Annotated in this window: 41 protein-coding genes and 2 pseudogenes (1 of these 43 only partly in view); 6 read left to right on the top strand and 37 right to left on the bottom strand. The window is 68.8% G+C overall.

Going from position 1 to position 57,671, the window contains the following annotated elements; genetic code table 11:
* Positions 1–833: 833 nt before the first annotated feature.
* The 3 genes and pseudogenes from PZE19_RS16815 to PZE19_RS33405 form a co-directional block, all read right to left on the bottom strand.
* Positions 834–1,444 (bottom strand): annotated as a pseudogene (locus tag PZE19_RS16815) (ISAs1 family transposase).
* 130 nt (positions 1,445–1,574) lie between these two features.
* Positions 1,575–1,751 carry a hypothetical protein gene (locus PZE19_RS16810; protein WP_277861790.1) on the bottom strand — a complete coding sequence of 59 codons (177 nt, stop codon included), beginning with the start codon at positions 1,749–1,751 and terminating at the stop codon, positions 1,575–1,577.
* A 151-nt stretch (positions 1,752–1,902) separates the two neighbouring features.
* A pseudogene (locus PZE19_RS33405) lies at positions 1,903–1,974 on the bottom strand (hypothetical protein); the annotation flags it as partial.
* A 479-nt stretch (positions 1,975–2,453) separates the two neighbouring features.
* On the opposite strand from PZE19_RS33405, the gene PZE19_RS16805 reads away from it, so the two are divergent.
* Together PZE19_RS16805 and PZE19_RS16800 are read left to right on the top strand one after the other, a co-directional pair.
* On the top strand, positions 2,454–3,521 hold the full coding sequence (locus PZE19_RS16805; protein ID WP_277861789.1) for a response regulator: 1,068 nt from the start codon (positions 2,454–2,456) through the stop codon (positions 3,519–3,521).
* Positions 3,518–4,432, top strand: coding sequence for a GGDEF domain-containing protein (locus PZE19_RS16800; RefSeq protein WP_277861788.1), 915 nt, complete (start codon positions 3,518–3,520; stop codon positions 4,430–4,432). The genes PZE19_RS16805 and PZE19_RS16800 overlap by 4 nt, the downstream gene beginning before the upstream one ends.
* Before the next feature lie 174 nt (positions 4,433–4,606).
* Here the strand turns inward: PZE19_RS16800 and PZE19_RS16795 are convergent, their stop codons facing one another.
* The 17 genes from PZE19_RS16795 to PZE19_RS16715 all read right to left on the bottom strand — a co-directional run bounded on the left by PZE19_RS16795 (position 4,607) and on the right by PZE19_RS16715 (position 25,826).
* Positions 4,607–7,597, bottom strand: coding sequence for a hybrid sensor histidine kinase/response regulator (locus tag PZE19_RS16795; protein ID WP_277861787.1), 2,991 nt, complete (start codon positions 7,595–7,597; stop codon positions 4,607–4,609).
* 68 nt (positions 7,598–7,665) lie between these two features.
* Positions 7,666–8,403, bottom strand: a complete 738-nt coding sequence (gene hypB, locus PZE19_RS16790) for a hydrogenase nickel incorporation protein HypB (RefSeq protein ID WP_277861786.1) — start codon at positions 8,401–8,403, stop codon at positions 7,666–7,668.
* Position 8,404: 1 nt separating this feature from the next.
* The gene (locus PZE19_RS16785) at positions 8,405–8,734 is read right to left on the bottom strand and encodes a hydrogenase maturation nickel metallochaperone HypA/HybF (RefSeq protein ID WP_277861785.1); all 330 of its coding nucleotides are present in this window, start codon (positions 8,732–8,734) and stop codon (positions 8,405–8,407) included.
* Positions 8,727–9,236: a hydrogenase maturation protease gene (locus tag PZE19_RS16780; RefSeq protein WP_277861784.1), complete on the bottom strand. Its 510-nt coding sequence runs from the start codon at positions 9,234–9,236 to the stop codon at positions 8,727–8,729. Before PZE19_RS16780 ends, PZE19_RS16785 begins: the two co-directional genes overlap by 8 nt.
* A complete protein-coding gene (locus PZE19_RS16775; RefSeq protein ID WP_277861783.1) occupies positions 9,233–10,150 on the bottom strand; it encodes a hypothetical protein in 918 nt (305 codons plus the stop codon). The genes PZE19_RS16780 and PZE19_RS16775 overlap by 4 nt, the downstream gene beginning before the upstream one ends.
* 229 nt (positions 10,151–10,379) lie before the next feature.
* The gene (locus PZE19_RS16770) at positions 10,380–11,024 is read right to left on the bottom strand and encodes a DUF6084 family protein (protein ID WP_277861782.1); all 645 of its coding nucleotides are present in this window, start codon (positions 11,022–11,024) and stop codon (positions 10,380–10,382) included.
* Positions 11,017–11,649, bottom strand: coding sequence for a DUF5947 family protein (locus tag PZE19_RS16765; protein WP_277861781.1), 633 nt, complete (start codon positions 11,647–11,649; stop codon positions 11,017–11,019). The genes PZE19_RS16770 and PZE19_RS16765 overlap by 8 nt, the downstream gene beginning before the upstream one ends.
* A gap of 17 nt (positions 11,650–11,666) precedes the next feature.
* Complete coding sequence (locus tag PZE19_RS16760; protein WP_277861780.1) at positions 11,667–12,206, bottom strand: NifU family protein; 540 nt, start codon at positions 12,204–12,206, stop codon at positions 11,667–11,669.
* Positions 12,203–13,987, bottom strand: coding sequence for a nickel-dependent hydrogenase large subunit (locus PZE19_RS16755; RefSeq protein WP_277861779.1), 1,785 nt, complete (start codon positions 13,985–13,987; stop codon positions 12,203–12,205). Before PZE19_RS16755 ends, PZE19_RS16760 begins: the two co-directional genes overlap by 4 nt.
* On the bottom strand, positions 13,980–15,053 hold the full coding sequence (locus tag PZE19_RS16750) for an NADH-quinone oxidoreductase subunit B family protein (RefSeq protein ID WP_277861778.1): 1,074 nt from the start codon (positions 15,051–15,053) through the stop codon (positions 13,980–13,982). Before PZE19_RS16750 ends, PZE19_RS16755 begins: the two co-directional genes overlap by 8 nt.
* Positions 15,053–16,150, bottom strand: coding sequence for a hydrogenase expression/formation protein HypE (hypE, locus tag PZE19_RS16745; protein ID WP_438269993.1), 1,098 nt, complete (start codon positions 16,148–16,150; stop codon positions 15,053–15,055). Before hypE ends, PZE19_RS16750 begins: the two co-directional genes overlap by 1 nt.
* Entirely contained in the window at positions 16,147–17,247 is a 1,101-nt protein-coding gene (gene hypD, locus PZE19_RS16740; protein ID WP_277861776.1) for a hydrogenase formation protein HypD, read from the bottom strand. Before hypD ends, hypE begins: the two co-directional genes overlap by 4 nt.
* Positions 17,247–17,432, bottom strand: coding sequence for a HypC/HybG/HupF family hydrogenase formation chaperone (locus PZE19_RS16735; RefSeq protein ID WP_277861775.1), 186 nt, complete (start codon positions 17,430–17,432; stop codon positions 17,247–17,249). The genes hypD and PZE19_RS16735 overlap by 1 nt, the downstream gene beginning before the upstream one ends.
* 34 nt (positions 17,433–17,466) lie before the next feature.
* Positions 17,467–19,920 carry a carbamoyltransferase HypF gene (gene hypF / locus PZE19_RS16730; protein ID WP_277864361.1) on the bottom strand — a complete coding sequence of 818 codons (2,454 nt, stop codon included), beginning with the start codon at positions 19,918–19,920 and terminating at the stop codon, positions 17,467–17,469.
* Positions 19,921–20,528: 608 nt separating this feature from the next.
* Positions 20,529–21,755, bottom strand: coding sequence for a response regulator (locus tag PZE19_RS16725; protein ID WP_277861774.1), 1,227 nt, complete (start codon positions 21,753–21,755; stop codon positions 20,529–20,531).
* A 107-nt stretch (positions 21,756–21,862) separates the two neighbouring features.
* Positions 21,863–23,641 (bottom strand): PAS domain-containing sensor histidine kinase, encoded by a 1,779-nt coding sequence (locus PZE19_RS16720; RefSeq protein ID WP_277861773.1) that lies wholly within the window; start codon positions 23,639–23,641, stop codon positions 21,863–21,865.
* Positions 23,642–24,443: 802 nt separating this feature from the next.
* Positions 24,444–25,826: an amidohydrolase family protein gene (locus PZE19_RS16715; protein WP_277861772.1), complete on the bottom strand. Its 1,383-nt coding sequence runs from the start codon at positions 25,824–25,826 to the stop codon at positions 24,444–24,446.
* Positions 25,827–26,084: 258 nt separating this feature from the next.
* Here PZE19_RS16715 and PZE19_RS16710 point away from each other — a divergent pair, with 258 nt between their 5' ends.
* Complete coding sequence (locus tag PZE19_RS16710) at positions 26,085–26,636, top strand: transposase (protein WP_277861771.1); 552 nt, start codon at positions 26,085–26,087, stop codon at positions 26,634–26,636.
* A gap of 278 nt (positions 26,637–26,914) precedes the next feature.
* Here the strand turns inward: PZE19_RS16710 and PZE19_RS16705 are convergent, their stop codons facing one another.
* Positions 26,915–29,365 (bottom strand): HD domain-containing phosphohydrolase, encoded by a 2,451-nt coding sequence (locus PZE19_RS16705; protein ID WP_277861770.1) that lies wholly within the window; start codon positions 29,363–29,365, stop codon positions 26,915–26,917.
* A gap of 764 nt (positions 29,366–30,129) precedes the next feature.
* Between PZE19_RS16705 and PZE19_RS16700 the strand changes: the two genes are divergently transcribed.
* Entirely contained in the window at positions 30,130–34,953 is a 4,824-nt protein-coding gene (locus PZE19_RS16700) for a diguanylate cyclase (RefSeq protein ID WP_277861769.1), read from the top strand.
* 404 nt (positions 34,954–35,357) lie between these two features.
* On the opposite strand, the gene PZE19_RS16695 is transcribed toward PZE19_RS16700, so the two are convergent.
* The 9 genes from PZE19_RS16695 to PZE19_RS16655 form a co-directional block, all read right to left on the bottom strand.
* Positions 35,358–35,528 carry a hypothetical protein gene (locus tag PZE19_RS16695; RefSeq protein WP_277861768.1) on the bottom strand — a complete coding sequence of 57 codons (171 nt, stop codon included), beginning with the start codon at positions 35,526–35,528 and terminating at the stop codon, positions 35,358–35,360.
* A gap of 218 nt (positions 35,529–35,746) precedes the next feature.
* The gene (locus PZE19_RS16690; protein WP_277861767.1) at positions 35,747–36,052 is read right to left on the bottom strand and encodes a hypothetical protein; all 306 of its coding nucleotides are present in this window, start codon (positions 36,050–36,052) and stop codon (positions 35,747–35,749) included.
* Positions 36,053–36,184: 132 nt separating this feature from the next.
* Positions 36,185–36,430 (bottom strand): hypothetical protein, encoded by a 246-nt coding sequence (locus tag PZE19_RS16685; RefSeq protein ID WP_277861766.1) that lies wholly within the window; start codon positions 36,428–36,430, stop codon positions 36,185–36,187.
* The gene (locus PZE19_RS16680; protein ID WP_277861765.1) at positions 36,430–37,410 is read right to left on the bottom strand and encodes a hypothetical protein; all 981 of its coding nucleotides are present in this window, start codon (positions 37,408–37,410) and stop codon (positions 36,430–36,432) included. Before PZE19_RS16680 ends, PZE19_RS16685 begins: the two co-directional genes overlap by 1 nt.
* A gap of 143 nt (positions 37,411–37,553) precedes the next feature.
* Positions 37,554–37,853, bottom strand: coding sequence for a hypothetical protein (locus PZE19_RS16675; protein WP_277861764.1), 300 nt, complete (start codon positions 37,851–37,853; stop codon positions 37,554–37,556).
* 62 nt (positions 37,854–37,915) lie between these two features.
* Positions 37,916–39,721, bottom strand: coding sequence for a reverse transcriptase domain-containing protein (locus PZE19_RS16670; RefSeq protein ID WP_277861763.1), 1,806 nt, complete (start codon positions 39,719–39,721; stop codon positions 37,916–37,918).
* Positions 39,722–40,231: 510 nt separating this feature from the next.
* Positions 40,232–41,386 carry a Ycf46 family AAA ATPase gene (locus tag PZE19_RS16665; RefSeq protein WP_277861762.1) on the bottom strand — a complete coding sequence of 385 codons (1,155 nt, stop codon included), beginning with the start codon at positions 41,384–41,386 and terminating at the stop codon, positions 40,232–40,234.
* A 55-nt stretch (positions 41,387–41,441) separates the two neighbouring features.
* On the bottom strand, positions 41,442–41,636 hold the full coding sequence (locus tag PZE19_RS16660) for a DUF2997 domain-containing protein (RefSeq protein ID WP_277861761.1): 195 nt from the start codon (positions 41,634–41,636) through the stop codon (positions 41,442–41,444).
* Positions 41,633–42,001: a hypothetical protein gene (locus PZE19_RS16655; protein WP_277861760.1), complete on the bottom strand. Its 369-nt coding sequence runs from the start codon at positions 41,999–42,001 to the stop codon at positions 41,633–41,635. The genes PZE19_RS16660 and PZE19_RS16655 overlap by 4 nt, the downstream gene beginning before the upstream one ends.
* 1,017 nt (positions 42,002–43,018) lie before the next feature.
* Between PZE19_RS16655 and PZE19_RS16650 the strand changes: the two genes are divergently transcribed.
* Complete coding sequence (locus tag PZE19_RS16650) at positions 43,019–44,437, top strand: IS4 family transposase (RefSeq protein WP_277861759.1); 1,419 nt, start codon at positions 43,019–43,021, stop codon at positions 44,435–44,437.
* A gap of 131 nt (positions 44,438–44,568) precedes the next feature.
* On the opposite strand, the gene PZE19_RS16645 is transcribed toward PZE19_RS16650, so the two are convergent.
* From PZE19_RS16645 to PZE19_RS16635, 3 genes are all read right to left on the bottom strand, one after another.
* Positions 44,569–46,167: an MFS transporter gene (locus PZE19_RS16645; RefSeq protein WP_277861758.1), complete on the bottom strand. Its 1,599-nt coding sequence runs from the start codon at positions 46,165–46,167 to the stop codon at positions 44,569–44,571.
* The gene (locus tag PZE19_RS16640) at positions 46,164–47,486 is read right to left on the bottom strand and encodes an HlyD family secretion protein (protein WP_277861757.1); all 1,323 of its coding nucleotides are present in this window, start codon (positions 47,484–47,486) and stop codon (positions 46,164–46,166) included. Before PZE19_RS16640 ends, PZE19_RS16645 begins: the two co-directional genes overlap by 4 nt.
* 134 nt (positions 47,487–47,620) lie before the next feature.
* Positions 47,621–49,231, bottom strand: a complete 1,611-nt coding sequence (locus PZE19_RS16635; RefSeq protein ID WP_277861756.1) for a TolC family protein — start codon at positions 49,229–49,231, stop codon at positions 47,621–47,623.
* 143 nt (positions 49,232–49,374) lie between these two features.
* Here PZE19_RS16635 and PZE19_RS16630 point away from each other — a divergent pair, with 143 nt between their 5' ends.
* Positions 49,375–49,824 carry an ion channel gene (locus tag PZE19_RS16630; RefSeq protein ID WP_277861755.1) on the top strand — a complete coding sequence of 150 codons (450 nt, stop codon included), beginning with the start codon at positions 49,375–49,377 and terminating at the stop codon, positions 49,822–49,824.
* A 231-nt stretch (positions 49,825–50,055) separates the two neighbouring features.
* Here the strand turns inward: PZE19_RS16630 and PZE19_RS16625 are convergent, their stop codons facing one another.
* The 4 genes from PZE19_RS16625 to PZE19_RS16610 all read right to left on the bottom strand — a co-directional run.
* A complete protein-coding gene (locus PZE19_RS16625; protein WP_277861754.1) occupies positions 50,056–53,961 on the bottom strand; it encodes a TIGR03118 family protein in 3,906 nt (1,301 codons plus the stop codon).
* 475 nt (positions 53,962–54,436) lie between these two features.
* Positions 54,437–54,913, bottom strand: coding sequence for a phosphopantetheine-binding protein (locus PZE19_RS16620; RefSeq protein WP_277861753.1), 477 nt, complete (start codon positions 54,911–54,913; stop codon positions 54,437–54,439).
* A 415-nt stretch (positions 54,914–55,328) separates the two neighbouring features.
* Positions 55,329–56,741: an NAD(P)/FAD-dependent oxidoreductase gene (locus PZE19_RS16615; protein ID WP_277861752.1), complete on the bottom strand. Its 1,413-nt coding sequence runs from the start codon at positions 56,739–56,741 to the stop codon at positions 55,329–55,331.
* Positions 56,738–57,671, bottom strand: partial view of an esterase/lipase family protein gene (locus tag PZE19_RS16610; RefSeq protein ID WP_277861751.1) — the 3' portion only. It continues 254 nt past the right edge of the window; only the last 934 of its 1,188 coding nucleotides appear in the window; its start codon lies off the right edge, out of view; its stop codon occupies positions 56,738–56,740. Before PZE19_RS16610 ends, PZE19_RS16615 begins: the two co-directional genes overlap by 4 nt.

The raw sequence follows: 57,671 nt of genomic DNA, 5'->3' as shown, positions 1-57,671 counted from the left end.
GTAAATATGCAGGTGCCGGGTCGGACACTTTCGCCAGCCGTGGGTCCTGCGGTTCGTCGGGGACGAGAGGTTGCTTCGGACGCGGTCATGCACACCCAGGCGACCGGTGAGGCTCGGACACGATCAACCCGTCTGATCCCGGGGTCGTTCTTGCAAGGGACGACCTGGCGGGACGGCCTCTCATGTAGTGGTCCCGCCGTGGCCGTAGTCCTCGTCCGCGGGTCGTCGAGTTCATGATTCGAGGCGACGGAAACCGGGACGACCGCCTTCAAAACCCCCAGAAAGCCCGCCGACGCCTATCCGGTATATGCTCACCGGATCCAGTCCGCCTCGCCGCGGGCGAGCGGGGTCGATCGTCGAACCCGGGCGGCCACGAGGACCTCAGGGCCCCCCGGCCGACGCGTAATTGCTCCTTCCCGAGAGGTTTGATGACCTAGATTCTAGAGGGACCTCAAACGGCGGTGCGCATCGCCGGGATTCTCGCTTCGAGGCTCGCCCCCAGTCTGAGTGCTGCACCAAGCGGCGGAGCGGAGGATCGATCTTGCACGCCGGCCGAATCGACTCTGTTGGAGACATCTCGGCGCCGCCTCGGAACAGGCGAGGAGGCTCGGCTCCGATCACTCACCGCGTCTGCTGCCGAACGTCGGCGCCCGCGGCGTCCAAGCTTTCGGCCCTTCGGAGTCCTCGCGAGGCTCTCCGCGGTGAAGCGAGCCGACGTCGAGTCGGGGCCGAACGAGTTCCACATGTATGTCCCTTTGACGGAAGTCGGGGGCTCCTTCAACGTGCAAATCAAGAGCTTGGGAGAGCGGGGGCACGACCAGGGCCAGCGCTCACTAACATGTCGATCCTCTAACGACTTCCATCAAGTAGTCGTCGCTCCATCCGCATCCGCGTCGCTTCATGGCGACGCTGTCCCGCCCGGGGTGCCGCTTGAGCAGGGACAGGCAGAAGCGATTCAGCCAGGCCATGTTCTGGCGCAGGTGCTCCTCTCGGATTCGCGACTCGTCCTCGCGGAAGGTCACGTCGAGGGTCCAGTGGCAGCCGTTCTCGATCCCCCAGTGCGAGCGGACCGCGTGGGCGAACGCCTTAGCGTCGGGCTCGACCGGCAGGCTGCTGATGTAGTAGCGGACGTCCTCCGCCGTCTTTCCCTCGCGGACGACCTCGGAGATCGCCACGCCGATCGACCTCAGCCCCGCCACGCCTCGAAGCCGGGGAGGTCCTTCGGGGCCTCGAGCTGGATGTACGTCCGCGACTCGCGACGGCCGTGGGCCGCCTCATCGACCTGGAGGCGGCCGACCGGCTCCCCCGCGAACCCTTCGTCCCAACGCCCCAGGACGTGGGCGACGGCCGCCCGATGCAGCGTCCCTGGTTCCCCTTCAGCGCCCAGCACGTAGTCGCCGCCGGCGGCGACGACCGCCCCGGCGACCTCCCTCTGGCAGCCCATCGCGTCGATCGTCACGACGCCGCCGGAGACGTCGATCAGCTTCAGCAACTCGGGATCGCAGCGATCTCGTTCGACTTCTCATCGCAAGCGACCTGGCCCAGCGACAGGCCGTACTCGCTCGCCCAGGCGGTCACCGAGTGCAACGCCCCAGGCCGTTCTTGCGGTCGTGGCTGCGACGCAGGGTCTTGCCGTCGATCGCCAGCGTGGGCCGCTCGACGCCCGTCTCGGCCGCGGCCTCGTCGCGCAGCGACCGCAGCCAGGCGGCGAAGCACGGCTGGAACGCCTCGGGCCGCAGGGCCATCAACACGCGCCGGAAGACGTCCTTGCACGGCACCCCGTTCGGCAGCGGCAGGATCGACTCGAGCAGACCCCGCTTGAACGCCGCCCACCGCGCGATCGCCGTCCGGCCCGGAGGCCCCCGCCAGGACCGCGACCAGGGCGATCACCACCACCGAGGCCAGCGGATGCTTGCGATTGATCTCCGACCGCGGGTCATCCAGGTCCTGGAAGAACGCCGCCACCTCGTCCATACCGAACCGGCTCGCATCCGCCATCGACCGACCCCCGTCCCCCGCGCCGTGACGCCGCCTGGAGATGGTCTAACCGATGACTCGATCCGGCGCAAGCCGCCAGACTCCGCCGAATCTACCTATAAGTGCGCGCTGGCCCTGGGGGCACGACGAGGATTTCGGCCCGGCCCGCTTCGCCGCCGAGATCCTCCTGCGGCTCCTGAAGGACGATCTCGACTTCACCAGGCTCGAGGCCGGCGAGCTCGAGCTGGATTTCACCCGCTTCAGGTTCTGCGGGCCCTCGGGGACACGATCAAGCCCCTCGCGATGGAGGTGGAGGAGATGGGACTGGAGCCGACCTGCGCGACCGCCAGCCACATGCACCTCGCCCCGATGGGAGGCCCGAGAGGACTTAGTCAGGTCCTCGTGGGCCACTTCCGCGAGTTCGGCGAGCGGGGTGGGCCCGCCGTGTGCGTCGATTTTGAGTCGCGGGGCGACGCATGGGCTCTTTGCTCGTCGCAGTCCGCGATATACGCATCGGAATCCCCTTCGAGAAACAGATCGCCGGGCCGAGCCTCCGGGACGCCCATCTGGCCGGTACGGCCATTATGACACCATCGTCTTCCGACATTCATGGCGACGTCGAACGCTGCAGGGCACTGGGCGGCGACGTCTATGGCCGCAAGCCCATCGAGGGATCGGACCTGCCCGACCCGATCCGGCCCGTCCCGGGTGACTCGCCGGCTGCGATGGTCGAGCAGGCAGCGCCGGCGCCGAATTCCCCGATCGCGCCTTCGCGTCGGCTCCGGGTGTTGCTTGCGGAGGACGCCCCCGTAAATCAGCGACTGGCGGTGACTCTCCTTGAGAGCCGAGGCTACGAGGTGGCCGTGGCCGGCGACGGCCGAGAGGCGCTCGAGATCCTCGACCGGGAGACGTTCGACCTGGTCCTCATGGACGTGCAGATGCCCCGAATGGATGGGTTCGAGGCCACCGCCGCCATCCGCCGAGGCGAGGTCGACACGGGCCGCCACCTGACGATCCTCGCCATGACGGCGCATGCGATGGACGGAGACCGCGAGCGGTGCTTGGGCGCCGGGATGGACGGCTACATCTCCAAGCCGATCCGCGCCCAGCAGTTCCTCGCGATCGTCGGGGGGCATGCCGTCCCGGCGGCGATGGCGGAGACGGGGGAGAGCGGGGAGACCCGTCTCGAGGTCGCCGAACAGGTGTTCGACCTTCCGGACGCTCTGGCACGGGCTCTCGGCAGGCCGGAGCTGCTGCAAAAGATGTCCGAACTGTTCCTGGCCGACTGTCCCGGTCTGCTCGATCAAGTCCGCGCGGCCCTGGCCGCGGGAGACGGCTCGGCGCTGGAACGTGCGGCCCACAGGATCAGGGGGTCGGCGGCCTACCTCAGCGCCCCTAGGGTCGTCGAGGTCGCCGGGCGCCTTGAAGGGATGGGATCCGAGGGAGTGCTCTCGGAAGCCGGGGCCGCGTGCAAGGAGCTGGAGGACGAGGTCGTCCGCCTCGAATTCGCCCTGGAAATCCTCAAGGAAGCAGGCACCGCATGAGGGTCCTGATCGCCGACGACGATCCCGCCGCGCGTCTCCTGCTGGAGGGCACGCTGACGGAATGGGGCTACGAGGTTGTGACGGCGCGGGACGGCTCCGAGGCCTGGGACCTGCTCCGCCGGGCGGACGCACCATCGCTGGCCATCCTCGACTGGATGATGCCGGGCCTCGACGGCGTCGACGTCTGCCGCAAGGTCCGCCAGGAGGGCGAGGCGCCCTACGTCTACCTCATCCTGCTGACCGGGAAGGCCAGGACCGAGGACGTCGTCCGGGGCATGGAGTCGGGGGCCGACGACTATGTGGGCAAGCCCTTCGACGAGCAGGAATTGAAGGTCCGCATGCGCGCCGGGCGGCGGATCGTGGAACTGCACGACGCGCTGCGGATCCAGGCCACCCGAGACGCCCTGACGGGGGCTTGGAACCGGCGGGCGATCTTCGATATCCTCGAGCGAGAGGCCGTACGCGCGGGACGAGAGGGGACGTCGGTCGGGGTGATCATGGCGGACCTCGACCACTTCAAGCGGATCAACGACACGCTCGGCCATCAGGCCGGCGACGCGGTCCTGCGCGAAGCGTCGCGGAGGATCGAGCTCGCGCTGCGACCGTATGACGCGCACGGGCGGTATGGCGGGGAGGAGTTTCTCGTCGTCCTGCCGGGATGCGAAATGCCGTGCGCCTGGGCGGCCGCGGAGCGGATCCGTCACACCCTCGCCGAGGCCCACGTGGCCACACCGTCGGGGATGACCCCCGTCACGGCCAGCATGGGGATGGCGATCGTACATGGGGCGGGTCGCGACGCCGAGGGGCTGATCCGGCTCGCGGACGAGGCCCTCTACCGGGCGAAACGAGGGGGGAGGAACCGGGTCGAGGTTGCGCTCGGCTCGGACCTGGGGGCGTTTTCGAGGTCCTGAAGGATTTGGGGCGTGTTTCCTTCGGCTCGGCCTCAGGTGAGGCCGCGACTTCGGCCTGTGGCCGGTCGAGGCGCCGGGATTGGAGCCGGTCGGCCGGCGAAGGTCGCCGCGATCGGCCGCGGTGGTAAAACGCTCCCAGTTCGGGGCTGACCACGTCGATCCGGTCCCGTTCGGTCAGAGGGAGGGAAAGATCGGCGACCCGCCTCCAGCGGCGACGAGCTGACCGAGGGCCGACGCGAGCCGATCGACGAGGGGGAGGAGTTCGGCGAACGCTTCAGGGGCCCCGACGACGTCGCCCAGCGATCCCATTTTTTCGAGACGCGATGCGGCGTCCTCGACGGCCGGCGAGGCGAAATTCGACGCCGATCCCCTGAGCGTGTGGGCGGCGAGCTTCAAGGCCCCCGCGTCGCCGCGCGCGACCGCGTCGGCGATCTGATCGACCATCCGCGGGCAGTCGCCGATGAATATCGTCGCGATCTCCTTCAGCAGGTCGACGTCGCCGCCGAGCCGCTCCAGGGACGCGGCTTCATCCAGGATCGACGGTGGCGGCGAGGGACCCTGCCCAGCCGTGTCCACCCGAGGCCTGTCGCGCGAAAGGCCCTCGATCGCCGAAGCCAACTGGGGCCATCGGATCGGCTTGGTGACGTAGGCGTCGAAGCCGGACTGGAGGCATTGCTCCTTGTCCCCCTTCATCGCGTTGGCGGTCAGGGCGATGATGGGGATGTGCCCCCCATACAGGACTTCTCGTGAACGGATGGCCGCAGCGGCCTCGAATCCGTTCATCACGGGCATCTGGATGTCCATGAGCACCATGTCGAAATGGCCTCCGGCCAGGAGCTCGAGGGTTTGGCGGCCGTCGCCGGCGACGACGACGGCGTGGCCTTGCTTCTCCAGCAGCCGGGCGCCGAGCCTCTGGTTCACGGCGTTGTCATCCGCCAGCAGGATGCGGAGCGGTTCGTTCGCCGACGGTCCCGGAGTCGTGTCGGGGGTTGATGGATCGTGGCGCGGGACGGACCTGCCGCCCAGCCCTTGACGGATGGCCGCCAGCAGGTCGGACGGGCGGACCGGCTTGATCAGGAAGCGGCTGAGGCCCATCTCCCGGTACGAGACGGCGTCATAGAGTTGAGCGGCCGACGACAGCATCAGGATGGTCGCACCCACCACGTATGGGTCCGCGTTGATCCGTCGGATCACCTCGAAGCCGTCCACCTCCGGCATCATGGCGTCGAGGAGCACCAAGGAATAGGGCCGACCCTCGTCGACCGCCCTCGACATGGCCTCCAGGCCGGTGAGGCCGGAATCGCAAAGCGTGGGCGTCATGCCCCACCCGATCACGACCCGCTCCAGGATCGTCCGATTCGTGGCGTTGTCGTCGATGATCAGCGTACGCATGCCACGGAAATCTGCCGAGGCGTCGGCGGCCGCGTGGGAAGCCACAAGGCACCGGGGCAATTTCGCCGTGAAATGGAAGGTGGTCCCCACGCCGGGGCGGCTCTCCAGCCAGATCCGGCCGCCCATCAGCTCGACGAGCCGACGGCTGATCGCCAAGCCCAGGCCGGTACCGCCGAACTTCCTGGTCGTCGAGCCGTCGGCCTGGGTGAAGGACTCGAAAATCCGCTGCTGCTTGTCCTCGGGGACGCCTATCCCGGTATCTGTGATCGAGATGTGCAGGCTCAGGTCCGCGTCGCCGCTCCCCGCCTCGCGGCCGACCTTCACGACGACCTCTCCTTCCATGGTGAACTTGATCGCGTTGCCGACGAGGTTGATCATGATCTGGCGGAGCCGCCCCGGATCGCCGACCAGGACGTCGGGCACGTCCGCCTCGATCTCGCAGGCCAGCTCAAGCCCCTTCTCGCTCGCGCGAACGGCCATGGGCTTCAACGCCTCGCCCACCATTTCACGCACGTCGAAGTCGGTCGCGTCCAGGTCGAGCTTGCCGGCCTCGATCTTCGAGAAGTCGAGGATGTCGTTTATCAGCGTGAGCAGGGCGTCGGCGGAGATCTTCACGGCACCCAGATACTCCCGTTGGATCGGGTCGAGGTCGGTGTCCAACGCGAGCTCAGTCATGCCGATGATCCCGTTCATCGGCGTGCGGATTTCATGGCTCATGTTGGCGAGGAACTCGCTCTTGAGCTTGCTGGCGGACTCGGCGGCGAGCTTGGCCTCGGTCAGGTCCGACTCGTCGCGTTTGCGCTGGGTCACGTCCCGGACGATGCCTGTGAATTTGATCCCGTCCGATGTCGGCGTCTTGCTCACGGCCAGTTCCATCGGGAACGTGCCGCCGTCCTTTCTCCGCCCGGTCACGTCCCGGCCGATCCCGATGATCTTGGGAATCCCGGTTTCTAGATAGTTGGCCAGGTAGCCGTCGTGCTCCTCGCGGTAGGGGGCGGGCATGAGCATCTTGATATTGCGCCCCAGGACCTCGTCGGAGGAGTAGCCGAAGATCCGCTGGGCGGCCGGGTTGAACGACTCGACGACGCCTCGATGATCGATCACGAGAATGCCGTCGACGGCGCTCTCGACGATCGATCCGAGCCTGGCCTCGCGATCGCGGAGTGCGAGCTCGGTCCGCGTCCTTTCGGCGATCTCGGCCTGGAGCGCCCGGTTCGCCTCGCCCAGCTCGGAAGTCCGCTCGCGGACTACGCCTTCGAGCTGCTCGCGGCTTCGGTGGAGGATCGCCTCGGCTTCTTTCTGATCGGTGATGTCGAACGCGATCCCCTGGAGGAAGAGGGGCGCTCCCCCGGCGTCGCGGATGATCTGGGCCTCGCCGCGGACCCATATCACGCGGCCGCTCTTCGCCAGGAAGCGGTACTCCGCGCGGAACGGGACGCCGCCGACGATCGTGCGGGCGAACTCGGACTGCCAGCGGTCGCGGTCGTCGGGGTGCAGTTGCTGGTACCAGAGGATCGGGTTCTCCAGCCATTCCTTCTGCGAGAAGCCGAGCATGATCTCGATCTGGGGGCTTACGTACAACTCCTGCATCCCTCGGTCCAGCCTGGACATGAAAGTCACGGCCGGGATCTGCTCGACCAACGCCCGATAGCGGATCTCGGCCATGCCGTTCTCGTCGACCGGCCCCCGTTCTCGCCCTGCGCCCGCGGTCGGCTCCGGGGCGACGGCGGGGCCGGCGGGGTCCTGCTGAGCCCCACCGACCAGCGCGCGCAAGATCGCCTCCGCCTCTTCTTCGGTAGCGGGAGGAGGCCCTTCGATCGGCGATCCGCCGCCCATCCCCATCATGGAGGGCTTTCCCGCGACGATTCAACCTCCCCCCATCGGCTCGCAGAGTCCGGAACCGCGAGCCTGCGGATCCGGTCGTACCAACCCCCCAGCCCGTCGCCTCGCGAGGCGGAGACCAGGAACACCTCCAGCGCGGGATTGACGAGGAGCGCGTTATCGATGAAGCGATCGACCTCGAAGGCGACGTAGGGGAGCAGGTCGATCTTATTGAGCAGCAAGACCGTGCACGCCCGGAACATGTGGGGGTATTTCAAGGGCTTGTCCTCACCTTCGGTCACCGAGCAAACGAGGACTTTCTCGGCCTCGCCGAGGTCGAACATCGCGGGACAGACCAGATTGCCGACGTTCTCGACGAAGACGACCGAGCCCGGCTTCGGATCCAGAGTCTGGAGCGCCTTGGAGACCATCGAGGCGTCCAGATGGCAGCCCGCGCCGGTGTTGATCTGCACGGCCGGCGCGCCGGCGGCCTCGATCCTGCGCGCATCGTTGTCCGTCGCCTGGTCGCCTTCGATCACGTGTATCGAAAGCTCACGGCCGAGGTCGCGGATCGTCCGTTCCAGCAGGGTCGTCTTGCCAGACCCAGGCGAGCTGAGCAGGTTGAAAGCCACGATGCGGCGAGCCTCCAGCCAACCGCGGTTGCGCTCTGCGAGTCGCGCATTCTTGTCGAGGATGGGGTGGTCGAGGTGGATCGTCCGCACGGGGGGGGCGGCCGTCGCCGCGGAATCTTTGCACATATCAGGCGAGCTCCATGGCCTTGATCGAAAGTTCTTCGCCGCCCAGCCAATCCAGGTCGGTCCCCCCGCACACGCAGCGGCCGAAAGGGCGGTCGAGACTGAATTCGACCGCACAGCCTCGACATCGGACCCGCCCCGGCGGCTCGAGGATCTCCAGCACGGCGCCCTCTGCGGAGGTGCCCTCACTGCAAAGGTCGAAGCAGAAGCGGATGGCGTCCGGCAGGACCGCCGAGAGCTTGCCGACTTCGAGCACGATGCGCGCGATGCGGGCACCCCCGGCCCTCGCAATGACGATCTCCACGATCTCCTGCGTGATGCCCAACTCATGCATGGCGTCCCCCGTCGGCTTGCAGCATCTCGTCGATCAGCGACTCGACGAGCGGGACGGCCTCCTCCACGGCCCTGGCGACGGCCGCGCTCAGGCCCATCGCCTCCTCGAACTCCGGGTCGATGGAGCCGGGCTCGCATCCGACCACGAAGGTCCGGGGGAGCGTCGCCCCCATCGCGCCGACGAGGCGGAAAATCTCCACCGGGCCCATTCCGTGCGCCTGCGCGGCCGAGATGGCGTCGGTGCCGAACGAGCCCGCCTCCGGCTCAAGGACGTAGAGCGATCCCGGAGGGCCGCCTCGGGGCGCCGCATCGATCAGCAGCAAGCCGCCGGGTTCATTCAGCAGTTCGTAGGCGAGGTCTCGTCCGCGAATCCCGAAATCGACGACGCGCACCCCATCCGGCTGCCGACGACGGGCGAGCCTTCGCGCCACCTCCGACCCGAACCCGTCGTCTCCGTGGAAGATGTTGCCGAGGCCGGCGACCAGGATGCGAGGGGGGGTCATGGCGGACTCACCACGACTTGGCCGAGGGGCTCGACCTCGTCGACGTGGAAGAAGAACCGATGGCCGGGTTTGCCCTGCTCGCCCAGGTCCTTGCCAGGATCGTCATCGACGAGCACGGTTACATAGACCTGATCTTCGAAGTCCCGCTCGATCGTGGAGATCGTCGCCGACCGGCCCGCCAGCATGATGTCGAATGCGTCCGCCCGCCGCTTCGGCCGCAGGATCACGCGGTCGCCGGGCGACGGATCCGAGCGACGCATCGAGCCGTGAAGCTTGAGGATCTGGTCTTCGCCCAGCGCCTCGGTCCGGTAGAGCAAGGTGCGGGCCCGAGGATCGAAGGCGGCCATTTCACGCTTCTCGGGTTCGGTCAGGGTCAGGATTCGCAAGGTCAGGATCTCGTCGATTTCGGTCGCGTCGAACAGGTCTCCATGGCTTTCGGGGGCGATTCGAGGGTAATCGTAGAGGATGATGGGCGCGGCGAGCATCGCCGACCGAGAACCCTCCTGGCCGACGAGCACGGGCCACAGCCCGACGTTGCAACATCCAGCTGCCGCTGCGAGGAATGGACCCTGCGGGTCGATCGATGAGACGAAACTCCCCCCTCGGAGTTCGAGGATCACATGGGCCGAGGTGAGAGAATGCGGCTGGACCTCGGCATGGGTCGATATGGGCGAGGCGGAGACCGGCGTGGTGTTGGCGAGGCTCACCGCGACGCGTAAGAGCCCGTCGCTCGCCTGGCACGCAGAGATCGTGACCGAGCCTTCGACGCCTTCTCCGCCGGGCGACGTGAAGGCGAATGGGAGGGATAGGGGATGCGGAACGAGATCTCCCAAGGCCAACGGGCGCGCGATGATCTCCCGCTCGGTCGCCTCCCGCCAGTCATGGTCGCGACCTCCATCGGCGATCAATTGCAAGAACCCGACCCTCACATCCACGATCGACGACTCGTCGCCTTCGAGGAGGCAATCCGCCCGGATCATGCAGGCGTCGGACCCGCCTCGGGCCTCGCAGAACGATTCGGGGTAAACCGCGCCGAACGCCCACCTCTGGCGGTTTTTCACCGAAGAGGGCCGGTACGGATAGAGGACGTACCCCTCGTAAAGGATGGCGCGGGCCACCTGATGGATGGGCGAAATCGACATCTCAAGGGCCTCCCTCGGCACCGGTCAGGAGGCTGTCGAGCGCCTGCTCCAGCGTCGCATGGCCGCCGAGCGTCTTGTGTCGGGACAGACGTTCGTAGAGGTCAGATCGCAGCCGCAGCCAACCGCTGTTCGGATAGTAGTGGTCCATCATCTCTCGCCAGGTGTTGAGGGGGAGCCGCACGCGCGAGGCCTCGTCCTGGACGGTCAGGGCGACCTGAAGGCCGCGATCGTTGGAATCGTGCAGCACCGTGCCTCGGAACGAGAGGCCGACGTTCACGTCGCCCCCCCGCAGTCCGAAAAGATATCGCGTCGTGGAGAGTTCGAGGTCGCCCGAGCAGGGGACGAGGACGTCGACGACGACGCTGTCTTGGAACGAGGGGAGGTAGAGGACGACCTCCGCCCAAGGCAGGGCGCGCAAGGTTCGACCCCATCGCTCGGGTCGGTCGAAGAGGTCGTGCAGGCGATCCCGCTCGTCGGCGTCGTGGACGCGCCTCGCCGGGTCGATGTCCACGCGGCAGCGGAGCATCCCCGAGCGGACCCGCTCGCCGGCGATCCGATTCGTCACACGGGTTTTGAAGGCCAGCAGCGGCGACGCGGCGAAGAGGACGGGTTCGACGCCCTCGATGTGGAAGGACAGGTCAGGCATGGGTCGCTCCGGCCGACATGGATCGCAGCCGATCGAAGAACCGCCCGATCTCCGCCCACACCTCGGCGCCTCCCTCTAGGCCTCGCCAGTGGAGGCGGATCAGGCCCGCGAGCCCGAAGCCGAAGTCTATAGGGACGAGGTAATAATCGCGCGACGCGCCCACCCTGTTGACGAGTATCGCCTCCACGTCGTGCCGTAGCCGATGGAGGATCGGGTTCGCCTCCACGAGCGGGTTCCAGGCCTCGGGATCGAGGAACGCCTCGGTCGCTCCGGCAGGGCCGGGAAACTGGGCGATCACCCTGCCGTCATGGCCGTCCTTCGTGAAGAAGACCATGTTGATCGGAATCCCGAGGGCGGTCCACTGGGCCTCGGTCATCCGAAAGTGGTCGAGGCGGAGTGGCGTCCTCGGCAAGGCCCGGTAACGCGCCGTGGGTTGTTCCGCGAACAGCAATGCGCAAGGGTCGCAGGCGCAGACGAAGCGTCGTGTGACCGCTTCCATGAGATGACGATGACCGGGGGCGACGGGTTTCGCGCACAAATCGCAGCGTTCGCCGGCGGGCCGAACCTCGGCGAAACGTCGGAGCGCGGCGAACGCGGTGCGCGAGGTCGATGATGCGGTGGTCATGGCCGTCCGGCCTCGAGTCAGAGGGTGATCACTGGCAGGGAGAAGGCCCCCTGCGGGGGTTCCAACGGCTCGACGAACTCGATGCTCGCGAGGTCGGGCGCGGCCTCGAGAATCGCGTCCTCGACGGACTTCTTCATCGCCGCCGAGGTGGATGGGCAGCCGCCGCATCCTCCTCCCGCGAGGCGGAGCCTCAACGTCCCCCCCTCGATGCCCACGAGATCAAGGTCGGCGTGGGGGCCGAGCCGCGCCCGGACGCCGTCGAGCGCGATCCCCACCCGAGACTTCAGGTCGATCGGATGGAGGTCGTGCAGCAGGAGCACGCTGGCGACCAGGCCGTCGCGAGCGAGCGTGGAGACGAGTTCGTCGCCGGCGTCGCCGGATCCGGCGATCAGCTCGAGGATTCGAGCCAGGCCAGCCCCATGAAGCTCGAGGAGGGCCCCGACGAGTTCTCTCGATGCGGATCGCGCCGCGAGGTCGGGGCATCGCTCCAGGACGCCGGTCAGCACCTCGATGCGGGCCATGCTCGCCTCGAACTCGCGGCGATCGGGCATCGTCATCCCCCCATTCCCAGGACGGACTGGGCTCCGAACGCCGGCGCGTGGCGGACCTGGATCTCCTTGCCCCCGCCGAGGTACATGTGGACCCCGCACGGCATGCACGGGTCGAAGCTCCGCACCGTCCTCATGATGTCGATCCCCTTGAAGTCCTCCGGACCGTTCTCCTCGAACAGCGGGGTCCCCTGGACGGCGTCCTCGTAGGGCCCGGGCGTGCCGCAGGAGTCGCGCGGGCTGGCGTTCCAGGGGGTCGGTGGATAAGGGTGGTAGTTTGCGATCTTGCCGTCGCGGATCACCATGTGGTGCGACAGGACCCCGCGGACGGCCTCGTGGAAGCCGCAGCCGATCGCCTCGTCGGGCACCTTGAAGTCGGTCCAGGTGTCGGTCCGGCCCGCGTGGACCTCGGCGAGACCCCGCTCGACGAAGTGCAGCGCAGCGGCCGCGGCGTAGGCCTGGAAATAGCTGCGGGCGCGATTGCGCTCCAGCGTGTTGCTCCATCGGGGGATCTTCCACTCGAACTCCACCGCCGGCAGCGACGCGGATCGGGGCAGGGCGATTTTCACGCTTTTCCCGGTCGATCGGACGCCGCCGAAGTTCACCAGGCCCGCCAGGGCCGTGGTCCACAGACGCGCGAGAGGGCCGCCTCCGGTGTCGATGGCCAAGTGCTCGCCCGTCCGCCCGTCGAGCCATCGCGGCGACATCACCCAGGTGTACTTGCCGGCGAAATCGCGCCGTTGAGGGCGGGGCGTGGTGGTCTGGTTCCAGGGATGCATCTGATGGATCGGGTTGCCCAGAGGATCGTGCTTGACGAACGTCTCGCCATCTTGCCAGTCGTCGTAGAACGACGATCCGAGAAGGATGCGCAGGCCTAGGTTGATCTCGACGAGGTCGGTCGTCACGAGTTCGCCGTCGACGACCACGCCCGGGGTGACGTACATCTTGCGGCCCCAGCGCGACATGTTCTTGTAGGTGTAATCACATGCGTCGGGGTCGTTGAAGGATCCCCAGCAGCCCAGCAGCACGCGCCGACGTCCGACCTCTTCATAGCCCGGCAGCGCGTCGTAGAAGAAGTCGAACAGGTCGTCGTGGAAGGGAACGACCCGCTTCATGAAGTCGACGTACTTCATCAGCCGGACGAGGTAATCGGTGAAGAGCTGGACCGTCGCCACCGTGCCCACGCCGCCCGGATAGAGCGTCGACGGATGGACGTGCCGCCCCTCCATCAGGCAGAACATCTCGCGCGTGAGGCGGCTCATCTGCAGAGCCTCTCGATAGAACGAGCCGCTGAAGGGGTTCAGCGATCGCATGATGTCGGCGATCGTGCGGAAGCCGTGGATGCGAGCGTTCGGGGCTTCGGTGCGCTCGGCCTTCGCCAGCACCGAAGGGTTGGTCTCCTTGACCATCCGCTCGCAGTAGTCCACGCCTACGAGATTATCCTGATAGAGGTTGTGATCGAACATATACTCGGCCGCCTCGCCGAGGTTGATGATCCACTCGGCGAGCGCAGGCGGCCTCACCCCGAAGGCCATATTCTGGGCGTAGACGGCGCAGGTCGCGTGGTTGTCGCCGCAGATGCCGCAGATCCGGCTGGTGATGAAGTGGGCGTCGCGCGGGTCCTTGCCTTTCATGAAGACGCTGTACCCTCGGAAGATCGACGAAGTGCTGTGGCACTCGGCGACGCGCCTCTCGGCGAAGTCGATCTTGGTGTGGACGCCCAGGCTCCCCACGATCCGGGTGATCGGATCCCAGGACATCTCGACGAGTTTCGAGGCGGGCTCAGGCATGATCCGGGCTCTTTCCGTCGTTCGCGGGGTCGGGATTCGGCTGGTAGCCGGTCGTCAGCTCGGGCCGCCGATGCCGCCATTCCGGCTCCTGGCTCATCGAGGCCTTCGTGAAACCTCGGAGGGCGCGGATCGTCCGCCCGTACATGGCGACGGCGGTGGTCGAGAGCTTCGCCCCCGGCGGCTCGTCCATGAACGGCATGAACTTGTCGGGGAAGCCGGGCATGGTGCAGCCGATGCAGATGCCTCCCACGTTCGGGCAGCCGCCGATGCCCGACATCCAGCCTCGCTTGCCCACGTTGCAATGCACCACCGGTCCCCAGCAGCCGAGCTTCACGATGCACTGCGGCGTGCCGTAGGACGAGGCGAAGTCGGCCTGCTCGTAGTAGCCCGCCCGATCGCAGCCCTCGTGCACCGTCTGGCTGAACAACCAGCGCGGTCTCAACTGGTCGTCGAGGGGGATGGCGGGCGCGAGCCCTGAAGCCTGATACAGCAGATAGAGCAGCGTCTCCATGAAATTGTCCGGCTGCACAGGACATCCGGGGACGCAGATCACCGGCAGGCCGCCCGAGGACCGCCATCCCCACCCCAGGTAATCGGGCAGGCCCATTGCCCCGGTGGGGTTCCCGGCCATGGCGTGGATGCCCCCGTATGCGGCACAGGTGCCGGCCGCGACGACGGCCCAGGCCCTCGGCGCGAGGCGGTCGATCCACGCACAGGTCGGGATCGGCTGGCCGGTGGCGGGGTCCGTGCCGAAGGCGGCCCAGGAGCCTTCGACGTTGATCGACTCGTTGGGGATCGATCCCTCCACGACGAGCACGAAGGGATTCAGCCTTCCCTCCGCCGCGTCACGCCAGATCTTCAGGAACTCGTCGCCGTTCTCGTATGAGAGGACGGGGTTGTGGAGCCGAAGGCGCGGGATGCCGGGGATCGCACCCCCGATCAGGTCTTCCAGGCTCGGCTGGGTGGCGGCCGTGATCGACACGGTGTCGCCGTCGCAGCTCAGTCCGGCGGTGAGCCAGAGGACGTCGATCTCCTCCAGGCTCCGAGGTCCGGCGTCGGGATCCATCAGCAAATCCTCGGGAGGTGCTCGCCCGCGATCATTGCGACCATCCTCTGGCCGCCGAAGGGGGACGTCATGACCACCAGGCCTCGATGGGAGGAGACGACCTCGCCGACCACCGCCGAGTCTCGGCCCAGTGGATGCGATCGCATCGCGGCGAGCGCGCGCCCGGCCGTCTCGCGCGGGACGACGGCGATCAGCTTCCCCTCGTTGGCCACGTACATCGGATCGAGGCCGAACAGCTCGCAGGCGGCCCGGACCTCCGGGCGCACGGGAATCGCCGATTCTTCCAGCTCCACCCCGACGCCCGAGCCTTTGGCCAGCTCGTTGAGGGCGCTCGAGAGGCCGCCCCGCGTCGGGTCGCGCAAGCAACGTACGTCCGGGCATGCCTCCAGGAGCACGTCGGCCAGTCCGTTCAGGGGGGCGGTGTCGCTCTCGAGGACGGTCTCGAACTCGATCCCTTCGCGCACCGAGAGGATGGCGATGCCGTGGTCGCCCATCGTTCCCGAGACGAGGATGCGGTCACCGGGCCGGGCGTTGCGGATCGAGAGGGATCGCCCGGCCGGCACGACGCCGACGCCCGAGGTCGTGATGAAGATCCGATCCCCTTTGCCACGGTCCACCACCTTGGTGTCGCCCGTCACCATGGCGACGCCCGATTCGTCGCACGCCTCGCGCATCGACCGGACGACGCGTTTCAGGTCGGCGATCGCCAGGCCCTCTTCCAGTATGAACGCCGCCGAGAGGTAGAGGGGGCGCGCCCCACCGACGGCCAGGTCGTTGACGGTGCCGTTGACCGCCAGACGGCCGATGTCGCCGCCCGGGAAGAAGATGGGCCGGACCACGTAGGAATCCGTCGTGAAGGCGAGGCGCCGTCCGCTTGGGAACGCGACGGTCGCCTGGTCCTCCATCGCCGCGAGCACCTCGTTGTCGAAGGCCGGCAGGAATACGCGGCGCATGAGGTCGGCGGACATCATCCCGCCGCTGCCGTGACCGAGCAGGATCTGCTCGGTCTCCTCGCGGGGAGTCGGGCATCCGCTCGCGGTCGGGTCGATCGCGGCGGTCGGCGAGGCCTTTAAAATCGTCGACGGGTTCCGGCTCATCCGGCCGCCACCTTCATCCTTCCGTATTGGTAATAGGCGGCGCAGGCCCCTTCGGACGAGACCATGGTCGCCCCGAGCGGCGACGTCGGCGTACATCTCCCGCCGAATTCGGGGCACTCGTGGGGCTTCTTGAGGCCCTGCAGGATCAGGCCGCTGAGGCATGATCGCGACTCCTCCGCGCGCAACGCCCCCAGGTCGAATCGCGCCTCGGCGTCGAACCGGGCGAACTCGGATCGCAAGCGGTATCCGCTCCGGAGGATGGTCCCGATGCCTCGCCATTTCCGGTCCGTGACCTCGAAGACTTCGGCCATCAGCTCCTTCGCCCGCTCGTTCCCGCCTGGGCGTACGGCCCGGGCGTAGCGGTTTTCGACGCCGATGCGCCCTTCCTCGAGCATGCAGATGCAGTGATGAATACCGTCGAGCAGGTCGAGCGGTTCGAAGCCGGCGACCACGATCGGGATCCGGAACCGCTCGGCCAGCGTCTCGTATTCCGCGCATCCCATCACCGAGCAGACGTGGCCGGCGGCCAAAAAACCTTGCACGTGGTTGTCCGGGGATTCCAGTATCGCCGACATCGCCGGGGGGACCGTGACGTGCGAAACGAGGACCGCGAAGTTGTCGATCCCGCGCCTCGAGGCCTGTCGCACAGCCATCGCGTTCGCCGGCGCAGTCGTCTCGAATCCGACCGCGAAGAAGACCACCGTCTTTTCGGGGTTCCGCTCGGCCAGGGACAGGCAGTCGAGCGGCGAGTACACGAGCCGCACGTCTCCGCCGGACGCCTTGACCGCCAGCAGGTCCCCATGGCTCCCGGGCACGCGCAGCATGTCGCCGAACGAGCAGAAGATCACGCCCGTCCGGGACGCGATCTCGACGGCCTTGTCGATCAGCTCCACCGGCGTCACGCAGACCGGGCAGCCCGGCCCGTGGACCAGCGTGATCTCGGGCGGGAGCAGCTCGTCGATCCCGTACTTCAAGATGCTGTGCGTCTGCCCCCCGCAGATCTCCATCAGCGTCCAGGCCCGGGTGGTGGCCCTGCGGATCGAACGCAGCAACGATTTCGCCGCGGAGGGATCGCGGTATTCGTCGAGGTGGCGCATCAGTGCCTCAACTCGTCGAGGTCGTCCATCGAGGCGAGGAACTCGAACACGCGACGAGCCTCGGCCTCGTCGATCCGCGTCAGGGCGTAGCCGACGTGGACGAGCGCGTACTCCCCCACCGCGACCTCCGGGATGTGTTCCAGGCAGACGCGCTTGCTCACGCCCCCGAAGTCGACCTTGCCCATCAACACGTCGTGTTCGCGGTAAATGCTCGTGACCCTACCGGGTATCGCCAGGCACATCGCCTCCCCCCTTCGCTCGTGTGGTCGCGGCGATCGCCAACTGGCCGAGGCATAGGCCTCCGTCGTTGGGGGGGACCCGCCGGTGCCGATGGACGACGAAACCCTCGCGCTCGAGGCGGCCGATCGTCTCGTCCAGGAGGAGGCTGTTCATGAAGACGCCGCCGCTCAGGGCGACCACTTCCAGGCCCCTATTCGCCCGGATCCGGCCGCAGACCTCGGCGATCATCTCGACCATGGTCGTATGGAATCGCCTGCCGATGCGGCCCGGCTCGACGTCTCGTCGAACGTCCGAGGCGACTGCGGAGATCAGAGGCCTCGTATCGATCGTCAGCGGCGAATCACCGACGACCTCGAAGGGATAGAAATCGTCGACCGTGAGCTCCGCCGAGGCCCACTCCAGCTCCATCGCCGCCTGCCCCTCGTGGCGGACGCGTTGTCGCAGGCCGGCCAGGGCCGCGACCGCGTCGAAGAGTCGGCCGGCGCTCGACGTGAGCGGGGAATTGATCCTTCTTTCGAGCATGGCCGCGACGATCCCGCGTTCCTCGAGCTCGACGCGACTCGAGATCAGGCCCGGGCCCTCTCCCGCGTCCTCGAGATGCGCCAGGGCCATGCGCCATGGCTCGCGGATCGCGCGGCTCCCCCCGGGCATCGGCACGTAGCGGAGATGCGCGGCGCGGCGGAACCCTTCGTAGGTCGACTCGAGGAACTCACCGCCCCAGATCGCGCCGTCGGGGCCGAGGCCGGAGCCGTCGAAGGCCACGCCGAGGACCGGCCCGTCCAGTCCGTTCTCGGCCATGCAGCTCGCCACGTGGGCGTGGTGATGCTGGACCGCGAGGGTGGGGAGACCCCGGCGATCGGCGTAGAGATTCGACGCGTAATCCGGGTGGAGGTCGCGGACCATCAGCTCCGGCTCGATCTCAAACAAGCGTTCGAAGTGTCCGACGGCCGCCTCGAACGAGCGATAGGATGCGAAGTCGTCAAGTCCTCCCAGGTGGTGGCTCAGCACGGCTCGGCGACCCTTCGCGAGCGCGAATACCGCCTTCTGCTGCCCTCCCAACGCGAGGATTGGGACCGGGCAGTCGTGGGGCAGCCGCACCGATCCCGGAACATGTCCTCGCGACCTTCTCAGGAGGACCTCGCCTCCGGCCACGATGCGGGAGACCGAATCGTCGCAACGAACGGCGATCGGCCGATCGTGGGACAGGATGAAGTCGGCGATGCCCGTCAGGCGGCGTCTCGCATCCTCATCATCGAAGGCGATCGGCTCGTCGGCGAGGTTCCCGCTGGTCAGGACGAGCGGCGACCCCCCCATGCCCCGGATCAGGAGGTGATGGAGGGGCGTGTAGGGTAGCATCACGCCCAACGTCGGCGCGCCGGCCGCGACCCCATAGGCCAGGTCGTCGTCGCGACGCCTGCGTAGGAGGACGATCGGCCGCCCCGGCGAGGCGAGGAGGGCGGCTTCATCGCTCGAGACTTCGCACCACAGCGACGCGGCGTCGAGGTCCGCGACCAGGATCGCCATCGGCTTCTCGTCCCTCATTTTGCGGCGACGCAACTCCTCCACGGCCGAGCGAGCCCGCGCGTCGCAGGCCAGGTGGTATCCGCCGACGCCCTTCACCGCGCCGATCCGGCCGGCCAGGAATGCGGCGACGGCGTCGTCGAGCGGATCGCCCGAACCGGCCCCTTCGCCCTCCCATCGGAGTCGGGGCCCGCAGCCAGGGCAGCAGTTAGGCTGTGCGTGGAAGCGGCGGTCTCGCGGATCGTCGTATTCGGCGCGGCACGCCGAACACATCGCGAATCGAGCCATCGTGGTCGATGCGCGATCGTAAGGCGCGGCCTCGATGACCGTCCATCGAGGGCCGCAGCTCGTGCAGTTGATGAAAGGGTGGAGGTGTCGGCGGTCGTCCGGGTCGAACAACTCGGCCAGGCAGTCCATGCAGGTGGCGACGTCCGGGGGGAATTCCATCGCGTCGCCCCCCCCCCTCTCGCTGGCTTCGATGACGAACGTGCCGACGCCGTCGCGTCGCGGAGTCGTGGCCTCCCTCCGGATCTCGTCGATCCGCGACAGTGGTGGGGAGTCGGTCGAAAGCCGGCGGAAGAATCGCCCAAGCGAGCGATCGTCTCCCTCGACGTCGATCAAGACGTCGCTCGCGGAGTTGCGGACGGAACCCGTCAGGCCCAGTCGACCGGCGAGCCCGTGCACGAAGGGGCGGAAGCCCACCCCTTGCACGACCCCACGAACCTGGACCGAATAGCGGCCGGTCACGGTGCCTCTCCCTTCTTTCCCTGGAGACCAAGCGTCGATGCCGGACGGCGGACGCGTTCGCCCTCCCTGGCGATCGACTCGCTGTACTCTACGATGTCCCACCCCGGTCGTGCTGATACTTCTCGCCGCGAATCCGGATTCCTCGGCGATCCCGATTGATATCACGGAAATCAAATAGACGATTTGTGCTGATGTCGGCCGATCACCGCCACCAAGGATGTCCCGCCGTTCGCCGCCGAGGAGCCTCGGACCCTGAGCTACAACGAATCGAGGTCGTCCTGCCAGGCATTCCGGTCCGCGTGGTGGCGCACCCGACGATGGTCGCCATCTGGTGGACGCCGCGAGATGGATCGCGAAACTCGGCGAGCCGCGGCGCGACAAGACGGAGCGACTCGGCCGCTGGTACTGCGCCTGGACTCGGCTCAAGTCCCGTGCTTCGACGGGCCCGGCCCCCGGCCGCGACTCAGTACGAGGATCCGGTGCGGCCGGCCATCGATCTCACCCTCATCAACGCCCAGCCGACGGCGGCCCTCCGGGCCGACGCGCTGATCGACGGCTGCCGGCGTCCCACGGCGAGGGATACGACGCCCGGTCGATCGTCGAGGCGGTCGAGTCCCCCCATCGCCGAGGCGGCGGCCCCGACCATCGACGATCGCAAGTTCCATAGGGCGCGCGCCCGGATCGCTGCTCAAGCCGAAGCATGGCCGGGCGGCCCTGGTGCAATGTCTAATTATGCCGACGTGTGGATTCTATAATAGTGAATTCGCGGCGGCTCAAGCCGCCCCGATTCGCTGATCGCCGCCCCCACGACCGAGATCCCCAGCGGAGCAATCTGCGTCGTTCTCGAAGTCGGCGAAGATCCGTTCGAAGCGATGGGAGCTGCGCAGGAAGAGGCGGAGGAGGTGGGGGTCGAAGCTGCCGTCGGCCGGGTTGGACATGGCCCGGACCACCTCGTCGTGCGGCATCGCGGCCTTGTACACCCGTCGCGAACGGAGGGCGTCGTACACGTCGCAAATCGCGACGACGCGTGCGGCCAACGGGATCTGCCCCGCCGCTAAACGGTCGGGATACCCGCTGCCGTCGAACCGTTCGTGATGGTGCCGGGCGATGTCCATCCCCATCGCCAAGAGATCCACCGCGAACCCGCTTCGGTCGAGCAAGCTTTTCAGGGCCTCGTATCCGATGAGCGTGTGGGTTTCCATAACGCGCCGTTCGTCCTGGTCGAGCCGGCCCGGATTCCGCAGGATGTGGTCGGGAAGCCCGACCTTTCCGATGTCGTGCAACGGGGCGCAGCATCCCAGGAGGTCGATGAAGGCCTGGTCGATCGGGCCGTCGCCGACCCCCGGCGTCTCGGCCAGTTCTTCGGCCAGGCAGACGCTGTAGTGGCGTAGGCGGAGGAGGTGAGAGCCCGTTTCGAGGTCGCGACATTCGGCCAGCTTTGCCAGCCCTCGGACCAGCGTTTCGCGGGCCTCGTCGACGTTCAGATTCCTCGCGCGACCCCCCGCCGCCTGCTCGAGGCCGCGATTGACCAATTGGAGTTCGGAATTAAGGCGATCGGCGCAATCCTGCTGTCCCTTGCGACGCAGGGCGGCCTTCACCCGCTGCTGAAGTTGGATCGCGGTGAACGGCTTGCCGAGGTAATCGTCGGCGCCGGCGGAGAGCATCAGGGCCATCTCGTCGGGCGTCGCACGACCGGACACCATGATGATCTTCAAATGGGACGACGGATCGGCGACGCGCAGACGGCGGCAGACCTCCGGCCCCTTCAATCGCGGCATGTCGACGTCGAGGATCACCGCGTCGTAGGAACAGGTCGTGGCGGCCTTCAAGGCCTGCAACCCGTCTACGGCCTCGTCGCAGGCGATCCCGTCGGCCTCCAGGAGGAATCGACACGCCGTCCGGACGTTAGGCTCATCGTCGGTGATGAGGACACGCGCATCGGTCCAATCCTCGGGTGGAGAGCAGCGCGTTCGGGGCGGTCCCTCGGAGGCGGAATCCATGTCAGAACCTCGCTGCTTCGCGGTGGCGGTTACTTTGGCCGAAGGGAACCAGGCGGCGTCGCCCGGTGATGGGCGAGAGATGCGCCCCCTCCAACCTTAATCCTAGGTCACGATGGCGTCGTCGACTCCGCGAGCGGCGATACCTGAGCCCCGCAGGTCGGTAGATAGATCGTGAACTGAGTCCCCTTGCCGACTTCGGAACGGACCTCCATGAACCCTCCCAAAGCCTTGACGATGCCGGCCGACGTGGAGAGCCCCAGGCCTGTTCCCTTTCCGACTTCTTTGGTGGTGAAAAACGGGTCGAAGATCTTCTCGAGTATCTCGGGCGGGATACCTGATCCGTCGTCAGCGACCCGCACGACCACGTGAGGGCCGAGACGGACGTCGGTCCGGCTGGTCGGAGACCCGGGGGCCAGGACCACGTTCTCCGCATCGATCGCGAGAATCCCTCCATCGGCCATCGCGTCCGAAGCGTTCACGCAGAGGTTCATTAATACTTGATGGATCTTGGTCGCGTCGCCCAGCACGATCCAGGGTTCTTCGGGCATCGAGACGACCACGACTATCGACTTCGGGACCGTCGAATTGAGCAGCCTGCCGAGGTCGCGGATCAGGTCGCCGATCGAGACCGGGACCCGCTCCCCTTCCACGCCGCGGGCGAAGGTGAGCACCTGCCTCACCAGGTCGGCGCCTCGTTCGACGTTCGACCGAAGCATTTCGAGCACCGCATCGCGACGATCGTCGGCCAGGGGCAACCTGAGCAGGTCCACCGCGATCAGGAGGGGTGTCAGAAGATTGTTCAGGTCGTGGGCGATCCCCCCAGCGAGGGTTCCGATGCTCTCCATCCGCTGCGAGCGGAGGAGGCGCGCCTGGAGCTCCTTCTGCTCGGTGACGTCCGTGCTGATGATCAGGACCGACTTGGGCGCCCCCCGATCGTCGCGGACCATGGTCCAGCGACTGGCGATGATCAATCGTCGGCCGACTCGATCCGTGACGGAGAGCTCGCCGGCCCACTCGCCGTGATCGGCCACCGATCGCGCCGCCTCGTCGACACCCGCCTCGACGTTCGGAAAGAGGACTTCGCGAAAGTCTCGCCCGACGGCCTCCGCTCGTGGTCGCAGGAACAAGACCTCGGCCCCGCGATTCCAGAAGAGGATCCGGCCCTCTAGGTCGTGGACCAAGATGGCGTCGGACGCCTCGTCGATCAGGGTCGCTTGCTCCCTGACTTGAGCCTCGGCACGCGCACGCTCGGCCATCTCGGCCCGGAGCGAGTCGTTGATCCGCACCAATTGAGCCGTCCGCTCGCGGACGCTCTCTTCCAGCGCCTCATGCGACTGGACCAGCGTTGCCTCGGCCTTCTTATGCGTGGTGATGTCGAAGGCGATACCGTGAAGGAAGAGCGGCCGTCCCTCCTCGTCTCGCACCACCCTGGCCTCGCCCGCCACCCATACGATGGCGCCTGTCCGCGAGAGGAAGCGATATTCCGCGCGGAACGGCTGGCCCGTGGAACAAGTGAGCGCGAAGCCCTCCTGCCATCGGTCGCGATCGTCTGGATGGAGTTGCTGGTACCAGAGGACCGGATTCGCAAGCCATTCCTGCTGCGTGAAACCCAGCATCGACTCGATCTGTGGGCTTACGTAGAGTTCGTTGTCGCTGCCGTCGAGCGATGCCATGAAAGTCACGGCCGGGATTTGCTCGACCAGCGTCCGATAGCGGAGTTCGGCGTTCCGCGGCGTGAGCCTAGCCATCGGCTCGCCGGCGACGCCGCTCAGGAGCGACGCGGTCAACGCCTCACGCACGTCGATGATCGGCGGCCCTATCTCGCTCATAGCCCGCAAGAGCGACTCAGCTCCTGCGACGTCGTCGTCATGAAAAGGTGCGCCCATCCCTCCATCCTTCACACATCGGACTCTAGGTGCCGCGATCAGGCCCCTGCAGCCGGCCTGCCGACTCTTGCCCGTAGATTCACTCCTTGACCTCCGGCGTTCTCGCCGAGCCGGGCACGACGCTGATTATTCATCAGGCGACTTCTTCAAGCCCTTGACCATCAACGCCGTATCCGGGACGCCTACAAGCTCCGTCAGCCGGCTCCTGGCAGGAACCGGCTCTGCACCCTCTCCGTCCACCAGCTCCCCTAGCTCGTTGCCGGCGGCTGCGCCCAGCGATTCTCCGCCTGCGCGCTCAATTGGTCGCCATGGACGAGCTCCGTGGAAATCCGCGTTCCCTTCCAAACGAGAGTTCCTCTACCAGGGGGCTTCCTCGCCCAAGGAACAACCTTGACGTTCGTGCACTCTGGTGGAATTAAGCCTAATTGTCAAGCGAGCCGCACGAATGTCACCCGATACGATAACCGTTGAATGAAGGCCCGAACGGCTGGCCTGCGACGAGGGCTGATCTCGCAGTCCGGCCGTCCGCCTCGGAGGCTCGCTCACCCGAAACGCATCATCGTCGATCTCGGGCTTCGACGGAGAAAGCCAATCTGCGGGTCTCGGGATCTCGTCTGGGCCGGCCCCAGGCCCGCCTCCGTGGGCCCGCGACGAGGGCTCGCCGGCCTCTGAAGGTATCGAATGCCGAGGCGATCCACGCGGGCCGTCCGCCGGAGGTTCACGCCTCGGCAAGGGGAGTCGACCCTTTGGACCAACCCGGACTCGCGCGACTCGTCGCGCCCTTCAGATCGCCCCGTCCGCCTCACTCCTTCGGCACGAGCTTCAGGATCGCGGCCCGATCGACGGCGACGCCGCCGTGGAAGACCTTCGCGATCGCCCGCGTGTTCGCGATCCGGTCGAGCGGATCCGCGTCCAGGAGGATCAGGTCGGCGGCCTTGCCCGGCTCGACGGAGCCGAGTCGATGGGCCTGGCCCAGCGCCTCGGCGTTGTTCAGCGTGGCGCAGCGGATCGCCGCGGCGGGCGGGAGGCCCGACTCGACGAGCAGCTCCAGCTCCTGATGGAGCGACCGGCCCGGCGGGCAGTACGGCTCGGGGGCGTCGGTCCCCGCCAGGAGCGTGACCCCGGCGCGATGCAGGACGCCGGTCAGCTCCCGGTACTTCGCGAACTCCCCGCGGCGTGCGAGGAGCGTCTCGGGGCGGAGGCCGATCCGCTTCACGTCCTCCTCCCAGAACCGGAGCAGTCGCGCCGGCGCGACTGCGTTGTCGGGGTGGTCGCGGACCTCCGGGCGGTCGTTGAGCAGGAGCATGTTGCGGAACACGACGAGCGTCGGGTCGACCGTCGTCCCGCGCCGGGCCAGCTCCGCGATCAGCGCCTTCGCCGTCGGGTTGTGGAGGTCGAGGGTCGAGCGGGAGTCCGGCCGGCTCCGCTCCTCGGGCGGGATGATGAAGTCCCAGACCCCCCAGATGTGTTCGAGCCCGTCGATCCCGTCGGCGACGGCGTCCTGCGCCGAATACGCGCCCAGGTGGCCGATGACCTTCAGGCCGCGCCTGTGGCCCTCGGCGATCACGAGGCGGCCGATCGGCCTCGGCGTCCCGACGTAGATCTTGAGCGACGTCACGCCCCACGCCGCCACGTCCTCGACGAACCCGGGCACCTTCGCGGGGTCGGTCAAGGCCCGGCCGAAGATCATCGCGGGCGACTCGTAGTCGTGGAACGGAGGGTCCTTGTCGATCAGGGGGCTGCAGGTGAAGACGCGGGGGCAGCTCTCGGGATGCGCGGCCGCGAACCGGGCGACCAGGGTCTCGGGCACGACCTCGTCGCCGACGTCGCGGACGGACGTCACGCCCGCGGCCAGGAACAGCGGCAGGACCTCGTCGCCCGTGACGTGGGCCGAGGCCAGGACCTGCACCAGGTGGACGTGGGCGTCGATGAGGCCGGGGATCAGGTACTTCCCCCGGGCCTCGATCGTCGAAGCCCCCGCCGGCTCCTCGACCGGCGCCTCGGGCGTGCCGATCGCTCGGATCAGTCCGCCGGCGAGCACCACGGTGCGCCGCGGGAGCATCATGCCCTTGGCGACGTCCAGGACCGAGCAGTCTCGGACGACGACCGGCCCCGGGCCCTCCGCGGCCCATGTCCGCCCGACGAGTGCGAGCCCGAGTGCGACGAAGGCGATCAGCTGTTTCATCGGACGATTCCCTTGCGGATGACACGGCCTCGAGGAGCGGATCGCCGCCGAGATGACCCACGGGGGCGGGAGCGACGTCGGCGTTACGCAGGCGAGTCGTCGCCCGTCCTCGTCGTCGCGGCCTCGGGATCGGGGCGACGACCGGTCGGATTTCCAGAGGCGCCACTGTAGCACGGGCGCTCGAATGAGTCCGGGCGTCCGAGGAGGATCCATGGGCGATGCATCCGGGCGTCGGCTCCGCGAGACGCCCCAAGCCCGGTGCCTGATGATCGACTCGACGGTCGTCCGGGCCCTCGGCGCGCCGCCGGGGCGCGGCGCGAAGAGGGGCCGCCGCGACGCGGGCCCCGGGCCCCGGGTCGGTCGCGGGGCGGCTTCTCGAAGGTGATCGCCGTCAACCGCGACGAGGACGGCGTCGTGGCCCTCGACGTCGCCGAGGGCCAGAGGAACGACGCCCCGCTGGCGGAGGCCGTCCTGATCGGGGCCCGCGACGCGGTCGGCGTCGTCCGCGAGGTCCTGGGCGACAAGGGGTCCGACTCCGACGCGGTCAGCGACGTGATCCTGGACGACCTCGACGCCCTGCCGGTGGTCCCGAACCGGAGCAACCGCAAGGAGCCCTGGCCCTGGGACGACGAGATGCGCGAGATCTACAAGCAGCGCAACCGAGTCGGGCGGGCCTTCTCGAAGGCGAAGCAGTTCCGCCGCTTCGCCACGAGGTATGAGAGGCTGAAGGACGTCTACCTCGGCGTCGCCCGGCTCGTTTTCGGCTTCATCCACGTCCGGAAGCTCGCCCAATCCGTCAACACGCCGTAGTACAGGAAGCTCCACTCCCAGTTCGAATTCAGCACGCCCAGGAACTCTTTCAGGGCGTCCCGACGGGATGTGAGATCGTGTGGAGAATGAGCCGGCGTGAAGAATCGACGGTACTGAGGCGCCTCACCGACATCGCGTGCAGGCTCGGTCGGCGGGCTTCGGGAGGATCTCCTCCCGCTCGTCCCAGCGCCTCGCGACGACAGGCCCGCGATCCGGGTCGGGGTCGACGGGCCGATCGTCGCCGCCGAGGTCGCGTCAGGATTGGACTCGAATCGGACTCAAGCCCGTGACGCCGGCGCCGCCGGGTACGTTTGGAAGCGACTATGGGGGCGAGAGTCCCCGGAGGCCCGCCCGGACGGCTCGCCTGGGTCGACGCGCCCGCCGACGACGCGCGGGAAGGCCGCCACGACCTGGGGATCCAGGTGCGTCCCCGCGAGCGATCGGATGTGTCCGAGGGCGCGGTCTGGCGGCCAGGCCTCTCGATAGGGACGATCGTGGGTCAGGGCGTCGTAGACGTCCACGGCGGCGAAGATCCGCGCCGCCAGGGGGATCTGAAGCTCCCGGAGCCCCCGCGGGTAACCGGCGCCGTCCCAACGCTCGTGGTGGCCGTACGGGATGTCGAGCGCCCGCCCCAGGAACGCGATCGGCCGGAGCATCTCGTAGGCGTAGGTCGGGTGACGCTTCATGATCTCCCACTCGGCCTCGTCCAGGGGGACGGGCTTCAGGAGGATCCGGTCGGGGACGCCCATCTTGCCGATGTCGTGCAGCAGCGCCCCGCGGCGGACGTGGACCAGCTCCTCGTCCGACATCCCGAGGGCCCGGGCCAGTCGGACGGTCAGCTCGGTGACGCGACGGCTGTGTCCTTCGGTCTCGTGGTCGCGCAGGTCCAGGGCGAGCGCCCATCCCACGATCGTCTGGTCGTAAGCCGACTCCGCCCAGTCGCGACTCCGCTGCAGGCTCTCCACCAGGCGGGCGTTGTCCAGGGCGACCGCGGCCTGGGCGGCCAGGCCGCAGACCAGGCGTTCGGCCCGCTCGCCGAACGCCGAGGGGAGGTCGTGGGCCAGGACGATCTCCCCGAGGACCGCGCCGCTGCGGGCCTTGACCGGGACCACCAGGAGGCTGGCGGGCGGCGGGCCGCCGAGGAAATCGAGCCCCGCGGCCAGGTCGCGGAATCGCGCGTCGGCGTCGACGTCGTCCACGCGGATGGGCTCCGGCCCGCACATCGCAGGGTGCAACGGCCCGGGACGCCGGCGGGCCTGGGGGGGCGCATTTTCGCTGTGGAAGGGCGGCCATAAGGCGGTCGGATCGGCATCGTTCCCGTCGTCGAACAACGGGACGAAGGAGCCTGATCGGGCCCCGGAAAGCAGGATCGCCGCGTCGCAGATCGACCCTGCGAGCCTCGCCGGATCGTATTCTCCCAACAGGGCGAGGCCCAACCGATTGATCGTGTCGACGGCCTCGGCCTGCTCGCGCAGGGCCGCTTCCAGCGCCAGCCGCTCCCTGATGTCTCGGCCGACGCCGGCCAGCCCGACCACGCGACCCGCGTCGTCCCGCAGCGGGGCGCTGACGAAATGATAGGGGGCCGTCGCCTCATTCCGACCGACCAGCGTCGCATCGACCGCCGCTCGGCCCTGCAACCCCTCGAGCGCGATCCCCTCGGCGATCCTCGCGCCGACGTCATGCCGGAAGAAGTCGGCGGCCGGTCGACCCCGGAGCTCTTCCGGCGTCCATCCGGTGGCGCGTTCCAGGCTGAGGTTCCAGCTCGCGAGTCGGCCGTCGCGGTCGAGGACGTAGAGGATGTCGGGGATCGCGTCCATCATCTGCTGGCGCTCGCGGGCGGCGGCTCGAAGCTCCTCCTCGACCCGCTTGCGGGCGGTGACGTCCTCGCCGATGAAGCCGAACCGAGGTCGCCCCGACGGAAGGCCGGCGATCGGGGCGAGCGTGGCGCTGAAGGATCTCGGGCCCGACGGGGCCTCGTGGGCGAGCTCGTAGGTCGCCGGCCGGCCGGTTTCCAGGCATTCGCGATACCGACCGATCCAGAGGTCGATCTCCGCCCGCGGGTAGCCCAGCTGGCCCATGGTGTGGTCGAGGATCTCCGCCTCGGGGCGTCCCATGAGGACGATCGCCGCCGGATTGGCCGAGAGGATCCTGACGTCGTCGTCGAGCAGCTCGGTCACGAACAGGCACGCCGGCGCGCCGTCGAAGAAATTGAGCAGGGTGGACTCTCGCTCGCGCCAGAGCTCCTCGGTCCGGACCTGATCGGTGATGTCGGTGACGAAGCCGACGAGCTGCGTGACCTTCCCGGATCCATCCTTGATGCATCGGCCCTCGTCCCGGACGACGAGTCGGCGACCGTCCTTATGGAGCATCCGGTATTGATGGCGGTAGGGCTTGCCGGTCGTCGGGATCGACAAGGCCCGGGCCATGAACCCGGCCCGGTCGTCGGGATGGATCAGCCCGACCCAGCACCCGAGGCCCCCGACCAATTCGTCGGTGCGGTAGCCGAGCACCTCCTCGCAGTTCGGGCCGAGCTTCAGGATCCGATCGATCTCCGCGTCCCAGAAGTAGAAGACCTGGCCGGTGGCCCGGATGGCCGTCTCGTAGCGGCTCGCGAGTTCGGCGCCCGTCGGCTCGGCAGGGGGAAGCCCTCGAATCGGCCCCGCGACGCTCGAAGGCCGGCGTCCCTCCTCGGCCGGCGGAGGCCGAATCGGGAGGACTGCGTCGCGCACGCCCTCTCCGAGGCCCCGCCGAAGAGCATCCTTCGATCGACGGTGGACGTTCATCGGCTTGGATCGCTCCTTCGCGACTGGGCTCTTCCCGCGGCCTGGCTCCACGGCCCCGGGGCGGCCGTCGGTGGCGAAAGGGGCGTTCCAAGCGAACATCCTTGCTTCCCTCATCAACACTAGGTCATCGCCGGCGGCCGCGCGCCCTCTCGCATCAACAGGGAGCCGAAGTCGACGGCGAGGAGCTGGGAGGCGCCGCGATCGCCGACGATTATCCGTCGGGCCGGACCTAGAGTTTTCACGAGGCGTGGTCGTTCGAGTTCCGACCTCCAGGGTGGACGAGGCGGCTTTTCCTACGGGATGGATGGGATATGAGCATCAACGACCCTGCAGCGCCTCCGGCCGACACGTCGCCGAGGACCGATGCGCCTCCTCGGCCGAGGGGGCGTCCCGACGTACCTGGGCTCGGTCCTCGCGGGAGATCGGATCCGGGCGGCGGCTTTCGGGTCGCGCCTTCGGAGACGGGCGGCTTCTCGGTCCCGGGGCGCGTCCAAGCCGGTGCGTCCAGGCTCCGCACCGATCGACCTGCCGAGAAGCCGCCCGGCGAGGCGCCCGCCGCCGGCCCCGGGGCGGCCCCGTCGAGGTCGATCGAAGGAGACTACATCGAGGTCGAAATCCTCTACGAGAGCGACCGCACCCGCGTCGCCCGCCTGAGGCCGACGGCCGGGGGGGCGAGCCTGATCTGCAAGCGGCCGCTGGGCCCGCGTTCGATGGCGAGACGCTCCCACGAAGTGGAAATCCTCGATCGACTGACCGGCGTCGAAGGGGTGCCGCGGCTGGCCGTTTCCGTCGAGATCCCCCACGCGATCGCCATGGTCGACGTCGGCGGGACGTCGCTCTCCGATGCGCCGCGTCGCGGTCCGATGGCCGGTCCCGGGCTGCTGCGGATCGCCTTCCGGCTGGCGGAGATCCTGGCCGCGGTCCACCGCCGCGGCGTGGTCCACAAGGACGTGAACCCGAGCAACATCCTCATCACCCCGGGGGCGGACGGCGAGCCGGTCCTGATCGACTTCGAGCTCGCCACCACCAGCGTCGAGGAGAGGCCGGGGTTCGGCCACCATCGCGAGATCGTCGGGACCCTCGCCTACATCGCCCCGGAGCAGACCGGCCGGACGGGCCGCCCGTTGGACAGGAGGGCCGACCTCTACTCCCTCGGCGCCACGCTCTACGAGCTGGCCGTCGGCCGGCCCCCTTTCGACGACGACGACCCGCTCACGCTGGTCCACGACCACCTGGCGCGGATCCCGACCCCGCCGGCGGAGCGACGCCTGGAGATCTCGCCGACCTTCTCGGCGATCGTCATGCGCCTGCTCGAGAAAGAGCCGGACCACCGCTATCAGAGCGCGGAAGGGCTGGCCCACGACCTGTCCCGGCTGATCGAGGCGGAGGCGAGGGGGGATCGCACGCCCTTCCAGCTGGGCGGGCGCGACTTCCCGTCGCGGCTCACGCCCCCCTCGCGGCTGTTCGGCCGCGACGCGCCCGTCGCCGCGTTGCGGACGGCCCTCGGGGAGGCGATCGAGGGCCGAGGCCGCGGCGTCTTCGTCCTGGGCGCGCCCGGCGTCGGCAAGACGGCGGTCGTCGACGAGCTGAGGCCGATGGTGACCGGCCGGCGGGGCTGGTTCGCGGCGGGGAAGTACGACCAATATCGCCTCGATTCGAGCCCCGGGGCCCTCGTCCAGGCGCTGGGGGCGCTGGGCCGCCTGCTCCTCGCCGAGCCGGAGTCGGACCTCGTCCCCCAGCGGGAAGCCCTCCGTCGCGCCCTGGGGCCTAACGCCGGCCTGATCGCGGACCTGGTCCCCGAGTTCGCGGTGCTGCTGGGCCCGACGCCGCCGGCGACGACCGTGGACCCCGTCGAGGCCGCGGCCCGCCTCCGCCTGACGGTGGTGGAGCTGCTGCGGGCCGTCGCCTCGCCGGCCCGGCCGCTGGTCCTGGTGCTCGACGACCTCCAGTGGGCGGGGCCTTCCTCGATGGGGTTCCTCGACGCGTTGCTGACCGACCGCGGGCTGCCCGGGCTGTTGCTGGTCGGCGCCTATCGCGATGCGGAGGTGGAGGAAGTCCACCCCCTCTCCTTGATGCTGTCGCGACTGGTCCGACTCGACATGGCCCCCGCGCGGATCCGCCTCCTCGGCCTGCCGACCGGCGAGCTCGGCTCCTTACTCGGCGAGATGCTCCACCTGGGCCGCCCGCGGGCGGATCGGCTGGCGGCCTTGATCGGCGGGCGCACCGGGGGCAACCCCTACGATTCCGTCGAGCTCGTCGACGCCCTCAGGCAGGACGGGGCCCTCGCCCTGGGGCCGGCGGGCTGGAGTTGGGACCCGGCGACGATTCGCCGCTTCGTGGGCCGCGGCGAGGTGGCGGACCTGCTGGCCGCCCGCATCGCCAGGCTGCCCGGAGCGTCCCGGGACCTGCTGGGGATCATGGCCTGCCTCGGGGGCGAGGTGGAAGCTTCCTTGCTGAAGGCCGTCGGCGGGCCCTCCCCGGCTTCGTTGGCGGAGCGGCTCCGGCCCGCCCTCGACGACGGCTTGCTGGTAGGAGTCCAGTCGGGTCCGGAGGTCGCAGGGCGCGAGTCGACGTACCGCTTCCGACACGACCGGGTCCAGCAGGCCGCCTACGGCGGCCTGCTGGACCCGGACGCCCGGGCGGGCCTGCACCTCGTGCTCGCCCGTCGGCTGGCGGCCCTGCCGGGCCGGCGCGCCGAGGCGGCGGGACAGTACCTCCACGCGGTCGGGCCGACGACGGACCCGGCGGAGCGACGCGCGGCGGCCGGGCTCTTCCTCGAGGCCGCATCGCTCGCACGCCGGTCGGCGGACGACGCGACGGCGGAGCGCTATCTCGTCGCGGCGACGGCCTCGACCGGCGAGGGCTCGCCGGACGACCCCCTGGGGGCGGCCGTCGAGGTCGAGCTGCACGCCGTCCTGTACGCCCTCGGCCGTCACGAGGAGGCCGACCGCGTCTATGACGCGATCGAGCGGCGTAGTCGAGACCCGCTGGAGATCGTCGGGTCGGTCCACGTCCAGATCGACTGCCTGTCCACCCGGGGGAAGCAGCGCGAGGCCCTGGAGCTCGGGCTCCGGTTCGTGCGGCGGCTCGGAATGCCGACGGCCGTCCGGGCGTCGGGCTCGCGCATGGACGAAAGGCTCGACGAGCTGAAACGTTGGATCGACGACGCGGCCCGGCGCGACGAGGCGCTGCGACCGGAGCCGGCCGACCCGAGGGTCCTGGGTGCCGCCCTGATACTGAACCGGCTCCTGCCGCCGGCCTTCTTCAGCGACCCGACCCTCTTCGCCGAGCTGTTCTTCGCATGCCACGGCCTGTGGATCGAGCACGGCCCCTGCGCCCCGCTGGCGGCCTGCCTCGGCTCGACGGCGCTGGTCACGATCCCGTCGCGGCAGGACTACCGGACCGGCTACGAGGCGGCCCGGTTCGCCCTCGCGGTGGCCGAGGCCCGCGGGTATGAGCCGGAGGCCTCGCTGGTCCGCCACTGCTTCGCCCTCTTCGCCCTGCACTGGTTCGAGCCGCTCGAGAACGGCCTCCGCCACTCGGAACTCGCGTACGAGGGGCTGATCCGGGGCGGCGACCTGCAGTTCGCCTGCTTCACCCACTACGTCGACCTCGCGGCCCGGCTCGAGCTGGATCCCACGCTCGAAGGTTGCGAGGCCGAGGTCGCCAAGGCCTTGGCCTTCGCGCTCCGGGCCGGCAACGAGCACGCACACGGCGCCTACCTCGTCTACCGCCAGCTCCTGCGGGCCCTGCGCGGAGAGACGGACTCTCTCGGGGGCTTCGAGGACGCCGACTTCGACGCCGACGCCTTCCTGGCGGGCCGGGGCGACAATCCGATGGCGGCCGCCTACTATCACATCCATCGCGCGCTGGCGGCGGCCGTCCACGACGACGCGCCGGCGCTGCTCCGCCACTCGGCCGCCGCGATGCCCCTGCTCCCGTACATCCAGGGGTTCTACCCGACGGCCCTGGCGCACCTCCTGCGCTCGCTCGCCCTGGCGGAGTGCGTCCGCTCGGGGCCGCCGCTCGAGCGTGGGGCGGCGCTCCTGGAGCTGGACGCCGGCCTGTCGTGGATCTCCCTGCGGGCTCAGGACGCGCCGGAGAACTTCGCCCATTTGAGGGGGCTGGTCGAGGCCGAGCGGGCGTGGGCGGTGGGCGACTCGTGGGGGGCGGCGACCGCGTTCGACTCCGCCCTCCGCGAGGCCGAGGCGCGACGACGCCCCTGGCACCGGGCCCTGATCGCCGAGCGGGCTGCGCGGTTCCACCTGGCGCACGGGCTGCATCGCTCCGGCCGCGAGCTGCTCTCCCGGGCCCGGGGCCACTACGAGGCTTGGGGGGCGGCCGCCAAGGTGCGGGAGCTCGAGCGCGATCATCCCTTCGTGCGGGCCGCCGTCGCCGCCAGGCCGTCGCCGAGCAGCAGCGGCCTCACCTCCTCGGCGATCGACGTGGTGGCCGTGCTGCGGGCGTCCCAGGCCTTGAGCTCGGAGACCGACCTCGAGCGTCTGGAAGCCCGCATCGGCGACGTGCTCGGCGCGATGACGGGGGCGACCAGGGTGCTGCTCGTGATCCGCGACGGGGCCTCGCCAGGCTGGCGGCTCTCCGCGACGTCGGCGCGGTCCGACGCGCCGGTCGCCGTCGAGGAAGCCGGCCGGCGAGGCCTGATGCCCCTGTCGGCCTTCCTCTATGCCGAACGAACCCGCGAGCCGCTCCTCGTGGAGGACGCGCGTCGCGACGACCGCTTCGCGCAGGACCCCTACCTCGCCGGCCTCGAGCACTGCTCGCTGCTGGTCGCGCCGATCCTGGACAGGGGCGTCCTCCGCGCCGTGCTGATCCTGGAGAACCGGCACAGCCGCGGCGTCTTCTCGGCGGAGCGGATCGGCGCGGTCGCCCTGCTGGGCGGCCAGCTCGCCATCTCGCTGGACAATGCGTCGCTCTACGCCTCGCTCGAGCGTCGGGTGGCCGCGCGGACCGAGGAGCTGGCGGCGGCGAACCGGCGGTTGGAGGCCTTGAGCGTCACCGACCCGCTCACGGGGCTCGCCAACCGCCGCCGCTTCGACGAGGCTCTCGGAGCGGAGTGGCTGCGGGCCGTGCGGACCGGGCGCCCGATCGCGATGGCGATGGTCGACGTCGACCGGTTCAAGCTCTACAACGACCGCTACGGCCACCTCGCGGGCGACGAGTGCCTCAGGAGCATCGCGTCGGCGCTGCGTGGGAGCGTCCGGCAGGGAGTCGACCTCGTGGCGCGTTACGGCGGCGAGGAGTTCGCGGTCATCCTCCCGGGGGCCTCCCTCGAGACGGCGGCCGACGTGGCCGGTCGCGCCTGCGCCGCGGTGCTCGCCTTAAACATCCGCCACGAGACGGCGAGCCTCGGGATCGTGACGGCGAGCGTCGGGGTCGCCGCGGGCGCACCCTCGGACGGGGAGTTCGTCGAGGACTGCCTGGGGCGCGCCGACCTCGCTCTCTACGAGGCCAAGGGCCGTGGCCGCAACCAGGTGGCCTGCGCCCCGGGCCGCGGAGCTCGCCCCGGCCCGTAGGCGCGCCGGGCGGCCCCCGCACCGGGCTCCTCGGGCCGTCGAGCCCGACGCGCCGACCGACGGTGCAGCCGCCCCGGCCTTACACCCTGCTCGATCCAGGGCCTCCATCGCGCGAGGGGCGAGGCGCGGAGCGTCGGCCGGCCGAGATCGATGCGATGGACGAAGCCGACCGTGGACTTCCAGGCGATCGCCGGGCCCGTCGCGACCCGCCGTGCTTTCAGGCCGGTGCCATCGGGGCGAAAATGCAAGGGGCCGTACGGGCCGCGTGCCCCCAGGACCGTCATCGGCACGACGGACTCCAACCCCTGCCGGCCGTGGAATGCGATCGAGCGGCGTCGACGGCTAAAAGGAGGTCGGCGTCCCCGGCCACGGCCGAAGCCGTGGCCGGGGATGAGCACCTGGCCTCACCGGCGCGTGGGTCGATGCCGAATCTGCCCGTTGGCGACGCAGGCGGACGCGAGGGCCGCGGCGGCCAGCAGGAAGACGGCCCAGCTCCCGGTCGCCCCGCCCGCGATCGCGGCCATGAGCAGGCAGCCGTTGGTGTAGGCGACGTTCAGCTTGTTCCTGGCGTTCAAGGGCGGACACCTCCGGGATTGGATCTAGCTCGCGTCTCTGCGAGAGGGCGGGCCTGAAAGACGATGGGAGGCGGAGGCCCCCCGCGCTCGACGCAGGGGTGGCGCCTGCGGTAAACGGCCCGCAGACGGATGACGACGATCAAGGGCGGCTCCATAATTCGGGTCGGTTCGATATCGATGCGGCACGACGACGCGCCGCAGGCGCCGTCCGCGATCGTCTATGCCGAGTGGACGCGGCGGTGCGGCCGGGTTCCGAGTCCGGGTCCCGCGGCGAAGAGTTCGGCGGCCGCGTATTCGAACTCGACGTCGCAGCGGCCGCAGCCGGCCAGGGCGGGCGGGCCGCAGGGGGCGGACGGCAGGGGGACGTCGGCGCCGCAAAACGGGCAGCGGACGGCCAGGTGGAGGTTCTCGGCCTCCAGCTCGTCGCGACGGCCGGGGCGGGCCTGGAAGCCGAGGCGGCGGATCACGGACAGCGGATCGCCGGTGCGGCGGGCGACGGATCGTTCGAGCCGGGACGGGGTCACGGGATGCTCCTCTCGGGCGTGGGGCGGCCGGGGCCGTCCGGCACGCCCGGCGGCCTCGTAGCCGCTCAGGGCGACGGGGGCGGGCGTTGTAACGGTCCGCGCCGAGTTCGCGCGGCGTGTCGAGGGCGGGGACTAAGGACACGGCGCGAGGCGGTGCACCTCAAGCCAGGCCGCCTCGGCCTCCAGGGCCTCGCCGCGGCGGGCGAACGGGCCGAGCGCGGGGCCGCCGACGGGGGCGAGGTCGGCCGTCCAGCGGCCCTCGGCGTCGGGCTCGACGCGGCTGGCGCGAAGGATGGCGGGGCGGCCCAGGGAGGCCAGGTCGATCGTCTCGGAGTACACGGCCCGCACGACGCCGCGGGGGTCGACGACCAGCTGCATCAGGCGCCTCCCGGGGCGGCCGCCTGGCGGAGGATGCGGCGGCGGGGGCGATCCACGAGCATGCCGTCCAGGGCTGACTGGACCTGGGACAGCTGTCGGGCGACGCGGGCCCGCAGGTCCGGGCCCTCGCGCAGGTCCCGGGCCGCCACGCCCCGGACCGCGTCCCGCGCCCGCTCGACCAGCTCGTCGAGCTGGGCGTCGCCGCGGACGTTCAGGGCCTTGAAGCGGTCGAAGAACCCGCACAAGTTGTCGACCGCCGAGTCGCGGAAGACCTTGGGCCGGCCGTCGTCGCCGACGCCGTCGAGCCGCTCGGCGAGTCGCTCGACCAGGCGGGCGAACTCCTCGGCGAACGCCCGCTCGGCCAGCTCGACCGCCTCCTCGAACCGCGACTCCATCCGCGCCCGCTCGCGCTCGAACAGGGCCGGGCTGAGCCGCGACAGATACTTTGGCGGCTCGACCGACGGGAAGTCGCACGAGACCGCGAACAGGCCGACGAGCGTCGACGGGTAGTCGGCCGGGTCGTACAGGCTCCCCAGGCGATCGGCGGCGGCCCCCCGCAGGTCACCGTAGCGGCGGTCGAGCTCGGCGACCGCGTCGTCCAGCTCCCGCTGGAAGTCGACGATCCGGCGGGCGAAGTCGTCGACCTGGTTTTTACGGATGAGGCGCACGCCGGGCTCGGGGAAGGGCAGCGAGGACTCGCGCCAGTACGACCGGATCCGGCCCCGGACGGCGGTGACGGCGCGGAAGGCCGGGTGGCCGACGTCGAGCAGCCGCTTGCCGGCGCTGAGGCAGGAGCCCTCGGCGTCGAAGGCCTCGGCGGCCCGGTCGCGCTGCGGGGCGGTGAGGGCCTTGCGGGTCCCCAGCCAGGTGAACGCGACGCGGGCGGCGGCCGTCTCGGCGCGCAGCCGTCGGGCCGGGTCGGCGAAGTCGTCAGGAGGGCCGGCGGGCGGCCCGTCGATGCGGTCGAGCAAGGTGGTCATCGTGGCTCCGGTGAGGAAGAAGGAATGGAGGAATGCAAAGGCGCCGATCAGTTGTCCGACGGCGCGCCCCGGCGGACCTCGCGGCGGGGCCCGTCGAGCGGCGAGCCGCCGCGCGTGTAGACGCCGGGCCGGTCGGCGGCCAGTCAGCGGCCCGAGGCCCACGACCGCAGCCGCTCGACCGACTCGCCGGCCGTCACGGCCACGGGCAAGACGTTGAGAGCCGCCTCGACCAGCGGGACGTCGAGCAGGGCCGCGAGCCTGCAGCACGCCCGGATCTCGGCGCCCGTCCAGTCGGCGTCGCTGGGCCGACGCTGGGCGGGATCGAGTCCGAACCGCTCGGAGTGCATCCGCCAGATCAGCTCCCGCTCGCGGGAGTCGGGCAGGTCGATGAAGTAGACCGCGTCGAGTGGGGTAGGCGGCCAGCGAGTTGGCCTCGCGGCCACTTTTCCAACCGCCCCCCTCCGAACCGGACTTGCAACTTATCGCTGCATCCGGCTCTCCAGTGTCAAGACAGAGCGGGGCCGTCATATCGTCCTGAGTGGATGGCCCCATGACACGTGACGCAGACCGCGATGGTCTTTCGTCTCAGCCCGATCATGACTTCCTTCCACCGAGCGATCCTCCGCCTGCCTCCCTTTTTCAGGTCGGCGAGTCTCTTGATGTGGTGGACCTGGATCGGAACCCCGGTCGCACCGCATACCTGGCACTCCCGGGCGGCGATCCGCTGGATGAGGTCGGTCGACTTGGCGAAGACCATCCCCATCCCAAAGTCCTCGGCGGTCGCGAACTCGCGTCGCCGGAGCGATAGGCCCCCGAATTGTGCGATGAGGGGCGGTTTCCCGTCCCTCGGGAAGAGCATCCGAAAGGCGTTCACGTGGCCGTGCTCGGTCGGGACCTTCACCTTGTGCTTGCGCCAGAGTGAGGCCGCGGAACAACGATGTTTACCCGCGAGGGTGTGCACGAGCGAAGTCTCGAGCACCCATCGAAGCCGGTCCAACCGCTTCGAGGCGTTGTGTGCCATGGCGTAGTAGTTGACCAGCCCCCGGAATACGCCCTGGTAGCGCGTGACGATCTGGTAATCGCTCGCGTGGAGCAGGTTCGTCTTCTGGGTCGGTCGCCCGTCCGCCATGTACGCCTTGCAGCGCGATTCGATCGCGTCCTTGGGGACGTACAGCCCGATCAGCCCGTTGACGCTCCGCCTCAATCCGCCGCCTTTCGACGGGCTGACCTTGGTGTCGGAGCGCATCGAGCGGAGTTCATAGCCGAGGAACCGGGCCTTTTCCGTGGTCGCGTGCGTGATCAAGGTCTTCTCCTCCGAGAGCGAGAGCCTCAGCCTCTCGGTGAGGAAGCCCCGGATTTGAGCCTTGATCTCATCGGCTTCCACTTTCGGCCCGGCGAACCCCAGCAGGAAGTCATCGGCGTACCGGACGTAGTGCAGGCGCCGGAAGTTCGGGTCGCGAGGGTCCCTCGACGGGTGCCTCCTCCGTTCCTTCACCAGGCCGAGATACTCCTCGGCCGTCAACGTGGAGCGGTGGTGGTTGATCATGTTGTTCAACCGTTGCCATTCTTCGTTGACCCGATGCTTGCTCCCCCGGTTGTACCGTGGGAGCAGGGTGGTCTCGACGAACTTGTCGAGTGCGTCGAGGTAGATATTGGCGAGGACGGGTGAGGCGATCCCCCCCTGCGGCGTGCCGCTGAGGGTCTCGCCGTAACGCCAATCCTCCAGATATCCGGCCTCAAGCATCGTCCGCACAAGCTTGATGAACCTGTCGTCGTGGATCTTCTCGGTCAGCATCGAGAGCAGGACCTGATGGTCGATGCCGTCGAAGCACTTCGAGATGTCGCCCTCGATGAACCACTTGACTCCTCGCCAACGGTCCACGATCTCCTTGAGGGCGTGATGGCAGCCGAGTCCGCTTCGGAAGCCGAAGCTGAAAGGGCTGAACTGCGGCTCGTAGTAAGCCTCCAGGATGAACTTGATCACCTGCTGGACCAGTTTGTCCGACCAGGTGGGTATCCCCAGGGGACGCGTCTTGCCGTCCTTCTTGGGAATGTGGATGCGCCGGACGGGCTTCCAGATCCAATCACCGTCCCGCAGGAGCTGGCTGATCGTTTGGACCTTCTCCAGGCTCATCCCGTCGACGGTCTCGCCGTCGACCCCTCGGGTCAGGGCACCATCATTCTTCCCGATCTTGGCGTACGCCTCGATCAGGAGGTCTTCACGGCTGAGGTGTCGGTACACCCGCTCCAGACAGAGCTCCCGTCGTCCTCGGTCCGAGAGGACTTCGATCAACTTATGGATCGACTGCATTCGCAGCACTCCTAATCGAGGTTGATCTCCGGTCCTCCCAACACCTGCCCCCCTTCGTCGTGTCCCGGGCGTTACCCCGGGCGTTTGGCTACTATGGGGGCTCCGTCGCCATGGGGCTCGCGCCCTTTAGGCGATCCCGTATTCCGGTTGATCCGACGTGTCGAGCAAGGGATCAGGACCCCGTTTCGAACCCTTCAGGTCTCTCGTTGAGACCCTTTCACCGCCGGTGGACCTTCCCCCGATAAAAGCTTCAAATCGGGGATCGGCGATGCATCCCAACCGATAGACAGCGTAGGTTGGTGAGGCGCCAGACTCATGGGTTCTCCGGGTTCAAGCAGGCACAGCCTTGTCCACTCCTTGCAGGGCTCGCGGCGCGGGGTCTTCGCTGACTGCCGACCCCCGCCTACTTTCCGGGAATGCTATGTTCAGGTCACCCCTTTCGGGGATCGCCTAGCCCGGTGCCCTCCGGGGGGATTGTCCACACCCCGGGAGTCTGAGACTCAATCGAGATCAACCGTAAAACGGCGCACACCTCTCGGCCCGACCGAACTCCGGCGGCAGCTTCGAGACGTCGTTGCAGGTGCCGACGAAGAAGACGTCCGACATATGATCGGACAGCCACGTCAGCAGCGAGCCGAAGAGCCGCGAGCCTACGCCCGAGTCCCCGTGGGAGCCCGAGGCCGCGCCGCCGAGGGCCTTCTCGACCTCGTCGCAAAACAAGATGCAGGGCGCCATCGCGTCGGCGATCCGCAGGGCCTGGCGGACGTTCCGCTCGGTCTCGCCGACGAGCGAGCCGAGCAGCGCCCCGACGTCGAGCGCGAGCGTGGGCCGGCCCGTCTCGGCGCCCAGCGCCTTCGCGAACTGCGACTTGCCCGTCCCCGGCACGCCCAGCAAGAGGATCCCGCGGGCGCGGACGCCGGCCTCGCGGCCCGGCCGAAGGGCCTTCGTGCAGAACGCCTTGAGGGCCCCGAGGCCGCCCAGCTCGGCGAACGTCCCGCCGCCGCGGTGCAGCGTGAGCAGGCCGCTCTTCTTGAGCATGCCCGACTTCAGCTCCCAGAGCGGCCCGGCCGCGACCCGGCCGTGGCGCACGAGCGAGAGGCTGACCGCCCCCTCGGCTTCGAACCGCGTCAGCCCGGCGGCGGCGTCCAGGACCCGGCCCAATTCGTCGCCCTCGGGCATCTCGCCCGGCTCGGAGGCGATCGAGCGGGCGATCGCCTCGATCTGGCCGCGGCCCGGCAGGTCGTGCTCGATCACGACGAGTTGCGTCTCCAGCTCGACCGGGACCTGCACGACCGGCGACAGCACGACCACGAAGGTCCGGGCCTGCTTGCCGGAGTGGATTCGCGAGTCCAGCGCCTGGACGACCTCGGGGCTCGCGAGGAATCGGTGGAAGTTGACCAGCACCAGCAGCGCCGCGCCGTCGGGCGAGGCCATGGCGTCCAGCGACCGGACCGCCGCCAGCGGGTCGGCGGCGTCGACGCCGGAGGCGGCCGCGCCGGCGAGGGCCCGCAGCCCGCCGTCGACGTCCCAGGCGGCGAGCGACCAGCCCTCGGAGCGGCAGAGGGCGGCGATCTCGGCCAGGGCGTCCTGGTGCTCGGCCGACCGGATCCACAGGCCGGTGAAGCAGGCGCGCACGTGCTCCGCGAGGCGCTCGGCGAGCGTCATCGGATGCTCCTCGTTGGTGAAGGGGAAGTGGGGTGGAGAGGTGTGAAGGGCGGAGTCAGTTGGACTGCTCGAGCCGCGGGGCGGCCTGCAGGCCCTGGTGGAACTCGGCCGTGAGCGTCTCGGCCGTCCTGAGGCCCAGGGCCTCCTCCACGAACCGGCTCGCCTCGCGGCACGCCGACCGGGCGAAGCCCGACGTCCGCACCGTCGCCCCGCCCCTGGGGTCGACGACGATCTCGATGGTCTTGCTCATGACGCACCCCCGACGCTGATGGTCAGCTTGATCGAGCCGTCGGCCAGCGCATGCTCGACGACCGAGCAGCCTCGCTTCCTCGCCTCGATCTTGGCCTTCTCCACCGCGTACGCCTGGGCCAGGCGGTGGAGGTGCTCGGGCGCCCCCCACGCCCCGTCGAAGTTGTCGTAGCGGACCCGGCCGGCGGCCGCGTCGACCACCACCGGATAGACCCAGCCGGGCAGCCGGACCAGCAGACCTGCGGCCTCGCCGGAGTAGAGCTTGGCGACGCCCTGCACCGGCTCGGGCAGGCCGAGCCGCCGGCAGGCGGCCGCGACCGCCGCCGGGTCGAGCAGCTGGGTCATGATCGTCACGATATGGCTCACAAGTTTTTCCTCTCGAAGTCAGTGGAGCAAGACGCCGGATCGGCTCGCCCAGAGGGCGAGGGCTAGGAGCTTCGACATGCGTCTATGACGCGATATCCGCGGGAATTAAGCAGACGAGGCCGGCCGACGCCCGGTCCGCCGCGAGACGCCGCTCGCCCCCCTCGGACGCTCGGGAGGGGGCGAGGTCCGCGAGGCTTTTGAAGGTTATGCAGGTCCCCGGCCTTGACGTATCCGCCTCCTGCGTGGCGTGCGGTTCGTCGGTGGCGGGGAGAAAGCTCCGTGCGGACTATGGACCCCGAGGCCGGGGCGAGCGCTGAGGGTGGAGCACGCTCCTATCAAGGAAGACCCGGAGGGCCGGCCTCCCGTGCCCTGGTCCCGCCGCGGCCGAGAAGGTGTCGGCGTGGGGGTCGTGGCACTCGTCCCCGGGTTGTCGATCTGGCAATTCGAGGGGCCGGCGGCCGGGTCGACCACCCTCAAAACCCCCATAAGGCCACCAACGAGGCCTCCCCGGTATAGATTCGGCGATCCAGTCCGCCTCGCCGCAAGCGAACGATCATCGAACATGGGCGACCACGAGAACCGCAGGGCCCTCGGCCGCCCCCCATTCAGCGGTAGACTGGCTGGTTCTGCCGAACGAAGCGGGCGGTCGCCAAGGATCCGGCGAGCTACCGGAAGTTCCCAACTGGCAGATGCGCGGAGCGGCATGACCGGACGACAGTAAGGCCACGCACCTAGACGGCCTGGGCTCCGCCCGGCTCGACTGACCTGCACTCACGAGCCCCATGAGGAACGAGGCGCAACAGGCCCAACTCCACCGGGTCCTCCCCCTCTACGAAAGAACCGCAGGCATGGAATTGGCCAGGTCGGTCCACGCTCCCCGTCCCGAGTGAAACCTCGGTCGACCACACGAATGGCACTTAGATTTTCACAAACGGTTCCCCCGCCGCAGGATAGGAAGCCACGGGCATTCTGGCTCTGATGAGGGCGTACAACCCTCACCGGCTCGGAGCCAGATTGATGTTCAACTACGCGCAGGGACGTCTTCGGCATCAGATCGACCTCCTCCGCCAACAGTTCGTCCAGGAAGGCGGACTCCCCTTCGCCGACGTCCTATCCGCCAGCGGCCTCGAGGAGGCCCTCCGTGAGATCGAGGCGACCTGGAATGACCGCATCTACGCCCCGTTGGTAACCCTCTGGGTGTTCATCGGACAGGTGCTCAACGCCGACCAGTCCTGCCGCGCCGCCGTCGCGCGGCTGATCGCCCACCGGGTCTCACAGGGGCTCGAGCCGTGCAGCTCCGAGACGGGGGCGTATTGCCAGGCGCGGAAGCGCCTGCCCGAGCGGTTCTTCGCCGCCGTGGCCCGCCTCGTGGGGCGGAACCTGGACGCGCGAGTCGACCCGCAGTGGCTTTGGAAGGGCCGCCGCGTCTGCCTGTTCGACGGCTCGACGGTCTCCATGCCCGACACCCCGGAGAACCGCCGGGAATACCCTCTGGCCTACAACCAAGTGCCCGGGACGAGCTTCGCCCCCGCCCGGATCGGGGCGATCATCTCGCTGTCCTGCGGCGCGATCCTCGACCTGGGCGTCTGCCGCTACGCCGGCAAGGGCCAGGGCGAGGTCAGCCTGCTGCGCCAGCTGTGGGACGTGCTCCGCCCCGGCGACGTGCTGCTGGGCGACCGCCTGATGTCGGGCTGGGTCGGAATGTACCTGCTCAAGCAACGCGGGGTCGACACCGTCAGCCGCCTGTCGGCGCACCGCCGGGCCGACTTCCGCAAGGGGACCCGCCTGGGCAAGGACGATCACGTGGTCGTGTGGAAGAAGCCGTCGTCGATCCGCTCGGTGGACCGGGCGACGTACAACGCGCTGCCCGAGGCGATCACCGTCCGCGAGGTTCGCTTCCGCGTAGTGCAGCCCGGGTTCCGGACGCGGTCGGTCGTCGTCGTGACGACCATCCTGGACCCCGGGCTGGCGAGTGCGGAGGAGCTGGCTTCGCTCTACCGGGCCAGGTGGAACAACGAGTTGGATTTGCGTTCGATCAAAATCACCTTGCAGATGGATGTTTTGCGGTGCAAGACGCCGGAGCTGGTGCGCAAGGAGATCTGGGCCCACGTCCTGGCGTACAACCTGATCCGCACGGTGATGGCCCAGGCGGCGACCATCGAAAATGTGGAACCTCGCTCGATCAGCTTCAAAGCGGCGCTCCAGATCCTCGAAGCGTTCCGGCCGCTGATCGCCTACCGGGCGCACTGCGGCGCGGACGACCAAGAGGAACTCTACGAGCAACTGCTCGGGGCCATCGCCGTGCATCGCGTGGCCGACCGGCCCGACCGGTTCGAGCCCCGCATGACCAGGAAGGGGCCGAGAGGGTATGAGGAATTGAAGCGGCCGCGAAGGGAGATCAAACTCCATATGCTCAAACGAGCTAGCAAAATCTAAGTGCCATTCGTCTGGCGGACCGAAGCGCTGCTGGCTTCAAGCCGTGGCGACCGAGCTGCCGCTGGGGGCACCGCGCGCCGGCTTTTCGGACCAGTGCCAGTGCACCCGCCGCTTCAAGCGGCCGGTCGGAGTCAAGCGACTCGGTGTTGCGGATCCGGGATCAGATTCTGCCGTGGTGGCGAGATGCATCGGAGCGAGGCGAGAGTCAATCCGAGCCCGAGCATGACGAGGCTGAGGAACTTGAGCCCGTCCTGGATGCCGCGGGCCACGCTCTCGGTCTTGGCGAAGGCAGCGAGGGTCGTGCCGATCAGTGCGGCCTGATCGGGGCCGGCGAGGCCGCGCCGGCGGTACTCGTCCGCCAGGCGGGCCTGGGCCTCGCGGACCACGACGCGATCTCCGCGGAGGTTCAGTCGCTGGGAGTCGAGGGCGCGATCGGACCAGGCGCTGATGGTCGTGCTGGTCGCGACCGGGATGATGAGCAACATGGTGATGATGCAGACGATCGCCAGGCCCCCGGCGTAAAGGGCGTCCTTCGGTTCCAGGCTCTCGACCTCGTCGGTGAGGAAGACGGGGGGGAGCAGGCCGAGGAACAGGCCCCAGAAAGCCAGGATGGTGGCGATGTGCCCCTTCGGAGTGAAATTGTCGATCGACGATAGGCACCAGACGCAGCCCGCGCTCCCCAGCACGCCCGCGAGCAGCCAGATGTGCCGCATATTGCGGCGATGGAAGTAGGTCGTCAGCAAGGTCGAGGCGGCCATCATGAGCGACGCGGGGGCGAGGACCCAGCCGGCGACCTCGCGTGGGTAGTCGCGCAGCTCGGTCATGTACTTCGACAGGACGGCGAGCACGGCGGAGATGTTCAGAAGGAGCAGTCCCCGCACGCCCATCGCCAATACGTAGGTCCTCACGCGGAGGATTCGGCGGAGGTGCTCATCCGCCGAGAGTCCCGAGCCGACCCAGGCCACCGTGGCGATCGGGAGAAGGAGGCACAAGGTCGCCGTCACTGCGAACTCGTTGGAGGTCCAGCCGCCCCACTTTCGGTACCAGCCGAAGGCGAACAGTAGGCAGGAGACCCACGCCGCGAAGAGGGTCACGCCGACCCAGTCGATTCGAAGCGACCTCGGCACCGCCGCCCGATCGGGCCGGATGAAGCGCAGGACCATTGGGATGGCGAGCGCGGCGATCGGCACGTTGATCCAGAAGATCCAGCGCCAGGAGAGCCAGTCGTTGACGTAGGCCGTCACCAACGGCGTCACGTTCCGGGTCGAGTAGGCACCCACGCCGTAGAACCCCACGGCCACGAGCAGCGCGCGGTCGAATTGGTGGTAGAGGATGCTCCGGCAGAGGACGATCGTGACGCCCTTGCCGATCCCCTCGACGACCTTCGCGCCCGACATCGTGGCGACGTCGATCGCGGAGCCGCAGAGCAAGTTGCCGAGGGCGAACAGGACCAGGCCGACGCAGAGGCTCAGGCGCTGGCCGAACCGGGCCATGCCCCACATCCCCAGGAAGATCCCGTAGAGGGTCGCGAGGGCCCATGCGAGGTTCGTCCAGATCATCTGGTAGGAGTCGGCCTCGATCCCCTTGCGGATGACGTCGGCCGTGACGTCGGTGAGGACGATCGTCTGATAGACGGTCGCCAGGATCGGGACGACGGCCAGGGCGGCAAAGACTCGCTGCCGTTCGACGGACACCGTCGTGGTAGGTTCCCGGGCGACGACCTGGCTCATCTCGACCCTCGTTCGGAAGGTACAGGGTCTGTGCCTGCCAGATTGAAGCGGGACTCGGCCTCGGCCAGGCGGCGAGCCTCTTTCGCGGCCCAGTCGGGATCGCCGGGCCCGTGCGCGATGACGACCTGCGCCGACAATCCCGCGCGGAGCTGGGGCCAGCGGTCGTCACGCTCGATCGCGATCCGGACGGCCACCCTCTGGACCACCTTCGTGAACTCGCCGGAGACCACGTTCCGCGGCATCAGCGCGAACTGGGCGCCCGTGGACTTGTTGACCCAGACGACCCGTCCGCGAAACGGCCGGGAGAACGCGTCGAGCTCGATCGCGACCGGATTCCCCGGCGCGACCCCCGGCAGGCGGGTCTCTTCGAGGTTCGCCTCCACGTAGAGGAGGTCGGGGTTGTACAGGCTCAGGACCGCCACCCCCGCCGAGGCGAAGTCGCCGAGATGGCGGTAGCGCTTCACGATCACGCCGGGAAATGGGGCGCGGACCCGGGTGTATTCGAGGTCGTGCTCGGCCGCTCGCAACGAAGTCCGGGCTTCCTCGACCGTCTGCTGCTTGACCTTGACCAGGAGCTCGACCTCGTGGATCTGCTCGAAGCCGATCTCCGCCAGCTCGATGCCCTTCTCCGCCTTATTCCGCGAGGCCTGTGCCGCCTCGAGGGCACGCCGGGCGACGTCGACCTGGGTGCGCGAGGCGAGGGCCTTGGCCAGGCGGGCCTGGGCCAGGTCGACCTGCGCCTGCGCGGCGTCGTGGGCCCGTGTCACCTCCTGGGCCCGCCTCTGCGTCGAGGCCTCCTGTTGATAGAGCCGGGTGAATCGGCCGTATTCCTCCTGGGATAGCGTCAGGTCGGCCCGCGCCGCCTTGAGGCCGGCCCGGGCCTCGTCGATGCCCGTATCGACCTCGTCCCTGGTATACCCGAGCGACGACTCGGCACGGGCGCGGTCGGCGTCGGCCGAGGTGACCGTTCGCCGGGCGATCTCCACCTGGATGGGCACTTCCTTGCGGACCCGCTCCAGGTCGGCCCGCTGCCGCGCGAGCTCGGCCTCGGCCGCGTCAACCCTGCTCCGGGCCAAATCGACCCGGTCGCGGTAGGGGACCGCGTCGACCTCCGCCAGGACCTGCCCCTTCTCGACCCGGTCGTCCTCCTCGACGAGCAAGCGGACGATCCGCCCCGAGACCAGCTCCGGGGCGACGTTCACGATGTGGGCCTCGACGAAGGCATCGTCGGTGATCGAGTGCCTGCCTCGGTACTGGATCCAGCCGGCGAGAAACCAGATTCCCACGCCCGCGACGGCGAGTATGAGGGCAAAAAGCACGATCCGCCGCAGCAGACCGGCGATGGTTCCATTCGGAGGCGGTCCCTGAGCGGGCCGGGTCTCCGGCGATGGGGGAGTGGCTGGCGGGGCTGCGGGCGGCGGTGATGAGCTCACGATGCGACTCCGCGCGGATATTACCCGGAAGGCGGGTGTTCGTGGGCCGCGGTCGCCGGGGTCCGACCGTCGCCCATCGCATACTCCAGCCGGGCGATCGCCGACAGGTAGTTGTACACGGCATTGAGGTAGCTCTGCTCGGCACGGGTCAATGAGGCCTGGGCGTCGGTGATCTCGGTCGGCGTGGCGTCCCCCTCCAGGGAGCGCGAGCGCACGAGGCGGAAGTTCTCGCGGGCCTGCTCCACCGCCGGGCGCGCGTCCTCGATCCCGAGCCGGGCGGTGACCATGCGCCGGTACGCCTCGTTGACCTGAAACGCGATGTTGTCGACGATCGACTCGGCCTGGGCCATCGCCTCCCGTACGCGCGAATCGGCCACGCGTGCCTCGGCGATTCTCCGCCCTCCCTCGAACAAGGTCCAGTCGAGACGGATGAAGCCGACGGCCAAATCCGCGTACCCGGTGGGGCTGGACTGTTGGAAGTTGAGCAGGGTCCCGTCGGCGATGACCTTGGGAGCGAAGTCCGCCCGCGCCACGCGGGTCCCTTCCCGGGCGATCTCGACCGCACGCCGAGCGACGTGGAATTCCCGGCGTTCCCGGACGGCGGTCTGGAGGCAATCGGCCAGGGACCGGTCGAACGACGGGATCGCGGGGGGCTCGACGACGCCGACCGGCTGGTTGCACTTCAGGCCGATCACCAGGTCCAGCTCCGCCAGGGCCACGTACTCTGACTCGACGGCGGCATGGAGTTGCTGCCGGGTCTCGGCCCGCAGGACCTCGGCCCGCAGGACCGTCTCACGCTCCACGACCCCTTCGCCAAGCAGCTTGCGGGCGTCGGCCAGTTGCATCTCGGCGCGTCGGGCGGCGTCCTCGAAGGTCCGCCGCAGGGCCTTCGCCCGCAGTACGCCGTAGTAGGCGACGGAGACCTCGTTCGACACGGTCTGGAAGGCACGATCGGTCTGGAGCTGGGCGACGTCCACCGCGAGCTTCGCCTGCTCGTACCGGCCCAGCCGGCGGCCGAAGTCCAGGAGCAGCCACTGGACCTTCAGCTCCGCGAGCTCGTATCCCGACTTGATGTTCAGGCCGACGGGCACGGCGCCGGTGAAGGGGATGAAGTTGAAGTTCTGGGTCCCCCCCCCGACCCCGATGGGCTCGCCGCCGACGCCGAGCGTGAACCCGCCGACATCGTAGTTGCCGGCGACGGTGGGGAGGAACATCGAGAAGGCGACCCCGCCCCGGCCCCGGGCCTGGGCGATGCTCTCCAACTGGGCGCGCAGGCGTGGCTGGAGGCGGAACGCGAGCCCGATCGCCTCGGGGAGCGTGAGCGGCTGGCCAGCCGGTTCCTCCGACGCATCCGTCGCAGTGGGCGCCGAGCCGGCCGCCTCGTTCGGCCGGGGCGCGGCGGTCGGGGCCGCCTCCAGCGCCGGGGGAAGGGTCTGGTCGAGACCCTCGGGGCGATCGGCGACCGCCGGACGGACTATCGCGTCGGCCGGGATCGTTTGGTCCAGGACCGGGAATACGCGTGCTTCGAGCGAACTGCGGACGTCCGCGCGCGGCCGGATGCAGCCCCCGGTCAGCAGCGGGACCAGGATGCAAAGGACTCGGCAACGGCGATCGGCCCCGAAACACGCCATCCGTCGACGACCTCCGGACAGGGTATGATCCCCAGTGTTACAGGAATGCTCTGTTCTGTTTTCGGCCCTGCCGGTCCTGAGGATCAGGAAAAATCTACCGGCCGCCGCGAGGACCTCGACGCACCGGATTGGATCGAATTCTCATGATGGCTTTCCTCCTCGTCGTCTTGGTCGTCCTGCCGGCCTCGATGCTGGTCCAGTCGATGGCCATCGCCTTGACGGTCCGGTTCGTGGCGTGGCTCCACAGGATCGGCTATGCCGGCCGGAGCTTCCTGCGGAACGTCAGCGTCACGACCGGGGTCATACTGATCCTCATGACGGCCCTCCTGACGCAGGTCGCCCTCTGGGCCGTCGCCTTCGTGATCTGCGGCGCCCTCCCGGACTTCGCGACGGCCTTCTACCACTCGGCCGTGAACTTCACGACCCTCGGCTACGGCGATATCGTGATGGCGCCCGATTGGCGGTTGCTCGGCCCGCTCGAGGCCGCGAACGGCGTCCTGATGTTCGGCGTGTCGGCCTCCGCCATGTTCGCCGTGACGAGTCGGCTGATCGAATTGCGGCTCAAGGGGCAGCAGGGTGATGCAGCCCCTTGAGCGAGAGAAACGGCCACGGCCTCCATGACAAGCATCTTGCAAACCGGCTAATACGGTCCCTCGGTTCTGGCACGCAGGGGGTGGCGCGTCGGCTACTCGATCACGGGGTCCTGGAGAAGCTCCGCTCGGCGGCGATCTTCCAGGTCCTGGACTCGTCCACGCGGAGGACCACGGCCGGGCACTGGATCGGGCCGGCGTCCGTCTACTCAACACCCATCAGGCAACGAGGGCCTAGGCATGGGGTTCCGCGCGTCGCATCTCTGTGGTACCTCGAGCGGCGGCGGCTAGCCGGCCAACCCCCCGGCTCTTGTGCTTCAACGCCTCCTGGTCGGTCAGCACGCTCAGGCGGCTCAAGCCGCCCCCGCTACCGATGGCGTCGAGCGCCGCAGCATGCAGGTCCGCCGCGCCGCCGCCAGCCTCCGCCATGGAACTGCTTCTCGGCGGGGCGGCCGGGTTGATGGTGAGGCCGATGTCGCCGCCGACCTGCGGGGCGGCGGCGACGGCCGCGCCACCCGCCCGCGGGAGGAGTCCGTAGACGTCAACCTCGAATTGCGTCCCGAGGTAGACGTGCCCGTTGGCGATCGTCGGCGTGCTGAACTTGATCCCACCGCCGGCCGTGTCGCGCGGACCGGCCTGGTTGCTGGCGTACAGCGGCGTCGACAGGTCGTTCGCATCGTAGGCCCGGAGGATCGCCGGGCTGCCCGTGGCGAAGCCATCCACCTGCAGGTCCCAGACGATCCCGTTGCTCGTACCGTCGGCCGAAACGCTCGGCACCTCCCCGGGGAAGCCGGAGACCGACGTGCCCTGGCTGACCGGGGTCTCGTCCAGCAGCATCGTGTTCGTCGCCGGGTCGAGCTTGAGGGCGAAGGCCTTGAGCACATCGCCCACGCCATGGATATAGACCTTGCCGTCGAAGTAGACCGGTGAGCTATAGATCAGGCCGTGGGGGTTGGCCGTGAACTCCTGGAGGACGTTGTCCGGGCCGCCGGGGTTGAACCCGCCCATATTGTCGATGTCGATCAGGCGGATCGTCCCCGACTTGTCGGCCGTGACCGCCAGGTTCGGATGCGCCGTTCCCGGGAAGGCGGGCAGCAGCGTCATGCCGGTCGAGCTCGTGTCGGTGTCGTGGATGTCCCGGTTCTTGAAGTCGAACGGGGTGAAGGAGTCGACGACGGTCATTGTCCCGGGGGTCGGGCTGAGCCGGAGGCTCGACTCGCCGAAGTCCGGGCCGGGCCGGTGGCCGGTGTCGTTCTGGATGATGAAGGTCAGGCCATCGCCGATCGGGCCCGAGCCCGGATGCTGGATCTGGAAGGTGAACGTGGTCGAGAAGTCCCGGATGTTCACGCGCGTGTTGGCGAAGAGGTTGCCCGCCTGCTGGCCATCATCGGTGGTCAGGTCGGCCGCGGAGCCGTTGAACGTCGTGATCCCGGTGGCCGTCAGGTCGCCGTTGCTGGCGAAGCCGCCGGAGTGGTCGATGAGGGTCTGGCCACCGCTGGAGTACGTCCAGCTGGTGATCGCGTTCGTCGCCGTCCGGCCGTCGGTGCCGGCGCCGAAGCCGACGAAGGCGGTGTCGCCGCCGACGCTGTTGGGGAGGTCCACGTTCGCGTAGTCGCGGCTGAAGGAGGCGCCGGTGGTCTGATCGGTGATCGTCTCGGTGAGCGTGGCGCCGTGATACGAGAGGGTCGCCTGGTAGGTGTGCGGTCCGTTGGGGTCCTCGGCCCCCGCCGTGAAGTTGATGCCCGTCCCGGCCAGCGGCTGGTTGACGTCGGGCGCGAGCGGATGGTCGGTGGGGGTGTCGCCGTTGAAGAACAGGCCCGTCGAGCCGACGCCGGTGCTCGGTATGGAGGCGGCGAAGCTGACGGCCGCGCTCTGGTGGATCCCGCTGGAACCGAGGCCGAAGCCGGACTCGCCCTGCGCGGCCGGGCCGGGCGGGGTCGTCGTGGTGAAGGCGTCGAACGTACCGTTGCCGTCCCCAAGGATCAGGTCGCCGTTGGACGCAACCGTGGGGGCCGCTCCTGACTGCCAGATCCCCCCGAAGTCGCCATTCGGCGTGGTGTTGAAGATGGTGACCAACTTAAGGGTCTTCGCGTCGTAGCCGATGAGCCAGCCGTGGTACGGGTCGATATCGCCATCCGATGCAGAGCCCGTGAAGACGACGCCGTCGGGATGCCCCGGCACGTTCATGTCGAGCACCAGGCCCATCCGGGGGAGCTGCCGCAGCGCGTTGAACTTGACCACCCCGTCGGCCGATCCGGCGCCGGTGCCGGGGACGGAGATCTGGGTGTCGTTGGTGAAGCTGCCGTCGGGGTGGAGCGTGGTGTCGCCGATCGTGACCGGGCCGCCGTCCTTCTCCTTGCCGGTGATGAGGTCCAGGGCGTGGAACTGCTGCACGTAGTGCGGCCCGCCCGCGTCGGTCGGTTGCTCCTTCACCTGGCTGACGACGTAGATCGTCCCCGTAGCCCTGTCGATGACGGGCGTGGCCGTGATGCCGTAGGTCGGCCCGACGCCGTTATTCTCGACGTCCTGGGAGGGGACGGTCGTGACGCCGTTCGCCGGGTCGATGAAGCTGTCCTGCCAGAGGACGCCGTTGTGCCTCGGGCCCGCGGTCGGGTCGTCGGCGTCGAGGGCATAGACGCTGTCATTCTCTGTGGCCACGATCAGGACGTTGTGGAGTTGGCCGTCGCTCATACGCACCTGGCCGACCTCCAGGGGCTGGGCATAGACCTGGCCGTCGACCTTGTAGCTGAAGAGCTTCCCGAAGCTCGACGCGTTGACGTTCTGCGGCGTCAGCGTCGTCTCGTTCAGGTTGGCCCCGGTCCCGGAAGTATCGTTGTGATACGTGAGGACGTCCGCACCTCCGGCCGCCGGCGCAACCGGCGCCAGCGAACCGAACAGGCCGTGCTGCTCGTGGTCGAGGCCGGCGGTGAAGTACACCGAGTTGGCGTCGCCGCCGCTGCCGCCGTTGCCGACCTGGAGCGCCCACAGCCCGTCGACCCGGATCGGCTTGCCGTCGGCGCCGATCAGGCTGCCCAGGGCCGCGCCGGTCGTGGGGTCGAAGGCATTGATCATGCCGTCGCCGAAATTGCCCACCAGCAGGTCGCCGCCGAGGGCCCCGAAGCTCGACGGCGCCAGCGTCAGGCCCCACGGCGAGTCGAGCGGGCCCCGTGAAACCAGGCGCGCCCTCCCGCCAGGCAGGCCGGGCGTCCCGTTCAGGTTGAACACGTCGACGAAGCCGTTGCCGTTTCCGGCCACGTCGTCGTGCTTCTTGGCGTCCTGCTTGGCGTAGGTGACATAGACCTTGCCGCCCAGGACCTGCACGTTGAACGGGGCGTAGCCCTTGGGGAGGTTCGGGTCGGCGAACGCACGACCATTCAGTTTGACGGACTTGAAGTTGGTATCGTAGACCTCGACCTTGCCGGAGCGGAAGTTGGCGGCGTAGAGCACCGTCGCCGAGTTGCGGTCGGACGCGAAGATCGGGGTCGCGCTGCTGGCGGTGGCCAGGCCCTTGTAGACCGCCCCGGTCTGCCTGGCGGGATTGGACTTCTTGAAATTGTTCCCGGAGTTGTCCACGGCGATGATACCGTTCGTGCCGGCCTTCGCCGGGACGAAACCCTTGGGATTGACGGCGGGGTTCCAGCCGACGAGGGTGCCGTCCTCGGTGGCGAACAGGAAGGCCGCGGAGGCGGTGATCGGCTTTCCGTTCTTGTCGACCCCCTTGACCTTGAACCCCCCCGTCGCGCCCCCGTCGAGGTTGAAGACGGTCCCGGTGGGAGTCCCGGTGGCGCCGAGCGGGGCGCCGGGCGTCGGGATGTTCACCACCAGCGGGTTGATCGAGACCGGCGTGTCGTCGGCGCCTGGGGCATTGTAGAGCGTGGAGACGCCGGCGTTGTTGTCCGAGATCCAGAACGGGCTGGCGCTGCTTTCCGAGATGCCCCACGGGTTGACCAGGTTGGGGTCCAGGACCTGGGCGACGCCCGGCAGGTCCGACACCAGGTTCGTCTGAAGCACGACTGCGGAGAGCAGACTACGCTCTTCCATCGCCTCAATCACGAGCCGGTACCCGGGAGGTTTCCGCGCGGGCATCCCCTTGCGGCGGTCGCTACGAACCGACTTCGACGCGGAACTGAGAACTCTCATGTCAAAACTCCTGGTTGATTAAAGAACCGTTGATGCCAGTCGTGGGGTTGGATGGGGGGCACGCCGAGACCGGGAATCCTATCGTCGAAACTTGATGCGATCGTCTCTGGTGACGATTGTGGACCTGGGGCGTCCGTGGCGTTGAGCCGCGCAATGGCGCAAGCTGCACCGATTCCGCCTCGGGGGGAGTACGGCTTTCACCATCGCGCCCGGCCTGCTGAGCAGAGCCGTGCCCTCATCCGGCTCGGACTCAGGCAAGGAGGGCACTTCGCGGGACGTACATCGCGTGGACTGTGGGTCGCCACGCCGGACACTCTTCGTGATATCGGTGAGATTCGGCATCCGAGCCGACTCGAGGCCCGCACCCAAGGACGAAATCGCGATGCCGCATCCTTGGTTTCAGCGACTGACGTCTGGGCCTCGCCGTGGGACCTGGTGCGATCCCACTCGAATGGCTCGCACAGCCCCTCCCCGGTCAACGACCCGGCGAGAGTGGCTGGTGTACGGACGGTGGGTCGCACACCTCGAGAGGGTCCGCGCGATCGACCGTCACCGTCCGGCCGTCCCGGCCGAGCTTCCATTCGACATACCGGACGACCAGCCCGACCGTGAAGAGATCGGCGACGGAGCCGAGGCGTCGGTCGCGCTCGAGGTCGTCGAGGTCGGCGTAAGGCATCCGCGACCGCAACTCGACCATGCCCAGGTCGGTGACCCTTCCCTCCTGGAAGAGATCGGCCCGTCCCCCGAGGATCGAATCGGGGAACAGCTCGCCCTGGAGGATCTTGATCCCGAACCCGCGCTCCAGGCGGAAGACGATGTCGAGGAAGTCGATCGACTCCGCACCCAGCTGGCCCTGCAGGGTGGCCGACGGGATGACGTCGGCTTCGTCCACCCCCAGGGATGCCGCGAGGATGCTCCCCACCTTCGCATGAATGTCTCGGCATAATGTCATGATTTTTTCTTCCTCTCTAGGCGGTGCTGAGGCTCAGTGATGATCGCCTCCCGGTCCTGCGAGGTGCCGCAGGGTCGTCGAGAGCCGACGCTGGTGATGCCCCGGGAAAGACGGGACGGGGTCCGTCCACCGTGAGCCCGGCTACTCCTCGAGGCCCGATGGGCAGGACGGGTCCGTTCGCCCGTCGAACGATCCCGGGGGGGGTGATGCGTTTCCGGTTCCGCGAACCGATTTGGATGCCGCCCGGGGAGCCAACGCAAGCGAGATTTCGCGGCGGTTCGGGCTGCAATTATGGGAAGAATAAGCCGCGTGCTGCCGCGCGGCGCCACGATTTCCGCCCTGGTGAGTTGGGGGGACAGGCAGTGGAAGGTGCTCGTGAAGGCGAACTGGATGCGGTGCCAGAACTGGGCGTCGCTCATCGTGGCCCCCCGTCCTCATCCGTCGAGGCGCCGGCGCCCACCGGCCGCGAGCGGCCCGAAGCAGCCTGCGACGCCGAGGCCGGATAAATGCGCACTCCGTCGTCCCCATATGAACCGAGAAGGACCTCCCCCTCGCCGTTCGCTCCTTCGATCAGGCGAGCGGAGCGGGCGCCCGTAAAATAGCTCCGCAGCCACTGGGCGAGCACCAGCAGCCGGTTGTGACACTGTTCGATGAAGAGGAGATGGATGAACATCCACATCCCGCAGGCGATGAAGCCCGAGAATCGGAACCGGCCGACCTGGGCGATCGCGGCGTTGCGGCCGATCGTGGCCATGCTGCCGCGGTCGTCGTATCGGAAGGCCGGCGGCGTCCGCCCCCGCCGACGCGCCAGGATGAGCCGGGCGACGTACGCGCCCGCCTGGAGGGCCGGCTGGGCGACTCCCGGCAGCGGCCGGCCGGCGGTAGCCTCGTACGCCGCGAGGTCGCCGATGACGAAGACGTCGGGGTGGCCCGGCAGCGAGAAGTCGGCGAGGACCTTCACACGGCCGGAGGGATCCACCTCCGACCCGGCCGCCAAGGCCAGCACGCTCCCGAGGGGCGACCCTTTCACGCCCGCGGCCCAAACCACCGTACGGGCGGCGACCGCCTCGATCGCCTCGCCGCGCCGGAATGCGACCAAGCCCGGGCGCACCTCCGTGACGACGCAACCTGTGCGGACCGTCGCGCCCAGGCGGGCGAGCGATTCCACGGCCGCACGGGTAAGCTCGACGGCGAAGGACGACAAGATGTCCTCCCCGCCCTCGAGAAGCAGGATTCGCGGCCTGGCCGCGGAGATCCTCCGGAACTCCCGCGGCAGGATCGAGCGGGCGAGTTCTCCGATGGCGCCGGCCATCTCGACGCCGGTCGGCCCGGCGCCGATCACCACGAACGTCAGCCAAGCCTCCCGCGCCTCGGGGTCGTCCTCGAGCTCGGCCGCCTCGAACGCAGACAAGATCCGCCGCCGGAGGGTCGTCGCGTCCTCGAGGGACTTCAGTCCCGGCGCGACCGCCTCCCAGTCGTCGCGGCCGAAGTAGTGGTTGCGGCCCCCGGCCGCCAGCACCAGCGTGTCGTAGGGGAAGTCGCGGCCGCGGCACCGCACGAGCTTGCCGACGAGGTCGAAGTCGACGACCTCCTCCAAGAGCACCTCGACGTTGCGTCGCCGCCGGAAGACCGTGCGGAGCGGCGTCGCGATGTTCGCGGGTGACAATAACCCGGTCGCGACCTGGTAGAGGAGCGGCTGGAACACGTGATGGTTGCGTCGGTCGATGAGCGTGACCTGCACCGCGGGACTTCGGAGCGACTTGGCGGCCCGCAACCCCGCGAATCCCCCTCCGACGATCACGACCCGGTGGACCCGTCCGTCGCTCATGGCATCCCCCCGGTGGCCGGCGTTTCGCCGCTCGATCGACCCTTGGCCCACGACTCGCCCCGGAGCTCGGCCACGCCGAGCACAATGTGCGATGAGTCCTTGCCGGACATCCTGCCGTGCTCGGCGAGGATACGGGCGGTCTCACGGATGACTTCCTGCTCCTCGAGGCAAGCGTGCTCTGCGCGGACGAGGAGTTCCGATGCGGCACCCTCGACGCGTGCACTCCCAAGGGGAACGATCCCGTCGCCCCTCCCCCTCCCGCGCGAGGGGATGATGGAATGGAAGGCCACGGCGGGGTCAATCCGAAGCTCGTCGAGGGCCGTGAGGAGTGGGCTGCCTGGCTCGAGTCCCCCGACGCTGGTCTGGGAGTTCAGGCGGAAGCCGGGCTCGAAGAAACCGGCGTCGTTGCATACGAGCAGCCGCCGGCGCACGTCGTCCGCGCCGTCCGTCACGCGGCAGATGCGATTCCCCAGGTCGCCAAGCACCCCCCGCGCGAGCGGGCTTCCGCGGTGGGGGGTCGCGATGAAGACGACGCGCCGCACTTCGGGCAGACGCTCGTAGATGAACGCCTCGCGCAGGAACCGGACGTCCGCCGCCGGGCCGGACATCCCGACGGGATCCTTCGCGCTGACAGTCCTCCAGAGCGTCGGCCCGGTCGTCCGCGCGGTCATCTTCGCCACCAGCCCTCCGAGGCTGTGACCGACGACGACCATGCGATCGAATGCCTCGTCGGTGCCGGCGGGGTCGAATACATCCCGCGCCCGCCGGATCGCCCGCCGGAGTCTCAGGGCCGAGAACGGGATCGAGTCGCCCGTCGCGTAGCCGAAGGTCCAGAACTGGTACCGGCTGCTAATCGCCTCGACGGCCTCGAGGTCCCGGACCATCCGATCCCACTGCCGGTCGCTGCCCCAGAGGCCGTGGACGAGGACG

It is taken from the genome of Paludisphaera mucosa (assembly GCF_029589435.1).
GTDB lineage: Bacteria > Planctomycetota > Planctomycetia > Isosphaerales > Isosphaeraceae > Paludisphaera > Paludisphaera mucosa.
The sequence above is the reverse complement of the archived record's forward strand: the minus strand, read 5'-3'. Positions and strand labels throughout refer to the sequence as shown.

Bases quoted from the DNA above. Each gene is read 5' to 3' on its own strand.
- hypB (WP_277861786.1), bottom strand. From the start codon at position 8,403: ATGTGCAAAGATTCCGCGGCGACGGCCGCCCCCCCCGTGCGGACGATC.
- PZE19_RS16735 (WP_277861775.1), bottom strand. From the start codon at position 17,432: ATGGGCAAGGTCGACTTCGGGGGCGTGAGCAAGCGCGTCTGCCTGGAA.
- PZE19_RS16780 (WP_277861784.1), bottom strand. From the start codon at position 9,236: ATGACCCCCCCTCGCATCCTGGTCGCCGGCCTCGGCAACATCTTCCAC.
- PZE19_RS16700 (WP_277861769.1), top strand. From the start codon at position 30,130: ATGGCGAGACGCTCCCACGAAGTGGAAATCCTCGATCGACTGACCGGC.
- PZE19_RS16805 (WP_277861789.1), top strand. From the start codon at position 2,454: ATGGGCTCTTTGCTCGTCGCAGTCCGCGATATACGCATCGGAATCCCC.
- PZE19_RS16615 (WP_277861752.1), bottom strand. From the start codon at position 56,741: ATGAGCGACGGACGGGTCCACCGGGTCGTGATCGTCGGAGGGGGATTC.
- PZE19_RS16785 (WP_277861785.1), bottom strand. From the start codon at position 8,734: ATGCATGAGTTGGGCATCACGCAGGAGATCGTGGAGATCGTCATTGCG.
- PZE19_RS16720 (WP_277861773.1), bottom strand. From the start codon at position 23,641: ATGGGCGCACCTTTTCATGACGACGACGTCGCAGGAGCTGAGTCGCTC.
- PZE19_RS16755 (WP_277861779.1), bottom strand. From the start codon at position 13,987: ATGCCTGAGCCCGCCTCGAAACTCGTCGAGATGTCCTGGGATCCGATC.
- PZE19_RS16680 (WP_277861765.1), bottom strand. From the start codon at position 37,410: ATGACCACCTTGCTCGACCGCATCGACGGGCCGCCCGCCGGCCCTCCT.
- PZE19_RS16770 (WP_277861782.1), bottom strand. From the start codon at position 11,024: ATGCCTGACCTGTCCTTCCACATCGAGGGCGTCGAACCCGTCCTCTTC.
- PZE19_RS16635 (WP_277861756.1), bottom strand. From the start codon at position 49,231: ATGGCGTGTTTCGGGGCCGATCGCCGTTGCCGAGTCCTTTGCATCCTG.
- PZE19_RS16670 (WP_277861763.1), bottom strand. From the start codon at position 39,721: ATGCAGTCGATCCATAAGTTGATCGAAGTCCTCTCGGACCGAGGACGA.
- PZE19_RS16800 (WP_277861788.1), top strand. From the start codon at position 3,518: ATGAGGGTCCTGATCGCCGACGACGATCCCGCCGCGCGTCTCCTGCTG.
- PZE19_RS16630 (WP_277861755.1), top strand. From the start codon at position 49,375: ATGATGGCTTTCCTCCTCGTCGTCTTGGTCGTCCTGCCGGCCTCGATG.
- PZE19_RS16725 (WP_277861774.1), bottom strand. From the start codon at position 21,755: ATGGATTCCGCCTCCGAGGGACCGCCCCGAACGCGCTGCTCTCCACCC.
- PZE19_RS16765 (WP_277861781.1), bottom strand. From the start codon at position 11,649: ATGACCACCGCATCATCGACCTCGCGCACCGCGTTCGCCGCGCTCCGA.
- PZE19_RS16620 (WP_277861753.1), bottom strand. From the start codon at position 54,913: ATGACATTATGCCGAGACATTCATGCGAAGGTGGGGAGCATCCTCGCG.
- PZE19_RS16660 (WP_277861761.1), bottom strand. From the start codon at position 41,636: ATGAGCAAGACCATCGAGATCGTCGTCGACCCCAGGGGCGGGGCGACG.
- PZE19_RS16665 (WP_277861762.1), bottom strand. From the start codon at position 41,386: ATGACGCTCGCCGAGCGCCTCGCGGAGCACGTGCGCGCCTGCTTCACC.
- PZE19_RS16650 (WP_277861759.1), top strand. From the start codon at position 43,019: ATGTTCAACTACGCGCAGGGACGTCTTCGGCATCAGATCGACCTCCTC.
- PZE19_RS16625 (WP_277861754.1), bottom strand. From the start codon at position 53,961: ATGAGAGTTCTCAGTTCCGCGTCGAAGTCGGTTCGTAGCGACCGCCGC.
- hypD (WP_277861776.1), bottom strand. From the start codon at position 17,247: ATGCGCCACCTCGACGAATACCGCGATCCCTCCGCGGCGAAATCGTTG.
- PZE19_RS16685 (WP_277861766.1), bottom strand. From the start codon at position 36,430: ATGCAGCTGGTCGTCGACCCCCGCGGCGTCGTGCGGGCCGTGTACTCC.
- PZE19_RS16760 (WP_277861780.1), bottom strand. From the start codon at position 12,206: ATGACGATGCCCGATCGCCGCGAGTTCGAGGCGAGCATGGCCCGCATC.
- PZE19_RS16750 (WP_277861778.1), bottom strand. From the start codon at position 15,053: ATGGATCCCGACGCCGGACCTCGGAGCCTGGAGGAGATCGACGTCCTC.
- PZE19_RS16645 (WP_277861758.1), bottom strand. From the start codon at position 46,167: ATGAGCCAGGTCGTCGCCCGGGAACCTACCACGACGGTGTCCGTCGAA.
- PZE19_RS16715 (WP_277861772.1), bottom strand. From the start codon at position 25,826: ATGAAACAGCTGATCGCCTTCGTCGCACTCGGGCTCGCACTCGTCGGG.
- hypE (WP_438269993.1), bottom strand. From the start codon at position 16,150: ATGAGCCGGAACCCGTCGACGATTTTAAAGGCCTCGCCGACCGCCGCG.